Origin of the sequence: Kitasatospora herbaricolor, assembly GCF_030813695.1 — a bacterium.
Classification (GTDB): Bacteria; Actinomycetota; Actinomycetes; order Streptomycetales; family Streptomycetaceae; genus Kitasatospora; species Kitasatospora herbaricolor.
This window is the reverse complement of sequence record NZ_JAUSVA010000002.1, coordinates 1,485,483-1,542,089: the sequence shown is the minus strand read 5'-3', so window position 1 is coordinate 1,542,089 and position 56,607 is coordinate 1,485,483. Positions and strand designations below refer to the sequence as shown.

Annotated in this window: 52 protein-coding genes and 1 pseudogene (2 of these 53 running past the window's edge); 28 read left to right on the top strand and 25 right to left on the bottom strand. The window is 75.5% G+C overall.

Annotated features, from left to right (window positions below; translation table 11 throughout):
- Positions 1–505 carry the 3' portion of a sigma-70 family RNA polymerase sigma factor gene (locus tag J2S46_RS07065; protein WP_229912844.1) on the top strand. Its footprint begins 506 nt before the window's first position, so the window shows 505 of its 1,011 coding nt (coding positions 507–1,011); its start codon lies beyond the left edge, outside the window; its stop codon occupies positions 503–505.
- A gap of 171 nt (positions 506–676) precedes the next feature.
- Positions 677–1,087, top strand: coding sequence for an SgcJ/EcaC family oxidoreductase (locus J2S46_RS07060; RefSeq protein ID WP_191290863.1), 411 nt, complete (start codon positions 677–679; stop codon positions 1,085–1,087).
- 99 nt (positions 1,088–1,186) lie between these two features.
- Here J2S46_RS07060 and J2S46_RS07055 read toward each other — a convergent pair whose 3' ends face one another.
- The 3 genes from J2S46_RS07055 to J2S46_RS07045 all read right to left on the bottom strand — a co-directional run bounded on the left by J2S46_RS07055 (position 1,187) and on the right by J2S46_RS07045 (position 3,889).
- Positions 1,187–1,660, bottom strand: coding sequence for a carboxymuconolactone decarboxylase family protein (locus J2S46_RS07055; protein WP_191290864.1), 474 nt, complete (start codon positions 1,658–1,660; stop codon positions 1,187–1,189).
- 136 nt (positions 1,661–1,796) lie between these two features.
- Positions 1,797–3,197 (bottom strand): sensor histidine kinase, encoded by a 1,401-nt coding sequence (locus J2S46_RS07050; RefSeq protein ID WP_191290865.1) that lies wholly within the window; start codon positions 3,195–3,197, stop codon positions 1,797–1,799.
- Positions 3,194–3,889: a response regulator transcription factor gene (locus J2S46_RS07045; RefSeq protein WP_191290866.1), complete on the bottom strand. Its 696-nt coding sequence runs from the start codon at positions 3,887–3,889 to the stop codon at positions 3,194–3,196. The genes J2S46_RS07050 and J2S46_RS07045 overlap by 4 nt, the downstream gene beginning before the upstream one ends.
- Positions 3,890–4,095: 206 nt before the next feature.
- Here J2S46_RS07045 and J2S46_RS07040 point away from each other — a divergent pair, with 206 nt between their 5' ends.
- Entirely contained in the window at positions 4,096–4,389 is a 294-nt protein-coding gene (locus J2S46_RS07040; protein ID WP_191290867.1) for an alpha-amylase inhibitor, read from the top strand.
- Between the two features lie 129 nt (positions 4,390–4,518).
- Here J2S46_RS07040 and J2S46_RS07035 read toward each other — a convergent pair whose 3' ends face one another.
- From J2S46_RS07035 to J2S46_RS07005, 7 genes are all read right to left on the bottom strand, one after another.
- A complete protein-coding gene (locus J2S46_RS07035; protein WP_191290868.1) occupies positions 4,519–5,367 on the bottom strand; it encodes a hypothetical protein in 849 nt (282 codons plus the stop codon).
- Between the two features lie 237 nt (positions 5,368–5,604).
- Positions 5,605–6,375 carry a hypothetical protein gene (locus J2S46_RS07030; RefSeq protein WP_191290869.1) on the bottom strand — a complete coding sequence of 257 codons (771 nt, stop codon included), beginning with the start codon at positions 6,373–6,375 and terminating at the stop codon, positions 5,605–5,607.
- Entirely contained in the window at positions 6,372–7,616 is a 1,245-nt protein-coding gene (locus J2S46_RS07025; RefSeq protein WP_268255696.1) for a hydroxymethylglutaryl-CoA lyase-like TIM-barrel protein, read from the bottom strand. The genes J2S46_RS07030 and J2S46_RS07025 overlap by 4 nt, the downstream gene beginning before the upstream one ends.
- Positions 7,617–8,160: 544 nt before the next feature.
- Positions 8,161–8,328, bottom strand: coding sequence for a DUF8730 family Cys-rich protein (locus J2S46_RS07020; protein WP_191290870.1), 168 nt, complete (start codon positions 8,326–8,328; stop codon positions 8,161–8,163).
- A gap of 127 nt (positions 8,329–8,455) precedes the next feature.
- Positions 8,456–8,872, bottom strand: coding sequence for a hypothetical protein (locus tag J2S46_RS07015; protein ID WP_191290871.1), 417 nt, complete (start codon positions 8,870–8,872; stop codon positions 8,456–8,458).
- Positions 8,872–9,966, bottom strand: coding sequence for a molybdopterin-dependent oxidoreductase (locus J2S46_RS07010; RefSeq protein ID WP_191290916.1), 1,095 nt, complete (start codon positions 9,964–9,966; stop codon positions 8,872–8,874). The genes J2S46_RS07015 and J2S46_RS07010 overlap by 1 nt, the downstream gene beginning before the upstream one ends.
- A 197-nt stretch (positions 9,967–10,163) precedes the next feature.
- On the bottom strand, positions 10,164–10,496 hold the full coding sequence (locus J2S46_RS07005) for a putative quinol monooxygenase (RefSeq protein ID WP_191290872.1): 333 nt from the start codon (positions 10,494–10,496) through the stop codon (positions 10,164–10,166).
- Positions 10,497–10,695: 199 nt separating this feature from the next.
- On the opposite strand from J2S46_RS07005, the gene J2S46_RS07000 reads away from it, so the two are divergent.
- The 3 genes from J2S46_RS07000 to J2S46_RS06990 all read left to right on the top strand — a co-directional run bounded on the left by J2S46_RS07000 (position 10,696) and on the right by J2S46_RS06990 (position 14,348).
- Positions 10,696–12,222 (top strand): glycosyltransferase 87 family protein, encoded by a 1,527-nt coding sequence (locus J2S46_RS07000; protein ID WP_191290873.1) that lies wholly within the window; start codon positions 10,696–10,698, stop codon positions 12,220–12,222.
- Positions 12,223–12,400: 178 nt separating this feature from the next.
- Positions 12,401–13,063: an AAA family ATPase gene (locus J2S46_RS06995; protein WP_229912846.1), complete on the top strand. Its 663-nt coding sequence runs from the start codon at positions 12,401–12,403 to the stop codon at positions 13,061–13,063.
- A 292-nt stretch (positions 13,064–13,355) separates the two neighbouring features.
- Entirely contained in the window at positions 13,356–14,348 is a 993-nt protein-coding gene (locus J2S46_RS06990) for a zinc metalloprotease (protein WP_191290874.1), read from the top strand.
- 49 nt (positions 14,349–14,397) lie between these two features.
- On the opposite strand, the gene J2S46_RS06985 is transcribed toward J2S46_RS06990, so the two are convergent.
- The 3 genes and pseudogenes from J2S46_RS06985 to J2S46_RS06975 form a co-directional block, all read right to left on the bottom strand.
- Entirely contained in the window at positions 14,398–15,099 is a 702-nt protein-coding gene (locus tag J2S46_RS06985) for a methyltransferase domain-containing protein (RefSeq protein WP_191290875.1), read from the bottom strand.
- The gene (locus tag J2S46_RS06980; protein WP_229912853.1) at positions 15,096–15,785 is read right to left on the bottom strand and encodes a TIGR04282 family arsenosugar biosynthesis glycosyltransferase; all 690 of its coding nucleotides are present in this window, start codon (positions 15,783–15,785) and stop codon (positions 15,096–15,098) included. The genes J2S46_RS06985 and J2S46_RS06980 overlap by 4 nt, the downstream gene beginning before the upstream one ends.
- A pseudogene (locus J2S46_RS06975) lies at positions 15,759–16,460 on the bottom strand (glycosyltransferase family 2 protein); the annotation flags it as partial. The pseudogene J2S46_RS06975 and the gene J2S46_RS06980, both read right to left, overlap by 27 nt.
- Before the next feature lie 88 nt (positions 16,461–16,548).
- Here J2S46_RS06975 and J2S46_RS06970 point away from each other — a divergent pair.
- Positions 16,549–17,397, top strand: coding sequence for a response regulator transcription factor (locus J2S46_RS06970; protein ID WP_370882171.1), 849 nt, complete (start codon positions 16,549–16,551; stop codon positions 17,395–17,397).
- Positions 17,394–18,566, top strand: coding sequence for a sensor histidine kinase (locus J2S46_RS06965; protein ID WP_191290877.1), 1,173 nt, complete (start codon positions 17,394–17,396; stop codon positions 18,564–18,566). The genes J2S46_RS06970 and J2S46_RS06965 overlap by 4 nt, the downstream gene beginning before the upstream one ends.
- A gap of 38 nt (positions 18,567–18,604) precedes the next feature.
- Here the strand turns inward: J2S46_RS06965 and J2S46_RS06960 are convergent, their stop codons facing one another.
- From J2S46_RS06960 to J2S46_RS06945, 4 genes are all read right to left on the bottom strand, one after another.
- Entirely contained in the window at positions 18,605–19,132 is a 528-nt protein-coding gene (locus tag J2S46_RS06960) for a GNAT family N-acetyltransferase (protein WP_191290878.1), read from the bottom strand.
- Between the two features lie 99 nt (positions 19,133–19,231).
- The gene (locus J2S46_RS06955; protein ID WP_191290879.1) at positions 19,232–21,679 is read right to left on the bottom strand and encodes a HelD family protein; all 2,448 of its coding nucleotides are present in this window, start codon (positions 21,677–21,679) and stop codon (positions 19,232–19,234) included.
- A 475-nt stretch (positions 21,680–22,154) separates the two neighbouring features.
- Positions 22,155–22,760 (bottom strand): DUF459 domain-containing protein, encoded by a 606-nt coding sequence (locus tag J2S46_RS06950; RefSeq protein WP_191290880.1) that lies wholly within the window; start codon positions 22,758–22,760, stop codon positions 22,155–22,157.
- Between the two features lie 230 nt (positions 22,761–22,990).
- The gene (locus J2S46_RS06945; RefSeq protein ID WP_191290881.1) at positions 22,991–23,431 is read right to left on the bottom strand and encodes a hypothetical protein; all 441 of its coding nucleotides are present in this window, start codon (positions 23,429–23,431) and stop codon (positions 22,991–22,993) included.
- A 97-nt stretch (positions 23,432–23,528) separates the two neighbouring features.
- On the opposite strand from J2S46_RS06945, the gene J2S46_RS06940 reads away from it, so the two are divergent.
- Positions 23,529–23,828 (top strand): DUF7489 domain-containing protein, encoded by a 300-nt coding sequence (locus J2S46_RS06940; protein ID WP_191290882.1) that lies wholly within the window; start codon positions 23,529–23,531, stop codon positions 23,826–23,828.
- Between the two features lie 174 nt (positions 23,829–24,002).
- Here J2S46_RS06940 and J2S46_RS06935 read toward each other — a convergent pair whose 3' ends face one another.
- Positions 24,003–25,088, bottom strand: coding sequence for an NAD-dependent epimerase/dehydratase family protein (locus J2S46_RS06935; RefSeq protein ID WP_191290883.1), 1,086 nt, complete (start codon positions 25,086–25,088; stop codon positions 24,003–24,005).
- Between the two features lie 214 nt (positions 25,089–25,302).
- Here J2S46_RS06935 and J2S46_RS06930 point away from each other — a divergent pair, with 214 nt between their 5' ends.
- Entirely contained in the window at positions 25,303–25,764 is a 462-nt protein-coding gene (locus J2S46_RS06930; protein WP_191290884.1) for a universal stress protein, read from the top strand.
- A 108-nt stretch (positions 25,765–25,872) separates the two neighbouring features.
- Positions 25,873–26,736 carry a DNA-formamidopyrimidine glycosylase family protein gene (locus J2S46_RS06925; protein WP_191290885.1) on the top strand — a complete coding sequence of 288 codons (864 nt, stop codon included), beginning with the start codon at positions 25,873–25,875 and terminating at the stop codon, positions 26,734–26,736.
- Here J2S46_RS06925 and J2S46_RS06920 read toward each other — a convergent pair.
- The 3 genes from J2S46_RS06920 to J2S46_RS06910 all read right to left on the bottom strand — a co-directional run bounded on the left by J2S46_RS06920 (position 26,684) and on the right by J2S46_RS06910 (position 28,294).
- Positions 26,684–27,325: a nucleoside/nucleotide kinase family protein gene (locus J2S46_RS06920; protein WP_191290886.1), complete on the bottom strand. Its 642-nt coding sequence runs from the start codon at positions 27,323–27,325 to the stop codon at positions 26,684–26,686. The two genes, J2S46_RS06925 and J2S46_RS06920, sit on opposite strands and share 53 nt — an antisense overlap.
- Before the next feature lie 202 nt (positions 27,326–27,527).
- Complete coding sequence (locus J2S46_RS06915) at positions 27,528–27,845, bottom strand: DUF4326 domain-containing protein (protein WP_191290887.1); 318 nt, start codon at positions 27,843–27,845, stop codon at positions 27,528–27,530.
- Positions 27,842–28,294 carry an RDD family protein gene (locus J2S46_RS06910; RefSeq protein WP_191290888.1) on the bottom strand — a complete coding sequence of 151 codons (453 nt, stop codon included), beginning with the start codon at positions 28,292–28,294 and terminating at the stop codon, positions 27,842–27,844. The genes J2S46_RS06915 and J2S46_RS06910 overlap by 4 nt, the downstream gene beginning before the upstream one ends.
- Positions 28,295–28,468: 174 nt before the next feature.
- On the opposite strand from J2S46_RS06910, the gene J2S46_RS06905 reads away from it, so the two are divergent.
- The 3 genes from J2S46_RS06905 to J2S46_RS06895 all read left to right on the top strand — a co-directional run bounded on the left by J2S46_RS06905 (position 28,469) and on the right by J2S46_RS06895 (position 33,648).
- A complete protein-coding gene (locus tag J2S46_RS06905; protein ID WP_191290889.1) occupies positions 28,469–30,979 on the top strand; it encodes a SpoIIE family protein phosphatase in 2,511 nt (836 codons plus the stop codon).
- Between the two features lie 124 nt (positions 30,980–31,103).
- Positions 31,104–32,900, top strand: coding sequence for a sensor histidine kinase (locus J2S46_RS06900; protein WP_268255697.1), 1,797 nt, complete (start codon positions 31,104–31,106; stop codon positions 32,898–32,900).
- 79 nt (positions 32,901–32,979) lie between these two features.
- Positions 32,980–33,648: a response regulator transcription factor gene (locus tag J2S46_RS06895; protein ID WP_191290890.1), complete on the top strand. Its 669-nt coding sequence runs from the start codon at positions 32,980–32,982 to the stop codon at positions 33,646–33,648.
- A gap of 85 nt (positions 33,649–33,733) precedes the next feature.
- Here the strand turns inward: J2S46_RS06895 and J2S46_RS06890 are convergent, their stop codons facing one another.
- Entirely contained in the window at positions 33,734–34,162 is a 429-nt protein-coding gene (locus tag J2S46_RS06890; RefSeq protein WP_191290891.1) for an Lrp/AsnC family transcriptional regulator, read from the bottom strand.
- Positions 34,163–34,231: 69 nt separating this feature from the next.
- On the opposite strand from J2S46_RS06890, the gene J2S46_RS06885 reads away from it, so the two are divergent.
- The 6 genes from J2S46_RS06885 to J2S46_RS06860 all read left to right on the top strand — a co-directional run bounded on the left by J2S46_RS06885 (position 34,232) and on the right by J2S46_RS06860 (position 42,441).
- Positions 34,232–34,990, top strand: coding sequence for a LysE family transporter (locus J2S46_RS06885; RefSeq protein WP_191290892.1), 759 nt, complete (start codon positions 34,232–34,234; stop codon positions 34,988–34,990).
- A 624-nt stretch (positions 34,991–35,614) separates the two neighbouring features.
- Positions 35,615–36,355: a LysM peptidoglycan-binding domain-containing protein gene (locus J2S46_RS06880; protein WP_191290893.1), complete on the top strand. Its 741-nt coding sequence runs from the start codon at positions 35,615–35,617 to the stop codon at positions 36,353–36,355.
- A 314-nt stretch (positions 36,356–36,669) separates the two neighbouring features.
- Complete coding sequence (locus tag J2S46_RS06875) at positions 36,670–38,364, top strand: sigma-70 family RNA polymerase sigma factor (protein ID WP_191290894.1); 1,695 nt, start codon at positions 36,670–36,672, stop codon at positions 38,362–38,364.
- A 200-nt stretch (positions 38,365–38,564) separates the two neighbouring features.
- A complete protein-coding gene (locus J2S46_RS06870; protein ID WP_229912847.1) occupies positions 38,565–40,769 on the top strand; it encodes an RICIN domain-containing protein in 2,205 nt (734 codons plus the stop codon).
- Positions 40,770–40,938: 169 nt separating this feature from the next.
- Positions 40,939–41,610 carry a hypothetical protein gene (locus tag J2S46_RS06865; protein ID WP_191290895.1) on the top strand — a complete coding sequence of 224 codons (672 nt, stop codon included), beginning with the start codon at positions 40,939–40,941 and terminating at the stop codon, positions 41,608–41,610.
- Positions 41,611–41,841: 231 nt separating this feature from the next.
- Entirely contained in the window at positions 41,842–42,441 is a 600-nt protein-coding gene (locus J2S46_RS06860) for a TIGR03086 family metal-binding protein (RefSeq protein WP_191290896.1), read from the top strand.
- An 87-nt stretch (positions 42,442–42,528) separates the two neighbouring features.
- Here the strand turns inward: J2S46_RS06860 and J2S46_RS06855 are convergent, their stop codons facing one another.
- Both J2S46_RS06855 and J2S46_RS06850 read right to left on the bottom strand, forming a co-directional pair.
- Positions 42,529–42,984 carry a (2Fe-2S)-binding protein gene (locus tag J2S46_RS06855; RefSeq protein WP_191290897.1) on the bottom strand — a complete coding sequence of 152 codons (456 nt, stop codon included), beginning with the start codon at positions 42,982–42,984 and terminating at the stop codon, positions 42,529–42,531.
- A gap of 13 nt (positions 42,985–42,997) precedes the next feature.
- Positions 42,998–45,247, bottom strand: coding sequence for a xanthine dehydrogenase family protein molybdopterin-binding subunit (locus J2S46_RS06850; RefSeq protein ID WP_229912848.1), 2,250 nt, complete (start codon positions 45,245–45,247; stop codon positions 42,998–43,000).
- Positions 45,248–45,475: 228 nt separating this feature from the next.
- Between J2S46_RS06850 and J2S46_RS06845 the strand changes: the two genes are divergently transcribed.
- The 8 genes from J2S46_RS06845 (at position 45,476) to J2S46_RS06810 (ending at position 55,205) form a co-directional block, all read left to right on the top strand.
- Positions 45,476–45,904, top strand: a complete 429-nt coding sequence (locus tag J2S46_RS06845; protein ID WP_191290898.1) for a protein-tyrosine phosphatase family protein — start codon at positions 45,476–45,478, stop codon at positions 45,902–45,904.
- Between the two features lie 115 nt (positions 45,905–46,019).
- A complete protein-coding gene (locus J2S46_RS06840; protein ID WP_191290899.1) occupies positions 46,020–46,343 on the top strand; it encodes a MazG-like family protein in 324 nt (107 codons plus the stop codon).
- Positions 46,344–46,931 (top strand): NUDIX hydrolase, encoded by a 588-nt coding sequence (locus tag J2S46_RS06835; RefSeq protein ID WP_229912849.1) that lies wholly within the window; start codon positions 46,344–46,346, stop codon positions 46,929–46,931.
- An 820-nt stretch (positions 46,932–47,751) separates the two neighbouring features.
- The gene (locus J2S46_RS06830) at positions 47,752–49,347 is read left to right on the top strand and encodes a M4 family metallopeptidase (protein WP_191290900.1); all 1,596 of its coding nucleotides are present in this window, start codon (positions 47,752–47,754) and stop codon (positions 49,345–49,347) included.
- A gap of 259 nt (positions 49,348–49,606) precedes the next feature.
- Positions 49,607–50,512 (top strand): SigB/SigF/SigG family RNA polymerase sigma factor, encoded by a 906-nt coding sequence (locus tag J2S46_RS06825; protein WP_191290901.1) that lies wholly within the window; start codon positions 49,607–49,609, stop codon positions 50,510–50,512.
- Positions 50,513–50,641: 129 nt separating this feature from the next.
- Positions 50,642–50,794, top strand: a complete 153-nt coding sequence (locus tag J2S46_RS06820) for a hypothetical protein (protein WP_191290902.1) — start codon at positions 50,642–50,644, stop codon at positions 50,792–50,794.
- Between the two features lie 414 nt (positions 50,795–51,208).
- Positions 51,209–54,088, top strand: coding sequence for a polysaccharide lyase family 8 super-sandwich domain-containing protein (locus J2S46_RS06815; protein ID WP_229912850.1), 2,880 nt, complete (start codon positions 51,209–51,211; stop codon positions 54,086–54,088).
- Between the two features lie 148 nt (positions 54,089–54,236).
- Complete coding sequence (locus J2S46_RS06810) at positions 54,237–55,205, top strand: alpha/beta fold hydrolase (protein ID WP_191290904.1); 969 nt, start codon at positions 54,237–54,239, stop codon at positions 55,203–55,205.
- 87 nt (positions 55,206–55,292) lie between these two features.
- On the opposite strand, the gene J2S46_RS06805 is transcribed toward J2S46_RS06810, so the two are convergent.
- Positions 55,293–56,607, bottom strand: partial view of an ATP-binding protein gene (locus tag J2S46_RS06805; RefSeq protein WP_307349079.1) — the 3' end only. The gene runs 1,622 nt beyond the window's last position; 1,315 of the gene's 2,937 nt are visible here — the last part of the coding sequence; the start codon falls outside the window, past its right edge; it ends in the stop codon at positions 55,293–55,295.

Below are 56,607 nucleotides of genomic sequence, written 5' to 3'. Positions count from 1 at the left end.
CTCGGTGAACAGTTCGCTGCAACGGGCGCGTGCCCGGCTGAAGGAGGCAGGGGTCCGGCCGGACCGTCTCGGCGAGCCCTCCGCGGCCGAGCAGCGGGCCTGGGTCGACCGCTACATGAGGGCGTTCGAGCAGGCCGACGTCGAGGGTCTCAAGCGGCTGCTCACCGAGGACGTGGTGATGGAGATGCCGCCGATGCTCAACTGGTTCAGCGGCCGCGACAACTACGGCGTGTTCATGGGCTGGGTCTTCGGGCGGCTCGGACCGGACTGGCGCCTGCTGGCGGTCGCGGCCAACGGCCAGCCCGGCTTCGCCGCCTACCGGCGCTCCGACGGCGGGTACCGGTTGCACACCCTCCAGGTCTTCACCGTCACCGCCGAGGGGATCAGCCGGAACTCGGTGTTCCAGGGGGCGGAGGTGTTCGCGGCCTTCGGTCTGGCGGCCGACCTCGACGAGGAGGGTCCACCCACCCCCGGGGGCCCTCTGCGACCGCCTGCGGACGGGTGAGCGGCGGGTCGCGGCCGGGCCCACGCGTGGGATCGCCGGCGGCCCGGTGGCCTCCGTCCGGCACGCCGGGAATCTCCCGGCCGCGGGCGCGATGAGTTCCCGCCCGGCCGCCGGTATGTACGGGTGAGTTCGCCGGAACACCCCGGCGGACCGCTCGTGAGGGAGAATCCGATGTCAGACCGTCGAGCGGCCGACGAGGCCGCGATCGAGGCCGTGCTGGCCGACAGCTACCGGGCGTGGGCCGCCGGTGACGCCGACGCCATGGTCGCCGACTACACCGAGGACGCGACCGCCGTCATGACCGGCTCGCTCCGCGACGGCCGGGACGTGATCCGCCGGAGCATGGCCCTGGGCTTCGAGGGACCGCTCAAGGGCAGTTCGACCCGGAACAGGCGGCTCGGCATCCGCTTCCTGGGAGAAGACGGTGCGATCGTGGTCAGCGAATCCGGCATCCTGTTCGCCGGCGAGAGCGAGGTGCCGGACCCGCGCAAGGTCAACGCGACCTGGGTGTTCGAGCGGCGGGACGGCCGGTGGCTGATCGCCGCCTACCACAACAGCCCGGTGCTGGCGCCCGGGAACTGAGCCCGGCCCCGTTCCGCCCGCCTGTCCCCTGCTCCGCCCGCCCGTTCCCCGTTCCGCCCGCCTGCCCCGGGGGCCCACCGGCCCCCGGGTGCGGGGTGATCAGCCGAACTGGCCCGGCCGGTAGTCGCCGGCGGGCTGCCGGATGATGACGTTCATCCGGTTGTAGGCGTTGATCAGGGCGATCAGGGACACCAGCGCGGCGAGCTGGTCCTCGTCGTGGTACTTGGCGGCGTTCGCCCAGGCCTCGTCGGTGACCCCGCCGGCGGCGTCGGCGATCCGGGTGCCCTGCTCGGTCAGCTCCAGGGCGGCCCGCTCGGCGTCGGTGAAGACCCGGGCCTCGCGCCAGGCCGCGACCAGGTTGAGCCGCACCGAGGTCTCCCCGGCGTGGGCGGCGTCCTTGGTGTGCATGTCGGTGCAGAAGCCGCAGCCGTTGATCTGGCTGGCGCGGATCTTCACCAGCTCCTGCGTCGCGGCCGGCAGCGTCGAGTCCGAGACGACCTTGCCCGCCGAGTTGATGTATTTCGCGAACTTGGCCGCGCCGCTGTTGCCGTAGAGGTCGAGTCGGGCTTCCATGGCGTTCTCCCTGCCGTGTCGGTGGTTTCACAGCAATGACGGATCGGCCGGGCGGGATGTGACAGCAGGCCGCGCCAGGGCGATGTGACCTGCGTCACCCTTCCGTGCCTCCCGTTGTCGCCGCCGCCCGCCGCCCTCAGGGCCCCGCGTTGCCGGCGGGCAACCGGGCGCGGAGGAGGGCGCCGTCCGGGCAGGCCGCGACCTCCAGGGTGCCGTGGTGGAGGGCGGCGATGTGCCGGGCGATGGCGAGGCCAAGGCCTGCGCCGCCGCTGTCCCGGGTCCGGGCCTCGTCCAGCCGGGTGAAGCGTTCGAAGACCCGGGCCCGGTCCTCCGGCGGGATGCCGGGCCCGTCGTCCCGGACCTCCAGGACGGCCTCGCGGCGCCGGTGGTCGAAGCCCAGGCCGACCGACACGGTCGCTGCCGCGTACCGCTCGGCGTTGTCGAGCAGATTGCCCAGCACACGGGTGAGCAGCGCCCGGTGGCCGTCGACCAGGACGGGCCCGGGAGCGGTCCGGACGGTGAGGGTGAGGTGGGCCGGCGGGCGGCGGCGGGCCGCCTCCTCCCGCACCAGGTCGCCGAGGTCCACCGGCGCGGCCGGCCGCCGGGAGGTGTCCTCGGCGTCCAGCCGGGCGAGCAGCAGCAGGTCGGTGACCAGGTGCTGCAGGCGCTCGGTGTCGCCCAGCGCACCGCGGACGACCTCGGGCCAGTCGGCCAGGTCCGGCCGGGCCAGTGCGATCTCCAGTTCGGCGCGGAGCGCCGCCAGCGGGCTGCGCAGTTCGTGCGAGGCGTCGGCGACGAAACGCCGCTGCTGCTCCACCGCGGACTGCAGCCGGTCGAGGGTGGCGTTCATGGTGCGGGCGAGCCGGGCGACTTCGTCGCGCGTCCCGGGGACGGGGACCCGGTGGCCGAGATCGTGCGCAGTGAGCTCGGCGAACCGGCGGCGGATGCCCTCCACCGGGCTCAGCACCCGGCCGGCCACGGCCCAGGTGAGGGCGGTCACCAGGGCGGTGACCAGGGCCGTGCCGGCGGTCGTCGCCAGCAGTACGGTGTTCAGCAGGTACTGCTCGTGCTGCAGCCGACTGGCCACCTGCAGGACGAGGGTGCTCCCGTCCGGGCGGCCGACCGTCAGGGTTCTCTGGATCACCGGCCGGGCCCGGGCGGGATCGGTCCACGGCCACAGCGAGAGGTCCCCGAGGTCAGGGTCGGTGTCGTCGCCCGCCGGCCCTGGGCCGGTCGTGGTGTGCAGCCGGGCTTCGAGCCTGGGGTTGTCCGTCAGCTCGTCGGCGAGCCGGCGCAGGTTCTGCTCCGGGTCGTCCGCGCCGTCCGGCCGTTCCCCCGCGACGGTCGCCGACAGGTACTCGGCGGAGTTCTGCAGCAACAGCGGGCGCAGCGCGTTGGCGGCGCCCACGACCCCGAGGGCGAGCGGAAGGGCGACCGCCAGCGTGGTGAGCAGGGTGACCCGGACCCGGATCGAAGCCGGTCGCCGCCAGGGCGGCAGCGCCCGTCGCGCCGAGCGCCGGACCGTCCGCCGGGTCATGCGCCGGCCTGATCGCCGGCCCGATCGGCCGCCAGCCGGTACCCGGCGCCCCGGACGGTCCGGATGGTCCGCAGTCCGTAGGGGGCGTCGATCTTCCGCCGCAGGGCGCTGACGTACACCTCGACGATGTTCACGTCCCCGTCGAACGCGTCGTCCCAGACGTGCTCGATCACCTCGCTCTTGGCGACCACCTCCCCGTGCCGGTGGGCGAGGTACTCCAGGACGGCGAACTCCCTTGTGGTCAGGGCGATCAGAGCCTCGCCCCGGCGGCAGCGGCGGCGGGCCGGGTCGATCTCCAGGGACCCGACCCGCAGGACGGCCGGGCGCTCGCGCCGGCCACGGCGGATCAGCGCCCGCAGGCGGGCGACCAGCGCGATGTAGGAGAACGGCTTGGTGACGTAGTCGTCGGCGCCGGTGTCCAGCCCTTCCGCCTCGTCGTGCTCCCCGTCCTTGGCGGTGAGCATCAGGACCGGGGTCCACACGCCGGCCTCGCGCAGCCGGGCGCAGATCCGGTAGCCGTTGAGGCCGGGGAGCATCACGTCCAGCACGATCACGTCGTAGTCGTTGACCAGTGCCTGGGCCAGGCCCTGCTGACCGTCGTGCGCCAGGTCGACCGCGAAGCCCTCGCCGACCAGCCCCCGGCGCAGCAGCTCGGCCAGCCGCCGGTCGTCCTCAACCACCAGAATCCGCATGTCCATCAGGGTGCCGCACCGCGCCTGAGAGGAACCTGAAGATTCGTCAGGAGGCTTCAGGCCCGGTTCAGCGGCGCGCTGCCAGCATCCTCGGTGTCGGCAGCACCCGGCGGGCGCCTCCCCGTAGCAGAAGGGGCGCCCGCCGCGGGATCCGGCACCGGACAGGCCGGCCACCGGGCCGGCCGGACTGCGGAAGGACACCGGACATGAACAGGAAGATCGGCGCGACCGTCGCCACCGTCGCCCTCGGCCTCGGCGGGGTCGTGCTTGCCTCGACCCCGGCCTCGGCGGTCCCCACCTGCGCGGTCGTCAACCACGGCACGTACGGCGGCGGGGACCCGTGGGTCGACGTCAACAACCGCTGCACCTCGACGATCAGGGTGAAGGTCATCTTCAACTGGGGACGGGACTCCGCCTGCACCTCCATCCCCTTCGGCACCACCCACCGCTTCAACGGGGACAGCACCTTCGCCAGCTACGAGGACGTCGTGAACTGCTGACCAGGGTGCCGATCGACCGCGCAGGCGGGTAGGGCCGGAGGGCGGGGCGCCGGGGGAGGAGGGGAGGCACGGTGTCCCGCTCCTGCCCCGGTGCCCGAGGGCGGGCGCCCGGTCCGGCGGAGCGGCTGCCTACGGCCGCTCGAAGGCCTGCAGCACGCCGCCGACCGAGAAGCTCAGGGCGCCGGCGAGGGTCGCCCAGTTGGAGATGCCGGCGTCGACCAGGCTCCCGGTGGCGGGCCGGGTGAAGGCGGCGATCGCCGAGACCATGAAGAGCACCGACCCGAACTGGTTCACCGCGACCACCCACCAGCCCAGGCTGCGGGAGCGCCAGCAGGGCCACGACCGGTGGCAGATCTCCACGAACCCGAGATGCCCGGACACCAGGAACAGCACGCAGCCGATCACGTCGGGGGCCCAGATCCGCCGGTCGGCCTGCTGGGCGGTGAGGCCCTGGTGGAAGGAGTCCAGCAGGTTGACGGCGAACACGAGCGTTCCGGCGAACAGCGCGACGGTGCTCAGCCAGTCCACCCGCATCGGCTCGTACCCCCACCACCGCCAGCGGGGGGTGACCAGGTCGCGCCCCGCCCCGGTGTGGCGGGGCGCGTTCAGCACCTGCAGCAGGGAGACGTAGCCGCCGGTGTTGAAGAACAGGCCCCCGGCGAAGTAGACCGAGGCGCTCACGGTCGGATCGCCCGAGCCGAACTGGGCCACGGCGGCGCCGAGCGCGAAGAGTGCCCCGCCGATCACGAACGCGCCGGAGGCGACGTTGTTGAGCCGCCGCAGCCGGGCGAGCGTCACCGCGTCGGCCGTCGCGGGCGTGCCGGCGGCGTCCCCCGCGGCCCGGACCGACAGCGCTCCGCGCCGGCGTGCGAGCCGCGACTCCCAGACCACCGTCTCGCCTGCCGGGAGGTGCCAGGTGACACGGGTGGTGAACGGTCCTGCGCCTTCGGCGCGCTGCTCGGGCTCGGGCTCTCCCACGGCCCGAGCGTAGCGCCGCAGTCGGTGCCCGCCCGGCAGTGAAACGTGCCTCTCCCCCGGTGGCGGGCGTGGCCCGGCGCTCCCGCCGGCGCCGGGCCGGGCCCGGGTGGTGGCCCCGCCGGCCACAACGATCATGGGCCGGTCCTGGAGTGTTCCCAGCACTTCCGGCCGGGGCGCGGCCGAGCCGGATGCGGTCGTCGGCGGCCCGGCGCCGCCGCGCGCGGGCCCGGTCCGCGCTCAGCCGGACAGCGGCCCGGGCCGCTCCCCGCCGCCGGACCCGTACGCCTGGCGGAGGTGGTCGAGGTACCGCTCGGGTGCCGGGAAGGCCCGGTCCTGCGCGCCGGGCCGGTGCAGTTCGAGCCGCCCGTCGGTGTGCAGGCGCAGCGTGGTGGTCGCCGCGCGAGGCGCCCCGGCGGGCTCCCCGCCGGCCGGTGCGAGCGGCCCGGCCGGCAGGACCGGGGTGGCGGGCGCGAACATCGCGACGGCCTCGGCCGGCCCGGCGGCCGGCGGTCGGCCGGTGCGGTTGGCACTGCTCACGTACAGGACGGGGAAGCCGTCGAGGACGGGCCGCAGGGGCTCCCAGCGCGCGCCGAACAGCAGGGTCCAGCCGTCCCGGCTCGCCGGTGACAGCCAGTCGGGCCGGTGGGCGTCCGGTCGCAGCGGTAGCAGCAGGGTCACCCGTTCCTCGGCCAGCAGCCGGCCGGCCAGGGCGGTCAGGCCCGGGTCGAGGTCGAGGGCGCCGTCCAGGGCCGCGAGGGTGGCGGGGTGATGGGCCCACAGTGCGACGGCCTGCCCGGCGGGGCGCCCCTTCGCGGTGTTGACCGCCTGCGGGACGGTCGCGGCGACGACGTAGGTCAGCGGCGCGGGATTGGGCAGCACCACCGCGGCCCCGTTCCGCAGGGTGCGTCGGGCGCCTTCCGGGTCGACGGTTCCGAACCCGGGGCCGGCACCTGTGCCGGGGTCGGGGTCGGTGCGGGGGGCAGGGTCGGTGTCGGGGCCGGGGTTCACCGGGCGTCCCCCGTGGTCGCGGCGCGCAGGCCGTCGAGGTAGCCGGCGAACAGGCCCCGGTCGACGACCGCCCGGCCCGACCGGTACGCCTGCTGCTTCACCCAGCCCGTCGCGGCCCGTGCCTGGGCGCGGTCCAGACCGTGCCCGAGGCGGGCCGCCACCGCCGTCACCACCCGGGCGCTGGCCAGCTGGGTGAGCACCACGTCCGGCTCGGTCCCCAGCAACTCCGCGGGGTCGTAAGGCTGGAAGAGCTGCGGGTGGACGAACGGCGTACCGGTGGAGATGGTGCCGACGCCGCTCCCCACGATCGGTGTGGTCACGCTCAGCGGCACTCCTGTCTCCCGGGAGACCATCCGCGCGATGCGGGGCAGCGCGGTCAGGTCCGGGGCCGTCCACCAGGGGTCGCTCTGCTCGCCCAGCAGCACCCGGGTGTGCTCGGCCCGGTGCGCGAGGAGGAAGAGCAGCTGCTCGGTCGCGACCAGGCCGCTGCGCTCGGCGAGGCCCAGCCAGGAGCTGGAGAGCACCCGTGCCCCGGCCCGGACGGCCTCCAGGGTGTTGGCCAGCCCCAGGCCCAGGTCGTTGTGCGCGTGGGAGGCCAGGACCACCCCGTCCCCGGCGCCGGCCCGTACCCGGGCGAACATCTCACCTGCCGCCGTGGGCAGTTGGCCGCCGACGGTGTCCGCCAGGATCACGGCCCCCGCGCCGGCCGCGGTCGCCTCGGCGGCGTACGCGGCCATCAGTCCGTGGTCCGCGCGGGAGGCGTCGGCCAGGCAGAGATCCACCGCCACCAGGTCGTCCAGCCCCCGGGCCTCCTTGACGAGCGCGACCCCGGCCGCCAGGGCCTCGCGGGCGGTCCGGTGGGTCATCACCGCCGCCATCGCCTCCGAGGCCGGCACCACGACCATCACCCGCGCGTGCGCGCTGCCCCGCACCGAGGCCACCGCCTGCCGTACGTCCGCCGCGGTCCCCCGGCACACCGCGGCGACGCTCACCGCGCCCTCGGCCTCCGCCGCGACCTGCCGGACCGCCTCGAACTCCTCGGCGCACACGGCCGGGAAGCCGGCCGCGAACACCACGTGCCGCGGTCCGTCGGCTCCGAACATCCGCCCCTGTTCGACGGCCAGGCGCACCCGGAAGTCCGCGGACATCAGGGTCTTGGCCTGCGCTCCGTCCCGCGCGGACTCCTCCCAGAGCACCACCCGGCCCGCCGCCGCGGACTCCCGTACCAGGTCCTCGCGCACCACTGACTCCGATCCCGCCGCGGCCCTCGGGGACGGCCCAGGCGTCGACGCCCTCCGCCGATGGAGTGCGGACCCGCCGAACTCTAGGCGACCGGCGACCCAGGTATTGACGTTCCGTCAGTGACGGGTGTATGGAGCGCGGCGGGTCGTGTCACGGACCGCCTCGGAGCCGCCGTGGGCGGCGTCCGCGGTGCCCACCGGCTCCGGCCGGGCCAGGAGGATCGCCGTCGAGGGCACGCCGGGCAGCACGCCGGACATGGGGCCGCCGATGCGTCAGGTGCCTGGTTTTCGCGGCGTTCTCGGTTCGGACGGCGTCAGGTCGATCGGGAGTCACCTCGGCGGCGAGGCCGACCCGGTAGCGTCGAGGGGGGCCTCTTCCGGTGTCTCCCTGACAGGCGCGGCCGGGAGAGGCCCGGCAACGCGATCGGCCGACCCGCCCGGATGCGGTCGTCGGCGTTCGTGACGCTGTCGGGTCGTCGGTGGTCCACGTCCCCGTTCGCGCTCGACGGGGGGCCGGCCCCGGGCGGGCCGGGTCTCCGGGTGTTCAGCCGCGGCCGAACAGCTTGCGGAGGCTGAATCCGCCGGTCTTCGCGCTCTTCTCGCAGGTGCAGCGGTCGGCCGCGGACACTCCGGCCAGGACCTGGTCCACGTGCATGCCGCAGCCGGCGTAGGTGATCTTCTTGCAGGTGTGGCACGTGGTGCGTCGGCACATGGTCCGTTCCCTCTCCGCGGTGTTCGATGGATGTCCTCCACGATACCCCACCGGGTATCCGAACAGCCGGATCCTCCGTCCGTCCCGTCCGTCCCGTCCGTCCGCGATCCGGGGGCGCCCCGGCCCGCTACCGCGGCCCCGGCCTCCGCCGCCTGCGCCGGCGGACCGCCGACGCGGCCACCCCGAGCAGGGTGAGGGCCCCGGTGGCCGCCAGCACGAGCAGGTAGTTCCGCAGGTAGGGGAGGGGCAGCAGGGTGAAGTTGCCGTGGTCGGTGCCCGCCCGCAGGACGGCGGGCAGGCCGACGGCGGTGACCGCGGCGGCCACGATCAGCCAGGTCCGCAGGGCGGTGCCCCGGGCGAAGCGGGCGCCGGCCAGACAGACCAGCGGGACCCAGAGCCCGTCGTGCAGGAGCAGCCCGCCGACGGCCCACACCAGGACGTCCGCCGGGTCGGTGATGTAGTGGTCGTTCAGCAGTCCGTACAGCCCGTACGCCATCAGGGCGATGCCGGCGAGGGCGGTGCCGAGCCTCAGGAAGCGTGCCATCAGAGGGCCTCCAGCCGCGTGACCCACTTGGTCTGGAGCACACCGGGGCGGTCGGGCGCGATGATCCGCGCGGGGTAGCCGTGGTCGGGCATCAGCGTCTCGCCGTTGACCCGCAGCGCGAGCAGGGTGAGCGGGTCGTGGGCGTGGGCGGCGGGCATCTCCGTCACCCGGTACGGCCCGTCGGCCTCCAGCGAGGTCACCCGCAGCCGGGCGGACCCGGGCGCCCCGGCCCGGGCGAGCAGGTCCGCGACGCGTACCCCGCCCCAGCGGGCGGACGCGCTCCAGCCCTCGACGCAGGCGATCGGCAGCTCGGCCTCGTACTGCGGCAGGGCGAGCAACTGGTCCATGGTCAGCTCGTACGGGTGCGGGCCGTCCACGGTCAGCCGCCAGTCGGCGGGGGCGGTGGCGGTGCCGGCCTGGGCGGCGGTGCGGTTGACCGGCAGTCCCTGCGGGCCGATGTCGGGCCGGCGCGGGGCGAGCAGGGTGAGGCCGCGCAGCCAGGGCACGGTCTGCCCGGCGGTGGTCAGGGTGACGACGGTCACCGAGGCGGTCACCGCGCCCAGGAACGCCCGGCGCTGCGCGAGGCCGGGGCCGCGCCGCCGCCAGTGCCGGGTGATCAGCGGGGCCTTGACGGCGATGTGCAGCAGCAGCCCGCCCACGGCCAGCCAGCCGAGCCAGAAGTGGGTCTGGCGGAACGGGAACGGCCAGGGGTACCACTGCAGGGTGTTCAGCAGCCCGGTGAACAGCTCCAGCAGCATCGAACCCACCAGGACGGCGATCCCGAGCCGCTCCAGGGCGTGCGCCGCACTCCGCGCGGGAGGCCACTCGAAGAGCCGCGGGTAGACCGTCCACAGCTTGGCGCCGAGCAGCGGGACGGCTGCGAGGCCGCTGATCACGTGCAGCCCCTGGGTGACCCGGTACCCGTCCACCGGCCGGGTGGGCAGGTGGTCGCGCAGCCAGGTCGGCGGCTCCTGCAGCAGGTGGCTGAGCAGGCCGGTGAGGAAGCAGGTGAGCAGGGCGGCGCCGAGCCAGCGGCCGATCACCACGGCGGTGCGCGGTTCGTGCAGGGCGGAGCCGAAGGCGCCCTCGCGCAGGGGGCCGCGGCGGAGCACCTCCGGCGGGGTCGGCAGCGGGAGGTCGTACGGCCGGCGGTGCGGCACGGGGTGTTCTTCGTCCACCCCGCCATCAGAACCGCTCGGAGGCCCGCACAGGCGCTTCGACCTGCTTACGAAAGTCCTACGGGCGCCGGCGGGCGGTGGCCGCACCGGCGGCGCGGGCACCGCCCGGCGGGTCAGGTCCGGGGGCGCGGGGTGAGTTCGGCCATGGCGTTCCAGCCCTGCCCGGGCACCTCGACGTTGATGATCTCCGGGGTGCGGGCGATCGCGCCGGCCAGCGTCTCCATGGCCGCCGCGAAGTGCGCCGTACCGACGTGCGCCGCCCCGGCGGTCTGGTCCGCGAAGGCCTCCAGCAGGACGAACCGGTCGGGGTCGTCGACGCTCCTGGACCACTCGAAGAAGAGGTTCCCGGGCTCCGCGCGGGTGGCCCTGGTGAACTCGTCCACCAGGGCGAGCCACTCGTCGCCGCGTCCGGGGAGGGTGGTGAACCTGACCGCGATGAAGATCAATGGGTACCTGGCCTCGCTGGGTGGCCGCGCTGCCGGTCGGCGGCGGCCCGTCCCGGTCATCCTGCTTGCCGCCGGACCCGGCCGGGGCCCGCCGCTCCCGGCCGGGGCCGGTCACGTCATCCGGACGGCCGCCTTACGGAAGTCGTACGGACGCCCGCCGGTCCGCGGGGACGGGCCGTCGCGGTGACAGGCTGACGGCATGCCCGACACCCCGCCCGTCCGCCGCCGTGCCGCGACCGCGGCGTGCTGCCTCGCCCTCGCCGCGCTGGCCGTGTCCACGGCGCTGACCGTGACCGGCGGCGGGACGCTCGGCCACCGCGGGCCGCTGTACGCCTGGTACCCGGTGGACGCGCTGCTGTTCGCCCTGGCCGTGGCCCTGCTGCGCCGGGTGCCCGCCCGGCGGGCCGGCCGGCTGGTGCTCGCCGGCAGCGTGCTGGTCGCCGCCGCCGCGCTGCTCGCCCCGCCCAGGAGCAGCGACGACGCGTACCGGTACGTGTGGGACGGCCAGGTCCAGCAGGCCGGCCTCTCGCCCTACGCGTACGCCCCGGACGATCCGGCGCTGGCCGGGCTGCGGGCCCGGGCGCCGGGCCTCTTCCCGCCGGGTGACGGCTGCGACGGCTGGGACGAGCGTCGCGCCGCCGCCGGGTTCTGCAGCCGGCTCAACCGTCCGAACGTGCCCACGATCTACCCGCCGGTCGCCGAGCTCTGGTTCGCCGGCCTGCACCGGGTGGCCGGCGGGTGGGGCGTACGGGCGGCGCAGGCGGGCGGCGCGCTGCTCGCGGTCGCCACCACCGGCGTGCTGCTGACGGCGCTGCGCCGGCGGCCGGGAGCACCCGGGCGCGCCCTGTGGCGGGCCGCGCTCTGGGGCTGGTGCCCGGGGGTCGCGGTCTGGGCGGTGAACGACGCCCACGTGGACGCGCTCGGTGCCCTGCTGATGGTCGGCGGGCTGGTCCTGGCCGGCCGGGGGCGCGCCGGCGCGGGCGGGGCGCTGCTCGGGGCGGCCACCGCCACCAAGCTGCTGCCGGCGCTCGCCCTGCCCGGCGCGATGTCCGGCCTGCTGGCCCGCCGCCCCCGCCCCCGGGACGCGGTGCTGCCGCTCGCCGCGCTGGGGGCCCTCGCCCTCGGGTACCTGCCGTACGTGCTCGCCTCCGGTGCCGGGGTGCTCGGCTACCTGCCCGGGTACCTGCGGGAGGAGGGCTACGACCAGGACCGGATCGACCGTTTCGGCCTGCTCCGGCTGCTGCTCCCGGACGGCCTGGCGCCGTACGGCGCGGCGCTGGTGCTGCTCGCCCTGGTGCTGCACGTGCTGCGCCGGGGCGACCCGGAGCGGCCCTGGCGCGGCGCGCTGCTGGTCACCGGCGGCGCGCTGCTCACCGTCACGCCGGGCTACCCCTGGTACGGGCTGCTGGTGGTCGCGCTGGTGGGGCTGGACGGCCGGTGGGAGTGGCTGGCGGTGCCGGCCGCCGGCCAGCTGGTCTACCTGCTGGGCGGCGGGGCCCAGCAAGCGGCGTACGCGGCCGCCCTGGCGGTGGTGCTCGCCGGCGTGGCCGTCCGGCGGCTCCGGCCGCGGCCCGGGGCAGGTGCCCCGGCGGGTGTTCCGGAGGGTCTTCCGGCTGGTGCCCCGGCGGCTGTTCCCGCCGATGCCCCGCCGGGTGCGCCGGCAGGTCCTTCGGCGACGAACGGGCGCGGCGGGCGGCGGGCCGGGACGCCCCGGCCGGGTCGTTGACGGGGCGCCCGGCGGTGGCCCGCGCCGGCCGGCCGGGAACCGGCCGCCCTCCCGAAACCGTCCCTCTCGGTGAAAAGGGTTCAGTGGGACCGGCCCTGACCACTACTCTTTACTGTCTCTTTGAGAAGTCGGAGCAGGCCCGGAGGGTGTCAGGCACCGGGCTCCGGAGGGAGTACTGGTGTCCGATTCGATCGAGGCCGAGCTGTCCGCGCAGCCGGTCCGCGTGCCACCGCCGAGACGGGCGCCGCGCCCGCCGGCGCTGCGCCCGCGCGCCCTGCACGACCTGAGGGGCGGGCGGGGCGCCGCCGCACTCCACTACCCGTCGCAGGACCTGCTGGTGGTCTCCGGGCTGCCGGGCAGCGGGAAGAGCACGCTGCTGCGGCGGTCCGTCCGGGCCCGGGTGATCGACTCCCAGCAGGTGCGCGAGGAGTACGCGGCCCGGCTGCCGGGCTGGCTGCCGTACGCGCTCTACCGGCCGTTCGTCCGCCTGTCGCACTACCGGCGGCTGCGGCGGGCGCTGCTGGCGGGCGGTCCGCTGGCGGTGCACGACTGCGGGGCGGTGCCGTGGGTGCGGCACTGGATGGCCCGGACGGCGGCCCGGCAGGGGCGGCGGCTGCACCTGGTGCTGCTGGACGCGAGCAGCGCGGAGGCGAGGGAGGGCCAGCTGACCCGCGGTCAGACCGTCTCGGCGTCCGCCTTCGCCCGGCACTGCCGGGCGGCGGCGCGGCTGCGCACCCGTCTGGCGGGTACCGGCGAACCGCCGGCGGAGTGCGCCTCGGTGGTGGTGCTGGACCGGGCGGCGGCCCGCCGGCTGGGCGAGATCGCCTTCGTCGCGGCCTAGCCGGCCGGGGGCGCGCGACGTGGTGGGAAGGGGGCGTACGGGTGGCAGTGGGCATGCGTACGGTTCGGGCGGGGAAGGGATGGCCAATCAACTTTCGGACAGGGTAGCGATGTTGCCGGGCGGTAAATTCTCCGCTTCGACCAGCTCCGATCGGGTGAACTTCCGGAGTTTGCCCGATTTGTCGTCAGGAATTGCACGACCTGTTACCACCTGACGCGTACACGCCCTTCCTGCGTAGCCTCGGCTCGGCGGCTCCCCACCGCCATCCCCCCACTTCTCCACAGGAGAGCAGATGCGTCGTTCTGCCCACGTCCACACGCGTGTCCCCCGCAGACTCCTCAGCGCCGCCGCCCTCGTCGCCACCCTCGCCCTCACCCAGTTCGCCGCGCCCTCGCCCGTCACCGCCGCCTCGGCCCCCACGGCCGCGGGCCGGTGCGTCGGGGAGGACGGCCAGGACTCCGCCGCCCGCCGCGCCGCCGGCAGCCAGGCGCACGAGCCCAACGCCGTCACCGACGCCCAGGCCGGCGCGATGGACGCCGACCTCAACGCCAAGGTCAAGCAACTGGGCAAGTCCGCCCAGGGCAGTGCCCTGCTCTCACCGGCGATCGCGGCCACCTCCATCCCGGTGTACGTGCACGTCATCCACTCCGGCACGACCGGCAAGCTGACCGCCTCGGACATCAGCAAGCAGCTCTCCGTGCTCAACGCGGCCTACGGCGGCCAGGGCTCCGGCAACACCGCGACGCCGTTCACCTTCACCCTGGCCGGCACCGACTACACCGACAAGGCCGCCTGGTACAACGGCATCTCGCCCGGTTCCTCGGCGGAGAAGGCCATGAAGACCGCCCTGCGCAAGGGCGGCGCGGGCACCCTCAACCTGTACACCGCCAGCCTGGGCCAGAGCCTGCTCGGCTGGGCGACCTTCCCGAGCTCGTACAGCTCGAACCCGAAGGACGACGGCGTCGTCATCCTCGACACCTCGCTGCCCGGCGGCTCGTCGGCCAACTACAACGAGGGCGACACCGCCACCCACGAGGTCGGCCACTGGCTCGGCCTGTACCACACCTTCCAGGGCGGCTGCAGCGGCAACGGCGACTACGTCTCCGACACCCCCGCCGAGAAGAGCGCCGCCTACCAGTGCCCGACCGGCCGGGACACCTGCACCGCCACGGGCCTCGACCCGATCAAGAACTTCATGGACTACACCTACGACTCCTGCATGACCCAGTTCACCGCGGGACAGGTCACCCGGATGACCAACGCCTGGGCCGCCTACCGGGCCTGACGTCCCCGACGGAACTGACGGGTGCGCGGGCGGCCGGCCCGCGTCCCCGTCAGTTCCGGACCCCCGGCGGAGTGCCCGGCAGCCGGGTCAGTGCCAGGAAGTGCCGGCCGAGGACGCTCCAGCGCTCCGTCTCCACCAGGCCGGCGCCGGCCGCGCGGCCGGCGGTCGCCGCGGCGCCGAGCCGTGCCCAGCGGAACGGCGGGCCCCGATGGCCGGCCGCGTTCTCGATCCGGACGGTCAGCCGCTCGTCCACCTCCCGCGGCTCCACCTCCACGAACAGCCGGCCGCCGGGCCGCAGCAACTGGGCGATCCGGCCCAGCAGGGCCGACGGGTCACCGCCGATGCCGAGATTGCCGTCCGCCAGCAGGGCCGACCCCCAGCGACCCTCGGCGGGGAGTCGTTCGAACACCGAACGGCAGAGCGCCGGCCCGCCGAGCCGCCGGGTGCGGGCCACCGCCGCGACCGTCAGGTCGACCCCGAGCGCGGGCAGTCCGAGGGCCAGCAGCCCGGCCACCAGCCGCCCGGGGCCGCAGCCGATGTCCAGCGCCGGCCGGCCGAGCCCCGCACAGCGCTCCAGCAGGGTGCGGTCGGCCGCGTCCGGCGGGGCGCACCAGCGCTCCACGTCCAGGTGGTGCCGCCGGCCGTCCGCGCCACGGAGCCAGAGCGGGCCGCGGCCGGTGCGGATCGCCTCGCTGAACGGGTCGTCGATCCAGGGGCGGGCCTCCGCCGGAGCGCCGGTGCCGGGCGTCATCCGGTGGCCCCGGCCGCACCGGTGACCGCCTCGACGGCCCGCCAGCGGGCCGCGAACGCGCCGCCGGGCGCGAGCGCCGCCACCTCGGCGGCGTCCCGGGCGGTGTCCACATCGGTCAGCACCGGCAGCCGGCGGACGGTCAGACCGGCCTGCGCCAGCCGCTCCAGCAGCACCTCGCCGGTCCGCGGGGTCGACATCGGCACCCCGAGCAGCAGCCGACGGGCCAGCCCGGGGGAGGGCCGGGCCAGCCCCAGCGCCCAGAAACCGCCGTCCTGGGCCGGGCCGTACCAGGCGTCGGCCCCCGCCCGGGCGGCCGGCGACAGCTGAGCGGCCAGGACGGCGGCGTTCAGCTGCGGGGTGTCCATCCCGACCAGCAGCGCCGGGGCCCCCGCCGGGGCCAGCGCGAAGGCGGCGGCCAGCCGGACGTCCAGGTCGCCCGGTACCTGCGGGGCCACCTCCCAGCCGGACGGCAGCCACCGGCCCGGCTCGCCGTCCAGCACCAGCAGCCGCCGGCCGGCCGGCACCGAGCCGAGCACCCGCAGGGTGTCGGTCAACGCGGCCTCGGCCAGCGAGGCGGCCTGCTCGGGCGTGCACGGCGGGGTCAGCCTGGTCTTCACCCGGCCCGGGACGGGCGCCTTGGCGATCACCAGCAGGGTGGGCGCCGGCGCCGCCAGGACGGCCCGCATGTCCTGGACGGCCTGCCGGGTGCCGCGCAGGGTGCCGGTCACCTTGGAGCGGCCGGCGCGGGGGCGGTAGGCGACGTCCCGCTCGGCGATCCGCATCCCGGCGGCCGAGGCGGCCAGCACCATCTCCAGCGGGTAGCCCGAGCGGCGGTCGCCCAGGCCCAGGGCGAGCAGCCGCTCCCGGCGGGCGGCCCGCATCGGGCCCAGGTCGTGCAGCGGGGCGCCGGTGTGCGCGCGCAGCCGCCGGGCGAGCACCCGGTTGGCCAGCCGGGCGTGCAGCGGCCAGGCCCCCGGGGTGGTCGGCCGCCGCCGGCCGAGCACCAGGTCGGCCGATCCGTCGGCCACCGGTTCGACCACCCGGTGCAGCTGGGCCGGGTCGAGGGAGCCGTCGCAGTCCATGAAACAGACCGTCCCGGCGGTGGCGGCCAGCAGACCGGCGTGGCAGGCGGCGCCGAAACCGCGCCGCGGCTCGTGCACCACCAGGGCGCCGAGCGACCGGGCCAGCTCGGCCGACCCGTCCGTCGAACCGTTGTCCACGACGATCGCGCGCCAGCCGTCCGGGATCCGTGCGAGCACCCACGGCAGGGCCCCGGCCTCGTCCAGACAGGGCAGCACCACGTCGACGGGCGGGGGAGGGGGAGTGGTAGTCACCCGGGTCACGCTACCCAGCACAACCATGACAAAAGCCGCATCGCCACCTTACGGAAGTCGTACGGGCCGCCCCGACCGGCGCGGCCGCCGCTCCCGGCTTCCTATCCTCGGAGGCGTGACCACTCCCCAGCCGGCCCGGGCCCAAGCCCCCGCGGCCCAGCCTCCGCCGGCCCAGCCTCCCCGGGCCGAAGCGCCGCCGCCCGGCGCCGTCCGGGCCGAACCCTCCCCGGCCCCCGCCCCGGCCGGCCGCATCCTCGTCGTCGACGACGACCCCACCGTCGCCGAGGTGGTCACCGGCTACCTGCTCCGGGCCGGGTACCGGGTCGATCGCGCCGCCGACGGCCACGAGGCCCTGGCCCGCGCCGCCGCCACCCGCCCCGACCTGGTCGTCCTCGACCTGATGCTGCCCGGCCTGGACGGACTGGAGGTCTGCCGCCGGCTGCGGGCGGGCGAGGGCGGCGACCGGCTGCCGGTGGTGATGCTCACCGCCAAGGGCGAGGAGTCCGACCGCATCCTCGGACTGGAACTCGGCGCGGACGACTACGTCACCAAGCCCTTCAGCCCGCGCGAACTGGTCCTGCGGGTGCAGTCCGTGCTGCGCCGCTCGGCGGCCGCGGGGCCGGCCGCCGCCCGGCCCGCCCAGCCGTCCCGGCTCACCGCCGGCGACCTCACCCTCGACCCGGCGGCCCGCCGGGCCTTCCGGGCCGGCCGCGAACTGGCTCTCACCCTGCGCGAGTTCGACCTGCTGGCCTTCCTGCTCCGCCACCCGGGAGCCGCCTTCGGCCGCGAGGAGCTGATGCAGCGCGTCTGGGGCTGGGAGTTCGGCGACCTGTCCACCGTCACCGTGCACGTCCGGCGCCTGCGCGAGAAGGTCGAGGACGACCCGGCCGCGCCCGCCCTGATCACCACCGTCTGGGGCGTCGGCTACCGCTTCGACCCCGCCGGGAAAGGCCCCGCCCTGTGAAGGACCTGCTGCTCATCGCCGCCTTCGCCGCCGTCGGCGCGGGCGCCTCCGGCCTGCTGGGCTGGCCCGCCGTCCGGCTGCTGCGGAGCCGGTCGGTCGCGCTCTCGCTGTTCAGCGTCGCCGTGGTCACCGTCCTCGCGATGACCAGCGGGACGCTGGTCGTCGCCCAGGCGATGTTCCTCTCGCACCACGACCTGGGGGTGGTGATAACGGTGCTCTGCATGGGGGCCGTGGTCTCGCTCGCCACCGCCGCGCTGCTCGGCCGCCAGGTGGTCGCGGGCAGCCGGGCGCTGGCCCTGGCCGCCCGGACGGTCGGCAGCGACGCGGGCTTCACGGCGCCGGACGGGCCGCTCGGTTCGGAGCTGGCCGCGCTGAGTGCCGAGCTGTCCGCCACCAGCGCCCGGCTGGCGGAGTCCCGCCGCCGCGAGCAGACCCTGGAGTCCTCCCGGCGCGAGCTGATCGCCTGGATCTCGCACGACCTGCGCACCCCGCTGGCCGGGCTGCGGGCGATGGCGGAGGCCCTGGAGGACGGCGTCGCCGAGGACCCGCGCCGCTACCACGCCCAGATCCGCACCGAGGTGGACCGGCTCACCGGCATGGTGGACGACCTCTTCGAGCTGTCCCGGATCCAGGCCGGCGCGCTGACCCTCTCGCTGTCCCGGGTTTCGGTGTACGACCTGGTCGGGGACGCCATCGCGGGCGCCCACCCGCTGGCCCGCCAGCGCGGGGTGCGGCTGCTGGGCGACAGCGTGGAGCCGGCGCCGGTCGAGGTGGACGGCCGGGAGATCACCCGGGTGCTCGGCAACCTGCTGGTCAACGCGATCCGCTCGACCCCCGCCGACGGCGTGGTGGCCGTCGCCGCCCGCCAGGAACGGGGGGAGGTGGTGCTCTCGGTGACCGACGGCTGCGGCGGCATCCCCGAGCCGGACCTGGCGCGGGTGTTCGAGACCGGCTGGCGCGGCGTCAGCGCCCGCACCCCGCGGGTGCCCGCCGAGATGGGGGCGGACGCCGCGCACGGCGACGCCCGGCACGGGGACAGCGGGGCCGGCCTCGGGCTGGCCATCGTCCGCGGGATCGTCGAGGCGCACGCCGGCCGGGCCAGCGTGCACAACGTCACCGGCGGCTGCTGCTTCGAGATCGCGCTGCCGGCGGCCGCCGTCCTGCGCTGAACCCGGCCGCCGCCGTGCCCCCGGCCCGGGGCGCCGGGTCACCCTTGGAGGAGGGGCGCCGAGCGGGCCCGGCGGCGGGTCAGCACGTGCGTCGTGCCGCCGTCCTCCTCGGTGAGGTCCCGGACGCGCTCGAAGCCGATCCGGCCCAGCAGCGCCAGCGAGGCGAGGTTGGGCGCGGCCACGGTGGCGTGCACCTCGGCCAGCCCGAGGGTGCCGAAGCCGTGCGCCACCACGGCCTCGGCCAGCTCCGTGCCCAGGCCCGATCCCCAGGCCTCCGGGGCCAGCGCGTAGATGATCTCGTGGCCCCCGACCGCCTCGGACGGCTTGATCTCGGCGTGCCCGACGAACCGGCCGTCCCGGCGTACGGCCCAGACCTCGAACAGCTCCCGGGCGTAGACCTTGGTGAAGATCCGCCCGAACAGGGCCCGGATCTCCTCCTCCGGGTACGGGCCGTCACCCATCCACCGCGACACCCGGGCGTCCAGGAAGAGTGCGACGAACACCTCCTCGTCCTCGGGGACGTACGGGTCCAGCTGCAGGCGCTCGGTGCGCAGGGTCGGGATCACGGACAGCGACGCTACCCACGGCCCCCGCGCCGGGCAATCGACTTCCGGCGGCCCGCACCCGGGCGGGTGGGCCGGCCCCGTACCCGCCCGCCGCTCCGGTCAGCGCGGCTCCAGCCCCGCCAGCATCTCCGGCAGCTCCCCGCTGTGGATGACCCCGAGGCTCCTCGTCGCGCGGGTGAGGGCGACGTAGAGGTCGTTCACGCCGCGGTTGTGCGCCGCGAGGATCTCCGCGGGTTCCACCACCAGGACGGCGTCGAACTCCAGCCCCTTGGCCTGGGCGGCCGTCAGCAGGACGACGGGCGAGTCCAGCGCCTCCGGGTCGTCGAAGGCCGCGACGCCGTCCAGCCCGGCCAGCGCGCCGACCCGGTCCGCGGGCCAGGTCGGCGCGTGGATGATCGCCGTCCGGCCGCCGTCGAGCGCGGCGATCTCCCGCTCCACGGCGGAGCGCAGCGCCGGGACCGGGTCGTCCTCGGGGATCCGCAGGCTCCACGGCGGGATCCCGCCCTCGCGCACCGCGCCGGGGGCGCGGCGCGCCGGGTCGAGCGCCCGCAGCACGCCCTCGGTGACCCGCATGATCCCGGCCGGGGTGCGGTAGTTGACGGAGAGTTCCACCGTGCGCCAGCGGCCCGCCGTGTACTCGTCGAGCGCCTCGCCCCAGGAGTCCAGCCCGGCCGGCGCGCCGGTCTGCGCCAGGTCGCCGACGATCGTCATGGAACGGCCGGGGCAGCGGCGGGTCAGCATCCGCCAGTCCATCGGGGACAGCTCCTGCGCCTCGTCCACGATCACGTGCCCGTAGGCCCAGGTCCGGTCCTCGGCCGCGCGCTCGGCGAGCGGACGCAGCGACTGCTCGCCGCGGTACTGGCGGGCCAGCATCTCCGCGTCGATCTCGACCAGCCCCTCGCCGAAGTCCTCCAGGACGAGCTTGGCGAACTCCAGCTCCCTGGCCTCGGCGACGGCCGCGGCCCGGTCGGTGGTGGCGTTGCCGGGCAGCGGGCCGAGCAGTTCGGCTGCCTCGTCGAGCAGCGGGACGTCGGCGACGGTCCAGGGCCCGGCCGGCCCGCCGGGGGCCGCCCGTCCCCGGTCCGTCTCCTCCCGACCCGAAAGTTCCCGGCCCGTCTCCTCCCGGTCCGCCCGCTCGCGCAGCAGGGCGGCGCGCTCCGCCCCGGTGAAGTCCGGCATCGCCGCCGCCAGCAGCTCCGCTGAGCCGTACAGGGCCGTGAGCAGCTGCTCCGGGGTGAGCAGTGGCCACAGCCGGTCGGCCAGGGCCTGGACGTCGGGCTCGTCGACCAGCGCGTCGGCGAGGTCAGCCACGGCGTCCAGGTCCATCTCCCCGCCGCCCTCCCGGGCGATCCGCAGGGCCAGCTCCGAGGTGAGCCGCTCGACGAGCTCCGGCCGGGCCAGGTTGTGCGGTTCGCCGGTCCGGTGCGCGGCGGCGTGCGCCCGCAGGCACAGGGCCCGGCCCACCTCCAGCTCCTCCTGGCGGGACGAACGCCGGCCCACCGTGATGGTCCAGGACTCCTCGGGCAGTTGCCGCAGGCCCTCCAGTGCGGCGGCCAGCACCCCCACCATCCGGGCGTCGCCCTTCACGGCGGCCGCCTCCGGCGTGTCCGGGCCGGTGGCGGTCACACCGGGGTGGAGCACGCCGATGCTGCTGAGCACGACCTCGCTCTCGCCGAGCGCCGGGAGCACCTGGTCGATGTAGCGCAGGAAGGTCGTGTTCGGCCCGATGACCAGGACCCCGCGCTTGGCCAGCCGGTCCCGGTGGGTGTACAGCAGGTAGGCGGCCCGGTGCAGGGCCACCACGGTCTTGCCGGTGCCCGGGCCGCCCTGGACGACCAGCACGCCGCCCAGTTCGGAGCGGATCACCCGGTCCTGCTCGGCCTGGATGGTGGCGACGATGTCGCCCATCCGCCCCGTCCGGTCCGCCGTCAGCGAGGCCAGCAGGGCGCCCTCCCCGCTGAGTTCGGAGCCGGTCCGGCCCTCGGGGGCGTTCACGCCGAAGGCGTCGTCGTCGAAGTCGACGACCGTCCGGCCCTTGCTCCGCAGGTGCCGCCGCGCCGCCACCTCGCCCGGCGCGGCGGGCGTCGCCCGGTAGAACGGCTCCGCGGCCGGCGCCCGCCAGTCGGTGAGCAGCGGCTCGTGGTCGTCGTCCGCCAGGGCGATCCGGCCGATGTACTGCCGCTCGCCGTCGGCGTTCTCGATCCGGCCGAAGCAGAGCCCGTACTCGGCGGCGTGCAACTCCGAGAGCCGCCGGGTGTGGTGGAGCTCCAGCGTGTCGCGCTCCATCCGGGACTGGTACGTCCCGCCCTGGTCCTGGAGGTGGGTCTCGCGCAGCCGGGCGGCCGCCAGCGCGCGCTGCGCCTCCAGGCGGTCGTACAGCGCACCCACGTACGCGTTCTCCGCCCGCAGCTCCGCCGTCCGCCAGGCGTCGGCGGGCCGGGCGCCGGCCTCGCCGGGGTGCGTTCCGGGCCCGGTGCCGGGCTCGGCCGGTGCGGGGGACGCGGACGCGGACGAGGACGATGACGAAAGGACCAAAACGAACTCCATCGGATCAGGATTCTCAGTGTGGTCGGGGCAGCTGGGGCGGAGCCGCCACGACCGTTTCACAGCAACAGCAACAGCAACAGCAACAGCGACAGCAACAGCGACAAGGCCTGGGACGGGACCGGGCGGACGGCGTCGGCCCGTCCCCCTGTCCGGCCTGGTCCCGGCCCTAGGCGGACGATTCTGCGGCACCAAGGGGGCCTTGCCGCAAGGCCCCCCGTGCGCTATACATTGAGAGTGGAAAGGAGTGGGTTCACCTCCTTTTCCCCTCTCGCCCGGAACAGACGGACGTCCTCCCCGATCCACCCGCTGATCAGCGGCGCGCTGCCCTGCCCGGAGCCGACCTCAAGGCGCACCCACCTGGCCCCGGACCGCCCTGCCGCGGACGCACGGATCCGTCAACGGAGCGGGAGTTCCTCACCCTGGGCCCACGGGCCGTCAGATCCGGCCGCGCTCGGCCCGGCCGGACGCACCGCCTTCACCCCGAGGCGGCCAGCCAGGCCCGCCAGTGCGGGTCGAGGAGGGTGGCGTACTCCTCGTAGCCCTCGGCGCCCGGGTGTGCCCCGTCGCCGAGGGTCACCTGGCGCATCCACACGGCGCTCTCGCTCAGCGCCCGGTGCACGGAGACGTACGGGACGCCCGCCGTCCGGCAGACCCGGGCGAAGTCCTCGTCGAGCAGCGCGGTCCGGGCGCTGTGCGCGGGGTCGGCCACCGGCGGCGGGGAGACCACCATGGCCCTCCAGCCCCGGGCCGCCGCCCGGTCCAGCATCGTGGCCAGGTTGGCCGCCGACCGCTCCGGTGCGACCCGGGGGCGATCACTCTCGTGGGTGGCGTCGTTGACGCCGAAGCAGAGAACGACCCTCAGGTCCGTGCCGTGCCGCAGCCGCCGGGCGCACTCGTCCTCCCAGCGGCCGACGATGTCCGCGGAGGTCTCGCGGCGGACCCCGAGGTTGTAGTGCGTCGACGGCAGGCCGTCGGCGAAGGCCCGGGCGCCGAGCCGGCCCGCCCAGCCGAGGCCGACGGGGTCGCCGACCCCGGCGACCAGGGAGTCCCCGACGAAGCAGATGCGCAGGTCACGAGTCATGCGGCGATCGTCGCACGCCCGCCGGGGCCCTGACCGGCCCGGTCGGCCGAGGCCGCACCGGCTCCGCACCGGCTCCGCACCGCACCGCACCGCACCGAGGAGACGGAGACCCGTCACGGACCGACGGCCGGCAACCCGGTTGGGAGCCCTACGCCCTGCACCGCCTCGGGGCCTGACCCGGGGTCCTCCCGGTCCCCGGTCCCCGTCCCCGGTCGCAGGTGGCACCGGGCTCAGCAGTGCACCTCGATGTAGAGCAGCACCCGGCCGCTGGAGACGAACTCGTAGGCCTGGAACGCCTGGCCGCCCAGCGGGTCCCAGTCCCGCAGGTCGAGCCGTTTCCTGATCTCCAGCCACCTGGCGGGCCGTTCGGCCGCCGGGACGTACTCGGGCACGAAGGTGTGCCGGTCCCAGTCGTGCCCGATGTCCGAGCCCATCCACATCAGGTCGGCGGTGCGGGCCAGTCGCTTGGCCCGCCGCGGGTCGAGCGGCCCCCGGGCCAGGGCCCACCGGACGCCCTCGGCGTCGGTGAACCCCTTGTACTGCACGGGGGAGTGGAGTTCCATGTTCGTCCACGGCTCGTGCTCGTGCTCGTCCTCGGCCTGGGGTCGCTGGTCCGCCGGGCCGCGGCCCGCCGCGGCCGGACTCGCGGCCCGTGATCGCTTCTTCGGCATGGCCCCCAGACTGCCACCCCGCCCGCCCCGGAGGCCTGTCCGAGGGGCCACCGCAGCGCTACGCTCGCAGGGCGAGGGCCGGGGGCGAGGGAACGGGGTGCCCGTGTTGGTGTTCATGCTCGTGGCCGGGGTTGTGATCCTCCTGGCCCTGACAGCGATCGCTTCGTCCTCGGACTCCGCCTCCCGGGCGACGGCGCAGGCTTTCGAGGGAGAAGTGATCCGTCGCTACTCCGAGCAGCACACGCTGACCACCGGGATGCGGACCGACTACTGGCTGGACGTCCGTACCGTCGACGGCGAGGTCGTCTCCATCACCTTGCCCGGGCGGATCTGCAGCCGGTTCAAGGTCGGTGACCGGATCGTCAAGCGCGTGGGTGAACGCTGGCCGAGCACCTGACGGGCGTACCGGCGCGGGGCCGTCGGAGGCCCCGAGCCAGGCGCGAGGCGGAGGAACGGCAGAGGGACCTTGGTCCGGTACCGAACGGACGGACTTCCGGCGGGCGGCCGAACAGGCCGGCCACGCCCGGCCCGGGCCGGTGCAACGACTGCCGCGGTGTCTCTCCGGGACGGATCACGAAGTCGCACCGGAGTACCGGCCGTCACCCCGCAGCGGTGCCCCGGCGAACTCCGCCATCCCGTCCGCGAAGGACACCCGCGGCCGCCAGCCCAGTTCGGCCCGCAGCCGGGAGGAGTCGGCGGTGACGTGCCGGACGTCGCCCAGCCGGTAGCGGCCGGTGACCACGGGGTCCGGTCCGCCGAAGGCCCGGGCCAGGGCGACGGCCATCTCGCCGACGGTGCGGACCTCGCCGCTGCCCACGTTGTACGCCCGGGCGCTGCCGGCCGGGCGGTCGGCCAGGGCGTCGAGGGCCGCCGAGTTGGCCGCCGCGACATCCCCGACGTGGACGAAGTCCCGGCGCTGGCCGCCGTCCTCGAACACCTGCGGGGCCTCGCCGCGGGCGAGGGCCGAGCGGAACAGCGAGGCGACGCCGGCGTACGGGGTGTCGCGGGGCATCCCCGGCCCGTAGACGTTGTGGTAGCGCAGGGCCAGCACCCGGCCTCCGCAGGCCCGGGCCCAGGCCGAGGCGAGGTGTTCCTGGGCGAGTTTGGTCGCCGCGTAGACGTTGCGGGGGTCCGCGGGGGCGTCCTCGCCGGTCAGGCCGGGGGACAGGGCGGCGCCGCAGACCGGGCACGGGGGTTCGAACCGCCCGGCGTCCAGCTCGGCGGCGACCCGCGGCCCGGGGGCGACCTCGCCGTGCTCGGCGCAGTGGTGGCGGCCCTCGCCGTAGACCACCATCGAGCCGGCCAGCACCAAGGCGCGGACGCCGGCTCGGTTCATCCCGGCGAGCAGTACGGCGGTGCCGAGGTCGTTGCAGCCCGCGTAGTCGGGCGCGTCGTCGAAGTCCAGGCCGAGCCCGACCATGGCGGCCTGGTGGCAGACCGCGTCCACGCCGTCCAGGGCGCGGGCCACGGCTGCCGCGTCCCGGACGTCGCCGTGCTGGAACTCCACGCCGTCGGGGAGCCGGGCCGCGGCCGGGCCGCCGGGGTGGACGGCCGGCAGCAGCGCGTCCAGCACCCGGACGGTGTGCCCGTCGTCGAGCAGCCGGGCGGCGACGGCCGACCCGATGAAACCGGCACCGCCGGTGAGCAGAACATCCATGGTGCCGACGCTAGGGCGGCCGGGCGGTGCCGGGGGGTTGCCGTGGCCGTCCGTCAGCGGTTCGTAAGGGCCGGGGGCCGTCAGCGGTCGGCAGGGGCCGGGGCCCGACGGCGGTTCCGCAGGGTGGCGGGTCCGTACCGTGTGGCGGTAATCGGAGGAATGTCCGGTTGATCTATATATAGGGGAGTATCCGAAGGCGAGCGAGGAGGACGGCATGGGCAACGGCACCGGCGGCAGGATCGTGGTCGGCGTGGACGGTTCGGCGGCGTCGCGCAGCGCGCTGCGCTGGGCGGTCGAGCAGGCCCGGGTCACCGGCGGCACGGTCGAGGCGCTCTGCGCCTGGGAGTACCCGGCCTTCTACGGCTGGGTGGGCTCGGTGCCGGTCGCGGACGGATTCGACCCGGAGGAGCTGGCCACCCGGACCCTCGCGGAGGCCGTCACCGAGGCCGCCGGCGACGAGCCGCCGGTGAAGATCTCCCAACTGGTGATCCCCGGCAACGCCGCCCGGGCCCTGCTGGACACCGCCGCCGGCGCGGCGCTGCTGGTGGTCGGCAGCCGCGGCCTCGGCGGGTTCTCCGGTGCCCTGCTCGGCTCGGTCAGCCGCCACCTCACCGAGCACGCGCCCTGCCCGGTCGTGGTGCTCCGCGAGGGCCAGGAGCACACCGGCGGCGCCTGACCCGGGCGCCCGGCCCGTGCCCGGGGCCGGACCCGAGCCCCGCTCCCCGGCCCGGGCGGCCCTGGGCCGGGGCCTGACACCCGACCGCCGAGGGGCCAGGATGGAGCCATGCCAGAAGGGGACTCCGTCTACCGCACCGCGGCGGACCTGCACACGGCGCTGGCCGGTCAGGTCCTGACCGTCGCCGACCTGCGGGTGCCGGCGCACGCCACCGCCGACCTCACCGGCCGCACCGTGCTGGACGTCACCCCGCGCGGCAAGCACCTGCTCACCCGGCTGGAGGGCGGCCTCACCCTGCACACCCATCTGCGGATGGACGGGCGCTGGGCCGTCCACCGGCCCGGCGAACGCTGGTCCGGCGGCCCGGCCTGGCAGATCAGGGCCGTCCTCGGCACCGCACGCGCCACCGCCGTCGGCTACCGCCTGCCGGTGGTCGAGCTGTTGCGCACCGCCGACGAGCAGCGGGCCGTCGGCCATCTCGGCCCCGACCTGCTCGGTCCAGGCTGGGACCCGGCCGAGGCCGTCCGCCGGCTCGGCGCCGTGCCGGAGCGGCCGCTCGCCGAGGCGCTGCTGGACCAGCGCAACCTGGCGGGCATCGGCAACGTGTACGCGGCCGAACTCTGCTTCCTGGCCGGCCGCACCCCCTGGACCCCGGTCGGTGAACTCCCCGCCCCCGAACGCCTGGTGGACCGGGCCCGGCAGCTGCTGGAGGCCAACAAGCTGCGCCCCGGCCATGTCACCACCGGCGACACCCGGCCGGGCCACCAGCACTGGGTGTACGGCCGGGCCGGGCGCCCCTGCCCGCGCTGCGGCACCGCCGTGCTGACCGCCCGGGTGGGCACCCCGCCGCAGGACCGGGTCGCCTACTGGTGCCCGTACTGCCAGCGCGGTCCGGCCCCGCAGGGCACACCGCGTCCGATCACGGCCGCTCGACCAGCGCGGGGTGGCGGGGGTCGTCGACCCGGACGGTGAGGTCGGCGGCGTCCGCGGGCCCGGTCTCGGCCTCGTAGCGGGCGAAGGCGGGCAGCGTCCAGTGCTCCTCCGGCGGCGTCCGGCGGGCCAGCGCGGCCGGGGTCAGCGCCAGATGGACGGTCAGGTCGAAGGGGAGCCAGCGGCCGAGCAGCAGCTCACCGTCGAGCAGCAGCACCCCGCCGGGCGGCAGCCGGGTGTACCCGGCCCGGGTGGCCCGGTCGGCGGCCGCGTCCCAGAAGGTCGGCAGCACCAGGCCGCTGCCGCCGGGCTCCAGCGGGTCGAGCAGCTCGCGCAGCAGGGTGCCCTCGTCGAGCCGCAGGTCGTGGTAGGCGTCCGGGTCCTGCTTGCCGTACTCCAGCCGGATCGAGGCCGGCCGCAGGAAGTCGGCGGCGGACACCCGCAGGGTGGGGCGGCCGCGCAGCCGCAGCGGCTCGGCCAGGGCGTCCGCGAGCGCGCCCGGCCGGGCCGCGGGCGCGCCGTCGAGGGCGACGCGCAGCCGGCCGCCCTCGGGCAGGGCCGCGGCGAGGTCGGTGATGCGGTCGGCGAGGAGTTCGGCCAGCCGCTCGGGCGAGATGGGGCGTACCTGCACACGGCCATCCTGCCCTGCCGCCCCGCACCGCGGGCCCGCCGGGCCCGCCCCGGCCCGGCGCCCGTCCCGAACGTCGTGCGCCCCGGCACCGCCACCGGGCCCGCCGCGCCCCGGCCCCGCGCGATCCCGGCGCACGGTCCGTCAGGTACCGCCGCGCGTCCCGGGGGCCGGCAGGTACCGGTGGCGGCGCCGGGCCGGGCCGTCAGGGCCCCGCGTCCGCCAGCTCGGCCAGCACCTGGGCGTGGCACAGCTCCGGCACGCACCAGCAGCCGAGCCGGTGCCCGCGCAGCTCCGGGAGCCGGGCCAGCAGCTCCGGGCGCTCCAGCAGCCAGGCCCGGTACCGGTCGACCACCTCCTGCCGGGTGCCGTCCCGGCCGGGCCGGAACGGGCAGGAGAACGGCGAGCCCGCGAGGTGCCAGCCGCCGCGGTGCATCGGGCGGCCGACGTAGACGACGTCCGCGTAGTCCGGGTCGTCCAGGTGGCCCTTGAGGTTGACCACGGTGGTCCGGCGGGCGGTCATGCGGCTCCCTCCGGCCGTCCGGGAGCCTGCCAGTTCGGGGCCAGTGGCTCCGGCAGCGGGGTCTCGGCCGGGGTCACCACCGTCTTCACGATCTTGTCGGCGAAGGTCTGCCGCCGGCCGTCCCACAACGGCCAGAGGAAGCCCAGGAAGCAGGGCAGTGCGTCGAGCAGGTGGCAGACGTCCCGGACGAAGGACATCCAGGTGCCGATCGGCCGGCCGCCGGCCTCCTTGTGCAGATGGGTGTCGAGCAGCTTCTTCCCCCAGCTCTGCCCGCGGCCCCCGAGGTACCAGCGGTTGTAGACCAGGAGGGCGAAGGTGACCACGCCGAGCCCGATCTCCAGGGCGGTGCCGTGCGGGTCGACCAGGCGCGCCGCACCGGACGGGATGCTCACCAGTAAGTAGTCGACCAGGAACGACATCACACGCGACCACCAGGGGGTGAACGTCATCGGCACCACCGATCTCGGGAGGGCGCCGGCGGGCGGCGCCGGGCGCGCGCGGTCAGGGCCATGCTGGCGCAGCGGCCGGACCTCGCAACCCGGGTGGTCCGAGTGGCGGGCGGGGGCCTCCGGGCCGCCGCCGCCCGCCTTGACAGGCCCCGGACCCCGGCGTAGCAAGAAGAGATGCGCCAAGGTGTACCGGCGGACCAGCACGGCCCGCGCGAGACCGGCGGTACCGAGGCGGAGCGCGGTGACGCGCACCGCCTGCGGGCACACGTTCCCGCGGCCGCCGCGCACGAGGTGGACGTGCTGCTCGCCGCCGCCGTCCGCAAGGCGCTCAGCAGCACCCAGGCGTACGGCGGTGTGGTCTACCTGCACTCGCGGGACCGCCGCTCGCTGGTGCTCACCACGGTCGCCGGCGTACCCCTGTCGCTGCTCAGCCCGATGCGCCGGATCGCCGTGGCCGGTCCGCTGCCCGCCGCCGTCAGCTACCGCACCGGCCGCACGGTCACCCTGGCCGACACCGAGGACACCATGCGGCGCTTCCCCCAGCTCGCCGTCGGGATGCCGTACGACTTCTCCTCCGCGTGCGTACCGATCGCCTCGGACGGCCACAGCTTCGGCGTCCTCACCGCGTTCTGGCCGGCTTCCCGGCACGGCGTGCCGGACCGCGCCCCGCGCCACCTGCGGACCATCGCCAACCGCCTCGGCGGGGCGCTCGCCGGGCTGGAGGGCGGCGGCCACCCGGTCGAGGCCGCCGGGGACGCGGCCGTGGTCGAACTGCCGACCCCCGCCATCGCCGTCACCCGGGTCGGCCTCTTCGACTGGAACCTCGCCACCGGCAGGCTCAACGCCGACGAGGAGATGTGCGAACTGTTCGGCGTCCCGCCCGCCGAGTACGACGGCCGCGCCGTCACCCTCACCGACCGGATCTCCCCTGCCGACCTGCCCGAGCTGCGCGCCGCCGCCCGGGCCGCGCTCGACCACCGCCGGGTGCTGGCCGCCCGGATCAGGGTGGTCGACCGGGAAGGCCACGCCCACCCCGTCGAACTCTGGGGACGGGTGCCGGAGACCGGCCCGAGCGGCCGCACCCACCTGGTCGGCGCCGTCCTCGACAGCCGGACCGGCTCCGCAGCCGCGGCCGCCGTCGAGCGGCTGCGCGACGGCGTCTTCTCGCTGGACCCGGACGGGGTGGCCGGCTACGTCAACCGCAGCTGCGAACTCCTGCTGGCCGCCCGCCGCGAGGACCTCCTCGGCCACCACCCGTGGGACGTGCTGTCCTGGCTCTCCGACCCGGTGTACGAGGACCGCTACCGGGCCGCGATGCTCTCCCAGCAGCCGACCGCCTTCCTCGCGCTGCGCCCGCCCGACACCTGGCTCGCCTTCTCGCTCTACCCCGACGCCCACGGCGTGACCGGCCGGGTGGTCGCCGCCGAGGCGCCCCCCGGCGCGGCCGCGACGCCGGTCGAGACACCGGCCCTGACCCGGCCCGGCATCGGCTCCACCTACCACCTGCTGCAGCTGGCCAGCGCGCTCACCGAGGCGGTCAGCGTCAAGGAGGTCTGCCAGGCGGTCGGCGAACAGATCCTGCCGGCCTTCGGCGGCCAGCAGCTCGCCATCTACACGGCCCGTGAGAAGCGGCTCCACCTGGTCTCGCAGACCGGCTACCCAGACGGCTTCCTGGACCGCTTCGAGGGCACCCCGATGGGCACCCGGCTGCCCGGCGTCGACGCGCTCAGCACCGGCACCCCGATCTTCTTCGAGTCCGTCCACCAGCTCTCCGCCGCCTACCCCGGGATCCCGCTCGACGAGATGCGCGCCTGGGCCTTCCTCCCGCTGATCGCCTCCGGCCACCCGGTCGGCAGCTGCATCCTCGGCTTCGACGAACCCAGACCCTTCAGCAGCGAGGAGCGCGGCCTGCTCACCGCTCTCGGCGGCTTCATCGCCCAGGCCCTCGAACGCGCCCGGCTCTACGACGCCGAGTTCGCCCTCGCCCGCGGACTGCAGCAGGCCCTGCTCCCGCACCGGCTGCCCCGGATCGAGGCCGTCCGGATCGTCGCCCGGTACCTGCCCGGCACCCAGGGGATGGAGATCGGCGGCGACTGGTACGACGCGATCAGCACCGCGTCCGGCGCCTGCCTGGTGATCGGCGACGTCGAGGGGCACAACGTCGGCGCCGCCGCCACCATGGGCCAGTTGCGCAGCGCCGTACGGGCGTTCGCCAGCGGCGGCGACCCGCCGGGCGAGGTGCTCCGGCGCACCAACCGGCTGATGGTCGACCTGGACCCGGGACTGCTCGCCAGCTGCTGCCTGATCTACCTGGACCGCGCCGACGGCCACGCCTGCGCGGCCCGGGCCGGCCACCTGCCCCCGTTGCTGCGCCACCCCGACGGGCAGACCGAGGCGCTGCACCTGCCCGGCGGGCCGCTGCTCGGCATCGACAACACCGCGGAGTTCCCGGTCACCGAACTGGACCTCGCGCCCGGCTCGATCCTCGCCCTCTACACCGACGGGCTGGTGGAGGAGCCCGGAAGCGGCATCGACGAGGGCGTCGACCGGCTGCGCACCACCCTCGCGCACGCCGAGGCGGCCACCCTGGACGAACTGGCCGACCGCCTGCTGCGCGACGCCCGGCGCTCCACCCACCGCGCGGACGACGTCGCCCTGCTGCTGGCCGCCTACACCCCCGACTGACCGCGCCGGCGTCCGCCGCCCCGTCGCGGGCCGCCCCGAGGCGTTCGGGATCGCGACTTTCGTCGCGGCACCCGACGACCAAGGGTGGCGGCCGGCCGCCACCCGGTCCGGTTAGCCTCGCCGGGTGGCAGCGACACCAGGAACAGCGGACCGTACGACGGCGACCGGCGCGGGGACGGCCGGCAGCGGTGGGCCCGGGGCCGGCCCCGGCGCGGGCGGCCCGGGGCCGGGCCGGGCGGCCGTGGTCGGCCGGGTCGCCGGCCGGGCCGTCCGCCGGGTCTTCCCGGGGCCGTGGGGGGCGTGGGCGCTGGTCCGGGAGGTCGTCGGCCTGCTGGTGCTCTCCGGACTGGCGGCGCTGATCGTCTCGGTCGCGCGCGGCGGGCCGCTGAAGCTCGTGCTGTACGTCGGCGCCGTGGCCCTGCTCTTCGCCATGCGGCGCGGGCTGCCGGTGCCCGTCATGCTGGCGACGGCGGCCGCGGCCGGGGCGATCGACAGCTTCGCGCCGCTGCTGATCTGCGCCGCCTGGTCGGTGGGCTACCGGGTGACCCGGGCGCTGCCCACGCTCGGCGTGATGGCCGCCTCCTTCACCCTGATCACGGCCACCGCCGTTCTGCACGGGGACGACGTCGTCCCGGCCAAGGGGGTCGCGGGGTTCGCGATCGGCGGCTTCCTGCTCTTCGCCGGGCTGCCCGCGCTGGCCGGCCGCTACCACGCGCAGCGCCGCGCGCTGCTGGTCGCCCTGCGGGAGCGCAACGACCAGCTGGAGCGCGAGCGCGTCATGATCGCCCACCAGGCCCGGCTGCGGGAGCGGCACCGGATCGCCCAGGACATGCACGACAGCCTCGGGCACCAGCTGGCGCTGATCTCCGTGCACTCGGGCGCGCTGGAGGTGGACCGCTCGCTGACCGACCCCCAGCGCGCCGCGGTCGGCGTGCTGCGGCAGGCCGCGGTCGCCGCGATGCGTGAGCTCCGGGTGGTGGTCGGGGTGCTGCACGAGGAGTCCGCGCCGACCGGGGCCGGCCGGGCGGGCGGCGGCTCCGGCGGCGGGCTGGACGGGATCGAGCGGCTGGCCGAGAGCTCCCGGGCGGCCGGCGCCGCCGTGACGCTGAGCCGCGGCGGGGACGGCCGCCCGCTCGCCGCGGCCACCGAGCACGCCGCCTACCGGATCGTCCAGGAGGCGCTGACCAACGCGCACAAGCACGCGCCCGGCGCGCCGCTCACCGTCGCCCTGCGCTACGAGCCGGACGCGCTGGTGGTCGAGATCGCCAACGGGCCGGCGCCCGAGCCGCCGCCGGCCGGCCAGGTGGTCAGCGGCGGCCAGGGCCTGACCGGGCTGCGCGAGCGGGCCCGGCTGGTGGGCGGGATGGTGCACGCCGGACCGTCCGGCGGGGGCGGCTGGCGGCTGGCCGCCGTCCTGCCCTACCACCACGACGGGGCGGCCGGGCCGTCCGCCGCAACCGCCGACGGACTGTCGGACGCGCCGCCCGCCGGGGCGGGAGCGGCCTGGGCCCCGCCGGGCGGGGGCGGCCTGGGCCCCGCCGGGCGGACGGGGCTGCGCAGCCCCGCGGTCGGCTGCGCGGCCGGCGCCGGCGCGGTCGTGCTGGCCGTGGTGGGCCTGCTGGTCTGGGGCGTGATGGCCTTCGTGCAGGCCCTGGACGACGCGACCGTGAGCACGAAGACGTACGAGTCGATCGCGGTCGGCAGCGCCGAGGCGGACGTCCGGGCCAGGCTCCCGGTCGGCAGCCGCCTGCTGACCCAGGGCTACCAGGGCACCGGGCCGACCCTGCCGGCCGGGGCGTCCTGCTCCTGGTACCTCTCGGACGAACCGGGGAAGGACAGCTTCGACGACGAGTACGTGGCCCGGTTCTGCTTCAAGGACGGCACCTTGATCGACAAGCAGCACTACCGTGCGAAGGTATGACCGTGCCGCGTGCCACGCGGCCGGCCCGGGCCGAGCGGGGCCCGCGGCGCCGACCCCTGCCCGTCCAGGAGGACCAGCAGTGATCCGAGTCCTCGTCGCCGACGACGAGCCACTCATCCGCGCCGGGATCAGGATGATCCTCTCCTCGGCCGACGACATCGACGTGGTCGCCGAGGCGGCCGACGGACGCGAGGCGCTGGAGCTGGCCCGCGCCCACGGTGTCGACGTGGTGCTGCTGGACATCCAGATGCCGGTGATGGACGGCCTCACCGCGCTGGCCGAGCTGCCCCGCGCCGCGCCGGACGCACGGGCGCTGGTCCTGACCACCTTCGGCGAGCGCGACAACGTGCTGCGCGCGGTGGCGGCCGGCGGCGCCGGGTTCCTCCTCAAGGACACCGCGCCGGCCGAGCTGATCCAGGCCGTCCGGGCGGCGGCCGGCGGCAACGCCTTCCTCTCGCCGGTGGCCACCCGGTTCATCGTGGACAGCCTGGCCGCCGGCCCGGCCGGGCCCGCGGCGGCCCGCGCCGAGGCCGCCCGCCGACGGCTGGAGGCGCTCACCCCGCGCGAGCGCGAGGTGCTGGCCCTGCTGGGGGAGGGGCTGTCCAACGCGGACGCCGGCGCCCGGATCCACATGAGCGAGGCGACCGTGAAGACGTACGTCAGCCGGATCCTCGCCAAGCTGGGCTGCGACAACCGCGTCCAGGCGGCGCTGCTGGCCCGGGACGCGGGGCTCGACAGCACCGGCTGACCGGGCGCCGGGCCGGGCCCGGACCGATGGGTCCCTCCCGGCCCGGTGGCCGGCCCCCGGGCGGCCCGCCGTCGAGCGCCCCCGCTCAGCGGGAGGCGATCCGCAGGGCCAGCCGGGTGCTGGAGTGGGCCACCCCCGCCTCGTGCTTCAGCCGCCGCAGCAGACGGTCGAGCGCCGCCGCGTCGGCGGCCCGGGCCCGGAGCAGGTAGTCGTGGGCACCGGTGACGTGCACCGCCTCGGTGACACCCGGCAGCCGCAGCACCGTCGTCTCGAAGGCGTCGCTGTCCGTCTCCGGCCGCAGGGTCACGTCGATGAAGACGGTCAGGCCGGGGCGGCTGTCGGCGGCCGGGTCCACCAGGGTGGTGAAGCCGCGGATCACGCCCGTCCGGACCAGCCGTCGCACCCGCTCCGCCGCGGCGTTCGAACTCAGGCCGACCCGGGCCCCCAGATCGCGGTAGGAGATCCGCGCGTCCGTCCGCAGCAGGCCGAGAATATCGCTGTCCAGTTCGTCCATACCGCGATTATCGCGGCCCCGGGGCGCATCCGGCCGGGGAAGCCGCCGCCGGTCTGTGACGGTGGCCCGATGACCGAATCCCTCGTCCTGATGGACACCTCCCTGGTACGGCCGCTGCTCGCGGGGGGCGCGGCGGGCCTCGGGGTGGCCCTGCCGCTCGGCGCCGTCGGCGTCCTGCTGCTGGAGGAGGGACGGCGGGGGTGGCGCGCCGCCGCCGGCGCGGCGGCCGCGGTCGCGCTGGCCGACCTGCTGTACGCGGCGCTTGCGGTGAGCGTCGGCACCCGGGTCTCGGCGCTCCTCGCCGGGTGGGAGGTGTGGACCAGGACCGCCTCGGCCGCCCTGCTGGGCGCGATCGCGGTCCGTGGGCTGCTCGCGCTGCTGCGCCCGCGCGAACGGCCGCACGAACGCCCGCGCGAACGGCCTTGCCAAAGCCCGCGCGCACGCCCGGGCGCGTCGGCCGAGGAGGGCGCCGGGGGAGTCACGGGCGCCGACGACGGCGGGCCCCGGGCCGGGGGCGCGGGCCGGGCCTTCGTCCGCTTCCTGTTGCTGACCTTGGTCAACCCGGCGACGGCGCTCTACTTCGTCGCGCTGGTCTCGGCCGGCGGCGCGGGCGGTCCGGGCGGGGGTGGGGCGACTCCCGGTGCCCTGGCGGGCGCGGCCTTCGCGGGCGGGGTGTTCGTGGCCTCGCTCGCCTGGCAGCAGGTGCTCGCCGGGCTGGGGGCGCTGGCCGGCGCCCGGCTCACCGGTCCGGTGGCGCGGACACTGACCTACGGGGCCGGGTACGGGCTGGTGGCCTACTACGCGGTGCGGCTGGCCCTGCCCGCCTGAGCCGGGGGCGCCAGGTCGGGGATGCCGCAACGCGCTGCGGTGGGCTCGGCGGCCGGGTGCTCCTGAGGCTTCCGGGGGTTGAGGGAGCGTCGGACGGACGGCACGGTGTGGCGGGCGCCACCCGGGAGCGGGCGGGGCGGTGTCCGGAGGGGGCGAATTGTCACGGAACGTGTGCCGGGTCTGTCTCCGCGTCGTCCGTGTGGGCGGGCTCACAGGGCCTCAGGCGTGAGGACGGGCACCGAAATGTCCGCTTTGATCATGCAAATACGGATAAAACTGGGCATTCGGGGCGCGATTCCTTGATCAATACCGCCGGTAACAGTGGACTGACCTGGGAGAACCTGTCAATGGTTGAACCAAGCCTCACGGAACCGTAGGTTCGTTGTCGTCGGTGCAACGAGCACCACCCGGGTTCACCCCCACCGCACGGCCCGCCGGATCATCCGGTGCGGGACGTGCCCGCCGGAGCGACCGCTCGCATCAGGTCGCAGGCGTGCGGAGGGTTGCCGGGGCGGCGCGGCGCGCTCCTGTGCGTGTCCGGCCGCTCTTCGAGTGAGGTGAGTGAGACAGGCCCTTCCGGGGTCTGGTTCCGCATGCCTGCCCGGGACTGTCGAGAGGATCTACATGAGCTTCCGTAACGAGACCGCCGCTGCCACCACCAAGACCGCCACCAAGCGCAACCGCATGCGGATGGCCCTGATCGGCGGGGCCGTCGTGACCCTGCCGGTGGCAGGCCTCGTCACGGCCAACTCGGCTTCCGCCGCCTCGGTGTCGACCTGGGACAAGGTCGCCCAGTGCGAGAGCACCGGCAACTGGAGCATCAACTCCGGCAACGGCTTCTACGGCGGCCTGCAGTTCACCTCCTCCACCTGGGCCGCCTTCGGCGGTACCGCGTTCGCGCCGCAGGCCAACCAAGCCACCAAGGCGCAGCAGATCGCCATCGCCGAGAAGGTGCTCGCCTCGCAGGGCCCCGGCGCCTGGCCGGTCTGCTCCGTCAAGGCCGGCCTGACCGCCGGTGGCGCGGCCGCCGCCGTGGACACCTCGGACGCGGCCGCCAAGCCCGCCGCCGAGGCGCCCGCCGCCCCGGCCAAGAAGGACACCAAGCCGGCCACCTCCTCGGACGCGGCCGCCGCCCAGACGCCGAAGTCCGAGAACAAGCCGACCTCCACCGACGCCGTGAAGTCGTGGAAGCAGGCCGGCCAGCACAACACCGCCAAGGGCAGCTACACCGTCAAGAGCGGTGACACCCTGGGCGCGATCGCCGCCAAGTTCGGCACCTCGGTGTCGAGCCTGCACGCCAAGAACGTCCAGGTCATCGGCGCCAACGCCGACCTGATCTACCCGGGCCAGACCATCACCGTCTGATCCCGTCCCGCATCACCGGCAGCCGCCCCCTCCTCGGAGGGGGCGGCTGTCCGCGTTCGGGCGGTCGGTCACCGGCCGGTCCATGACGGTCCGCCGTCCCGCTCCCGGCTCCCACGCCGCCCCGCCCCCGGCTCCCACGCCGGCCCCCTTCCGGCCCTCGCCGGACCCCTCCCGGGCCCGTCCGGCCGCTGCCGTGGAAGCCCGTTCCGAACTCCCGAAGAACTCGTTCCGGATTTCTGTTATCCGGTCGGGCGCCGCAGGTCTCCTAGGTGTCAGGGCATGTACGGGCAGGTCCACGGGGAGAGCGGACGCAGGTGAACAGTGCAAACGGGGCCGCCACGGTCGCGGCGGCGCAGGCCGGGGACGAGCGGGCGCAGGGCGAACTGATCGCGGAGTACCTGCCGCTGGTCTACAACATCGTCGGCCGGGCCCTCAGCGGGCACGCCGATGTCGACGACGTCGTGCAGGAGACCATGCTGCGGGTCGTCGACGGGCTGGGCGGCCTGCGCGACGCGACCTGCTTCCGCTCCTGGCTGGTGGCCATCGCGATGAACGAAGTCCGCCGCCGCCAGCGTGCGCACAGTTCCGAGGCGCTCTGCGACGGCCTGCACGAGGCCCAGGAGGTCGCCGACCCCGGCGCCGACTTCGTCGGACTGACCATCGTCCGGCTCGGCCTGTCGGGCCAGCGCCGGGAGGTCACCGAGGCGACCCGCTGGCTGGACCAGACCGACCGTGAACTGCTGGCCCTCTGGTGGCTGGAGGCGGCCGGCGAACTGACCCGGGCGGACGTGGCCGTCGCCCTGGGCCAGTCCCAGCAGCACGTGACGGTTCGGGTGCAGCGGATGAAGACCCAGCTGGAGGTGGCCCGGGTCGTGGTCCGGGCGCTCTCGGCGCTGCCGCGCTGCGAGGAACTCGACTCGCTCATGGCGGCCTGGGACGGCGCCCCGGGCTCGCTCTGGCGCAAACGGATAGCCCGTCATGCCCGCGACTGCGTGGCCTGCGGCGGTCATCGCAACGGCCTGGTCCCCGCCGAGGGGCTGCTGGCCGGCCTGGCCTTCGTCCCGGTGCCCGAGCACCTGGGCGGCCTGCTGCCCACGGCCTTCGGGCCGGCCGGCTCCGGCGCCGCCGCAGCCGCACCCGCCGCACCCGCCGCACCCGGGGCTGCGGGCCCCGTCGCGCCGCCGGCTTCCGTCCCTCCGGCCCCCGTACCGCCCGCGCCCGCTCCGGCGCCGGGCCCCGGCGGGACGACGTTGCAGCAGCTCGTCCGCCGCCCGTTCCGGCAGGGACCCGGCTCGCCGGCCGTGCTCGGCAGCATCGCGGCGGTGGCCGCCGTCGCCTGCCTCGCCTACGTGGTTCCCGAGGGTCCGCGGCCGGCCGACGTCCGGGCGGTGGTCGCCCCCGCCGCAGAGCCCGCCGCTCCGCCGGCCGCGTCCGAACCGCCTTCCCCCGCAGCGCCGTTGCCCGAGCCGTCGGTGACGGTGACGGCCCCGGAGCCGACCCCCGCCGCCTTTCCCCCGGCGGCGCCGCCGAGCCCCTCGCCCAGTCCCAGGCCCGTGCGCCCGTCGGCCACCGTGCCGCCGCCCGCGCCGGTCGCGGTGCCCTCGGTGGTGCCGGCCGTGGCGCTCGACCCGTTCGAGCGGCAGCTCGTCGACCTGCTCAACAGCGAGCGGACGAAGCAGGGTTGCGCCCCGCTCCGGGTGGACCCGCGGCTGAGCGAGGCCGCGCAGCGCCACTCGGACGACATGGCGGCGCGCGGATACTTCGGCCACACCGACCCCGACGGCGTCACCGCGCCCCAGCGGATCACCGCCGCCGGCTACCACTGGACCACGTACGCGGAGAACATCGGCTTCGGCCGGGACGACGCGGCCGTGGTGGTGGGCGAGTTGATGAACACCCCCGACCACCGGGCGCACATCCTGAACTGCGCGTTCAAGGACATCGGCGTAGGCGCCCGCTTCGGCCCCGGCGGGCCGTGGTGGACCCAGGACTTCGGAGCGGCCCGCTGACCCGAGGGCCCTCCCCACCGGACCCCTTGACCACCTGAACCCTCTTGACCACCCGAACGACCACCTGAACCATCGACCCCCGACCGCACCCTCGACTTTCCGGCCCCCACGGCCGCTTCCCCACGCCAGACCCCTTACTGGCGAATCCCTCCTCAGGCATGCCCTGGGACGACCCCGCACAAGCAGACAGGACGATCGAGATGGCACGAAGGCGCGCCCTTCCGAAACGCAGTCCCCGCACCCTGCTGGTCACGGCGGCGGCACTGGCCGCCGCGGTGGCCGCCAGCGTGATCGGCGTCAACACCGTGACGGACGGCCAGCGTTCCGCGGTCGCCGCGGCCGAACAGCCCGCCCAGGACGGCGTCGTGGGCGAGGCCGCCGGCGGCACCGCCTCCCCGGCGGCGAAGCCGGAGCACAAGGAGCCGCCCACGCCGATCAAGGAGATACCCAAGGACGACCCGGCCCGCGGCCTGGTCTACACGGGTCTCACCCCGGCGCCCAAGGAGGACCCCTGCGTCGGCGTCTACCGGGTCTCCGACGCGGCGCTCTGCACGCACGGGCCCGACGCCCCGCCCGCCGGCGTGGACATCCACAAGAACACCGAGCCCGCGGTGGCCGCGACCACCCCGGCGCCCGCCGTGCCGGGGGAGGGCGACGCCAAGCCGCCGTCCGCCTCGGACCTGCTGGCCGGTCAGCCCCCCGTCATCGACGCGCAGACCGGCGCCGTGATCGGTGCGGCCCCGGCCGGCCAGGCGGCCGCCGCGGCCGCCCCGGACGCCGTCGCGGGAGCCCCCGCCGGTACCGCCGCCGCCTCCGGCGACGCCGCGGTGGTCTGCGACGGTGACGGCACCAGCGGCAACCGGGTGCAGGTGCTGTACCTGCACGCCCCCGGCCAGGACCGCTTCGCCCAGTACCTGCCCTCCTTCAAGAAGTGGGCCGCGGACACCGACGCGATCTACAACGCCAGCGCCGGCGAGACCGGCGGCGTGCGCCACGTCCGGTACGTGACCGGCGCCGACTGCACCGTGTCGGTGCTCAACGTCGAGATCTCGGCGGCCGCCCTGCACGAGTTCGGCTCGGCCAACGACGCCCTGGCGTCGCAGGGTTACAACCGCCGCGACCGCAAGTACATGATCTTCGCGGACGCCCAGGTCTACTGCGGCATCGGCACCTTCAACGGTGACGAGCGCCCGGGCCAGGACAACCGCAGCAACTTCGGCCCCTCGTACGGCCGGACGGACTCCGGCTGCTGGGGCGGCTCGACCGCCGCGCACGAACTCGGCCACAACCTCGGCGCGGTGAACAACAGCGCCCCGCACACCAGCAAGGCCGGCCACTGCGTCGACGAGTGGGACATCATGTGCTACTCGGACGCGCCGTACTACCCGAAGATGCAGACCATCTGCCCCGACCGCGGTCACGACGAGCGGCTGGACTGCAACCACGACGACTACTACAACACCGCCCCGCAGCCCGGTAGTTACCTGACCACGCACTGGAACATCGCCAACAACCAGTTCCTGATAGCCGGCGGCGGCACCAAGCCCGACCCCACTGCCAGCCCCTCGCCCACCCCGACCACCGGCCCGTCCACCAGCGCCTCGCCCAGCCCGAGCACCAGCGCCAAGCCGAGCCCGAGCGCCTCGCCGACCAAGCCCAACCCGACCTCCACGCCCAGCCCGACCGGCACGCCCGCGCCGACCAACGGCCCGGACATGACCGCGAGCCAGATCACCCAGAACTCGGCCGTCCTCAGCTGGCCGGCCGTGGCCTCCGCCGCCGGCTACGAGATCCAGCTGAACGGCAAGGCGCTGGCCACCGTCCGGTCGACCGTCGTCCGGGTCGTCCAGCTGCGCCCCGACACCGCCTACTCCTTCGCCGTCGCCGTCCGTGACCAGCGCGGCGCCACCACCAAGCCCGGCCGCCCGGCGGCCTTCCGCACCCCGTCGGCGGGCGGCGGCAGCACCGGTCCGACCGTGCCCGGCAAGTCGTACCTGCTGCTCAACAGCCTCACCGGCCAGTCGGCCGACATGTGGGGGAGCTCCACCAACGACGGTGCCGTGCTGATCGGTTACCAGCGCACCGGCTACGCCAACCAGCGCTGGCTCTTCGACGACGCCGGCGACGGGTTCCTGCGGATCAAGTCCGCGGTCTCCGGCAAGTGCCTCCAGGTCGGCGGCCGCCTGGTGCCCGGCCAGTACGTGATGCAGCAGCCCTGCAACACCTCGGCCACCTCCCAGCGCTGGAAGCTGACCGCGGCCGGCAGCGGCTGGACCCTCACGGCGGACGGCGGCCCGCTCGCCCTCGGCGTCAGCAGCCGCTGGTACTACGGCGGCCGCCTGCTCGAACTGCAGCAGCCCGACGCCCAGGGTTACCAGAACTGGACCGTCCAGCAGGCCTCCTAGGCCGACCCGGTCCCATCCGGGACCGTCCCGGACCCGTCGGCCAGGCCCCCTGGTCGACGGGTCGCCGGCCGTACGGGGGAGCCCATCCCCCGTACGGCCGTTCTCCGATCCGGCAGGGCCCGGCCCCCGGCGGGCCCTGCCATCGCCCCGAAACCCACGAGGAGTCACCGTGCTGACCCCCAAGCGCTCCACCGGCCTGCTGGCGGTATTCCTGCTGGCCGTCCTCGCGGCCCTCGGCCCGGCCGGGACGGCGAACGCCCACGGCGACACCATCCGCTTCCGGATCGCGGGCGCGCCCGACGGGCACCCCCGCGCGGTCGCCAGCTGGGAGAACGACGGCGAACCGGTGGACGAGGAGGTCGCCGCCACCCTCAGCGCGGTCTCGGACGACGGCCGCTCGGTGGGCCCCTGGCGGTTGGTGCCGTTGCAGGGGAGCCCCTCGACCTTCAGCACCCGCGAACCGCTGCCGGTCGGCCGGTGGAAGGTCACCGTGGAGTCCGGGTTCCCCGCCCTCGGCCGGGGCGAGGCGGACCTGACGGTGGACGTGATCCAGGACCCGGCACCGTCCGCGACGCCCGTCCCGGCCTCGCCGGCGCCCGGGGCGGCGACGCCCGTCCGGCCCGGCCCCTCCCAGGGCACCGCCACCCAGGCCGGCCCCACCGTGCCGGCCTCCGCCGCAGCGACCGCGTCCGTCTCCTCCCCGGCCACGGTGACCACCGCGGCGGAGTCCCCGGCGCGGGGCTCCGGGGTCGGCCGGGCCTTCGCCGCGATCGCCGCCGTGGTGGTCGGCACGGCCGGCGTGCTGGCGCTGCGCGCCCGTCGCCGCCGCGCCGCCCGGTGACCGGGCGGCCGACCTCGCCCGCCCGGCGCTGACGTCCCGTACCCACGCCCCGCACCAACACCCGGCACCCCGCACCCGGCACCCCGCACCCGGCACCCCGCGCCGGGCACCCCGCGCCGCCGCCCGGCGCCGGACCTGCGCGGACGGCTCGGGCCTGTCGCTCCCCGACCGGTGGGCGCCGGGGTGGCAGCATCGACCGGGCCGGTATCCGAACCGTCCCCGGAGGTCACCATGCCCGACACCGACACCACCGATCCGGTGGAACTGCTCGCCCGCGCACTGCACCAGGCGGGCGCGGTGGTCGCCGCCACCGACCCCGCCCAGGGCGGGCTGCCGACCCCCTGCCGGTCCTGGGACGTGACCGACCTGGTCAGCCATCTGCTGGCCGACCTGCGGCAGTTCACCGTCCGGGCGAACGGCGGCACCCCGGACTGGAAGGCGCCCACCGAGCGTGTCATTGAGGGCTGGGCGCATGCCTTCGAGGCCGGCGCCGAGGAGCTGCTCGCGGCCTGGCGCCGGGCCGGCGACCTGAGCGGCGTGCGGGAGGTGCCGGGCATGGGCGAGCTGCCCGCCCGGTTCCCGGTGGACCAGCAGACCGCCGAACTCGCCGTCCACAGCTGGGATCTGGCCACCGCGACCGGTCGGTCCACCGACCTTGACGAGACGGTCGGCGCCGCCGCCCTGGAGTGGGGCCGGGGCGCGCTGCAACCGAAGTTCCGCGGCGCGGAGAGTGACGGGCACGCCTTCGGGCCCGAAGTCCCGATCGGGCCGGACGCGCCGCTGTACGACCGACTGGCCGCCTGGTTCGGCCGCCGCCCGGCGACCGCCTGACCGGCGACCACCGCCCGGCGACCTCCGGACCGACCACCGTCCCGCGACCGCCGAGCACCCGGGCCGGGACCTGCCCGCCCACCGGGCTCAGCCCGCCGCCGCGGCCTTCTTGATCGCCTCCCGGATGCGCGGGTAGGTGCCGCACCGGCAGATGTTCTGGATCTGGTCGATGTCGGCGTCGGTCGGCGCCGGATTGCGGCGCAGCAGCGCCACGGCGGTCATGATCTGGCCGGGCTGGCAGAAGCCGCACTGCGCCACGTCGCACTCCAGCCAGGCCTCCTGGACCGGGTGCAGCACCTCGCCGTCCGCGAGGCCCTCGATGGTCGTCACCCGCCGCCCGGCGCAGTCCTTCACCGCCACCGTGCAGGGCTGGAACTCCGCGTCGTCCAGGTGGCTGGTGCAGGCCCGGCAGACACCCACCCCGCAGCCGTACTTGGGGCCGGTGACCCCGAGCTTGTCGCGCAGCACCCAGAGCAGCGGCATGTCGTCCGGGGCGTCCACGGTGACCGGCCGCCCGTTGAGGACGAAGGTGTGACTGGGCATCGGTTCGGGCCCCTCAGAAGTTGATCGGGAAGGAACGCGGGCTCCGGCCGGTGGCCCGGGCGTACGCGTTGGCGACGGCGGCCGAGGCGGCCGGCACGCCCAGCTCGCCCGCGCCCCCCGGCGGGCCGCTCGGCGGCATCAGGTGCACCTCCACGGACGGCGGGCTGTGCCGCTGCCGGGCGTAGCGGAAGTCGGCGTAGCTGCCCTCCCGCACCGCGCCGCGGTCGATGTGGTTGCCCGCCTGCAGGATCACCGAGATGCCGTCGATCAGCGCGCCGGTCAGCTGGGCCTCCAGCCCGCGCGGGTTGACCGCCCGGCCGACGTCGGCGGCGATCACCGCCCTGGTGACCCGCGGTTGCGCCGGGTCGGTGGCGTCGATCTCGACCAGGTAGGCCGCGCAGGACCGGTGCTCCTCGTGGAAGCCGACGCCCTGGGCGTGCCCGGCCGGCATCGGCCGGCCCCACCGGCCCTCGGCGGCCACGGTGTCCAGCACCGCCCGGGCGCTCGCGCTGCCCAGCCGGGCGCGGCGGAAGGCCACCGGGTCCTGCCCGAGGGTGCGGGCGATCTCGTCCACCATGATCTCGTCCGCGACCCGGACCGTCCCCGAGTACACCGAGCGCCAGCTGCCGGTGGGCACGTCCAGCGGCACCTCCGCGAGCAGTTGGGTCGTGACCCCGAGCCGGTACGGGTTCTTCTCGGTGAGCAGGAAGAAGCCCTGGCTCAGGCTCAGCCCGCCGGCCCGGACGGCGAACCCGGCGGCGGTCAGCGCCTCGCCGAGGCCGTGCCGGAAGTCCGTCCGCACGGTCGCCACCCGGTGCTCGTAGGTCAGCACCTGGCCGAGCGCGTGGGTGGCGCGGATCCGGTGGTGGCCGGCCGGGCGCATCCGGCCGTGCCGCATGTCGTCGTTCCGGGTCCACATGAGCTTGACGGGCCGCCGGGCGGCCTGGGAGATCTGCGCGGCCTCCAGCGCGGCGTCGAAGAACAGCCGCCGTCCGAAGGAGCCGCCGCCGCGCACGACATGCACGGTGACCGCGTCCTGCGGCAGCCCGAGCGCGGCGGCGACGGTCTGCTGCGCGACGATCGGCGACTGCGAGGAGAACCACAGCTCGGCGCGGTCCGGGCGGACGTCGGCGACGGCGGTCAGCACCTCCATCGGGGCGTGGCTGACGAAGGCGAAGTCGAACTCGGCGTCGACGTGCAGGGTGAGCAGCGGCGGCACGAGGAACGGCGGGTTGGCGGCGCGCAGCCGGCTGCGGATGCCCGCGTCGGAGAGGTCGGCCAGCGGGCCCGGCCGCCAGGAGACCTGGAGCGCGTCGCGGGCCTTCAGCGCCTGGTCGAAGGTCTCGGCCAGCACCGCCACCCCGCCGCCGCCGGGCAGCGGCAGCACGTCGAGCACCCCGGGCATGCCGCGGGCGGCCGAGGCGTCGAAGGCCTGCACACCGCCGTTGATCGTCGGCGGTCGGGCCACCACGGTCGGCACCGCGCCCGGGACGGCCAGGTCGCCGGCGTACCGGGCCCGGCCGGTGACGATGTCGCGGGCGTCGATCCGCCCGGTGGGCGTGCCGACCAGCCGGTGCTGCTCGGCGGTCTTGGGCGTGGCCGGGACCGCCGGGACGGTCACCGCGGCTGCGGCCTCCGCGAGGGAGCCGAAGCCGGCGCGGCGCCCGTCGGGGGCGAGGACGGCGGAGCCCTCCGTGCGCAGCGACCCGGCGGGCAGGTTCCAGCGCGCGGCCGCGGCGGTGACCAGCCGGGCCCGGGCGGCGGCGGCCACCGCGCGGACCGGGTCGTACAGCGAGCGGACCGAGTTCGAACCGCCCGTCAGCTGGTTGAACAGCAGGTCCGGCCGGGCGTCGGAGAGCGGCACGTCGACGTCGTCCAGCCCGGCGTCCAGCTCCTCGGCGACCAGCATCGCGACGGCGGTGGTCAGGCCCTGGCCCACCTCGGCCCGGGGCAGGTGCAGCACCACCCGGCCGGCGGCGGTCACCTCCAGCACCAGCAGGTGGGCGGTGGGCAGGCCGGCCAGGATCAGCGCGTCGCCGAGGTCGACGACGTCGGGCACCCCCGGCAGGCCGGGCAGGGTGCCCGCGGCGGGTGGGGGGACGGGCTCCGCGTCGGGGACGGTCGCGGCGACGGCGGGGGCGGTCGGCGCCGCGAGCCGGGCGGCGACGGTGAGGGTGGGCGCGGCCAGCAGGTAGGTGAGGAACCTGCGGCGCCCGACGGACGCACGGTCGGGGGTGGAGGTGCTGATCGCCGGGCCCTTCACGCGGAGGCCGGGACCGGCGGCGCCGGTCCGTGGACGCCGACGAGCTTAGGGACGTGTTACCGGCGGGTCAACATGCTCATGACGCCTTGCCGGGGGCGTCGCTCCGGCCGGTGGCACGCACTGGCCGGCCGCCGGAACCGGCCGTTCGCGGGCACCGGTCGGTCGCACCCGTCGGGCGGCCGGGACCGCGGGCACGTCCGCACCGGCCCTCCGGGCTAGGCTCGTGGGGTGAACACCACCTGGGACGCCCCGGCCGCCGGTGTCCTGCGGCTGCCCTCCGGGCGGCTGGTCCGCGGCCGGGGGTTGAGCAGGCCCGTCCCACCGGGGCCGGAACCCGAGTTCGCGCTGTACCTGCTGGGGCATCCGCCGCCCCCGGTCGGCTGGGAGGCCCGCTGGGTGCGCTGGCCGGACTTCCGGCTGCCCGCCGACCGGGAGGCGGCCCGCGCCGCCCTGCTCGAACTCTGGGAGCGTGCCCCGGACGAACGCGTCGAGGTCGCCTGCGCGGGTGGCCGCGGCCGCACCGGCACCGCCCTGGCCTGCCTCGCGGTGCTCGACGGCGTGCCGCCCCGCGAGGCGGTCGGCTACGTGCGCGAGCACTACTCCCGGCACGCCGTGGAGACCCCGTGGCAGCGCCGCCACGTCCGGCGCTTCCGCTGAGCGAGGCTTCGCCGGACGGCGGCCCGGGGGTGATCGAAAACGGGTGCTTCGGCCCGGGCGCTCCCGGAACCGCCCGGGTTGAGGGAGCGCATCGAACAGCGCCATCATCGTCCGGGTGGACGAAACCTGGGACATCATCAACTCGCTGGCCGCCCAACTCGATTCGAGATCGACCCGGCAGGGCCAGGAGCGCTGGCTGGTCCAGATCGTCAAGCTGCAGGAGGAGGTCGGGGAGGTCGCCGAGGCGGCCATCGGCGCCCTGGGGGAGAACCCCCGCAAGGGGTATTCGCACTCCTGGGACGACGTCCGCGCCGAGGCCTGCGACGTGATCACCACCGGGATGGTGCTGCTGGCCCGGATGGGCGGCGACCCGCGGCAGCTCTTCGAGGAACACCTGCGCCGGCTGGCCGCCCGTGACCTCAGGCCGGAGCGGGGCTGAGTGGCCACCGGCACGCCGCCGACCCGCGAGCGGCAGCACCCGGTGCTGCCCGTCGAGGAGTTCACCGCCGGGCTGCCCAAGCACGTGGTCTCGGCCAGCCTGCTGCTGGCCGACCCGCGGGGCCGGGTCCTGATGCTGCACCAGGCCCAGCCCTATCCGGGGCATCCCCGCTGGTGGCAGCCGCCGGGAGGTCTCGCGGACCCGGGCGAGCGCCCGGACGGCACCGCCCTGCGCGAACTGGCCGAGGAGACCGGGCTGGTGCCCGCCCGGGCGCTGCGCCTGCTCGCGGTCGACCACCGCGGCGCGGCCGGGGGCTGGCCGCCGGTGATCGATTTCTGCTTCGACGCCGGTGTCCTGCCCGCCGGCACGGCGGTCGTCCTCAGCGCCGAGCACGACCGGGCCGCCTGGCGCACCCCCGCCGACTGGCAGCCGCATCTGCAGCCCGAGCAGCGGGCCTGGTTCGCCGCCGTCAGCCGCTCCCCGGGTACGGGGGGCGTGCTCTACCTCCACGACGGCCTGGAGCAATCCGGTACCGCTCGGCCGGCGCCGGGGAGCGCGGGCGATCCCGCGCCGGAGCCGCCCAGTTGACGTGCCCTGCCGCAGTCGGCGGCTCCGGTGCCCGGGTGTCAGTGACTGTCACCCGGCAGTGAGCGTCAAGTCGCTCACCAGGAAGTGGGGTTGCATGTCCTCGGTGGATTCCGCCCTGAGCCTTTGGGCGTCGAGCGCGGATGCCGCGACCATCCGGGCCCGGCCACGAGTTCCGGATCGTAGTCGAAGCCCGGCCACGGCAGTGCGGGGTGGTCGCCCTCCTCGCCGAACAGCCGGACCTGCTCGATGCCGCCCGGGACGGCGGGCGGAGGCGACTGGTTGGACCGGTCGGCCCGTGACCACAACCAGGAGTTCCGGGCGAGGCCGATGCCGCCGCCTCCTCGTACGGAACCGTCGGCAGGATCCTCCCGCCCGGGCCGTCGGGCCAGGGGTCGGGCCCGGACCTGCCCGGCCGGCCGGCCTTGTCCTCGGCCTCGTTCCCGGCCCGGCCCGGCCGGTTCGCTCGCACGGAGGACCCGGCACGGCGGGATTCCTCGACCCCTGACCCGGTCGACCCCCCCACGGTGACCTCCGGGCAGGGGTGCTGACCCGGTTTCCGTACGGGCCTGGCACCCTCGGTTCCGCCGCCCGCCGCCGGCTGCCCGCTGCCCGCCGGAGTGGACGACTCCCGGGGCAGGTGAGGGCCCGGAGGAGGGGGAGGCGGTGCGTCAGCCGGGCTCGGGGGCCGGTGCCATGACCGAATCTGATCGTTTTTGGCTACGAATTGGTCAAGCTTCGCGCCGGTGCATAGCGCCGATTGTCTGCTCATCGTCAAACTCTGGGCAGCTCAATCCCTGCAGCTACCCCCACAGGAGTCAGCGTGAGCCCCATCTCCGCGCGCCGCCGTCGCACCCTACCCGCAGCGATAGCGGTCGCCGCCACCGCGGCACTTCTCGCCGCGACCGTCCAGACCGGATCGGCCGCCGCCGTCACCACCCGCGACACGGCGATCGCCCACGCCAGGGCCAACGTCACCCACAACGCCCCGGTGTTCGGCTTCGGCGCCGACCAGGACCTCCAGGTCAAGGACGTCATCATCGACCCGGACGGCAGCCAGCACGTCCGCTTCGACCGCACCTACCGCGGGCTTCCCGTCGTCGGCGGCGACCTGGTGGTCCATCAGGACGCCAAGGGCCGGCTGAAGGACTCCTCCCGGGCGGCCGCGCACGACGCCGCCGTGAAGTCCACCGTCCCGGCCGTCCCCGCCGAGGCCACGGCGGGTCGCGCGCTCGGGCAGGCGCCGGGCATCTCGGCCGCCACCAGCAGCCCCGAACTGGTCGTCTGGGCCGCCGACGGCACGCCCCGGCTCGCCTGGCGGACCACCGTCGCGGGCGTCGGCGACCACGGCCAGCCCGCGAGCCGGATCGTCGTCACCGACGCCACCACCGGCGACCAGATCGAGGCGTACGACGCCGACCAGGAGGCCACCGGCACCGGCAAGTCCGAGTACACCGGCACCGTCAGCATCGAGACCAAGGCCCAGACGGGCGGCTACGCCCTGGTCGACACCGTCCGCGGGCACAGCACCCGGGACGCCCGCAACGCCTCCGCCGGCTCCATCACGGCCACCTCGGGCGTGCTGTTCACCGACGCCGACAACGTCTGGGGCGACGGCAAGAAGTTCTCCACCGACCGGGCCACCGCCGCCGTGGACGCCCACGCGAACACGGCCTGGACCTACGACTACTACAAGAGCACCTTCGGCCGCAGCGGCATCAAGAACGACGGCAAGGGCGCCACCGTCTTCGTGCACGTCGGGACGAAGTGGGACAACGCCCAGTGGTCCGACGCCTGCTTCTGCATGATGACCGGCGACGGCGACGGGGTGACCGACCCCGAGCAGGTCGACCTCGACACCATGGGTCACGAGATGACCCACGGCGTCACCAGCGCGACCGCCAACCTCCGCTACAGCGGTGAGTCCGGCGGGCTCAACGAGGCCACCAGCGACATCTTCGGGACCATGGTCGAGTGGTACGCCGACAACGCCGTCGACACCCCGGACTACCTGTTCAGCGACCAGTCCACGCCGCCGTGGCTGCGCCGGATGGACAAGCCCTCGCTGGACGGTGCCTCCGCCGACTGCTGGAGCAAGAAGGTCGCCCAGCTCGACGTGCACAACTCCTCGGGCGTGGGCAACCACTGGTTCTACCTGGCCAGTGAGGGCAGCGGTGCCAAGACGGTCAAGGGCGTCGCCTACAACAGCCCGACCTGCAACGGCTCCACGGTGACCGGCATCGGCAACGACAAGGTCGCCAAGATCTGGTACCGCGCGCTGACCGTCTACATGACGTCCACCACCAACTACAAGGGCGCGCGGGTCGCCTCGCTGAGCGCCGCGAAGGACCTGTACGGCGCGGGCAGCGCCGAGTACAACGCGGTCGCCGCGGCCTGGAGCGCGGTCAGCGTCAGCTGACCCCTTCTGCACCGCACCGCACCGCACCGCTCGCCGTCCGGGGCCCGTCCGCGCCCCGGGCGGCGTCGCGCACCCCGGCGGGTCCCGGTGGGGGATCGACGCCGAGGGCGTCCGGCGGTGCTCCCGCAGATGTGGGACATGTCATGGCGAAGGGCCATGAAAACGGGACATTCCGGGCATCGGGTTTGCGTCCGGCGCGGGTGCGTGGGTACGAAGGGTCGGAAGACATCCTCAGGCCCGACCAGCGGAAGGAAACCTCATGCCGGCTCTGCGAGACGTGACCCCACTTCCCGGTGGGGGCCCCGCGGCGCCCTCCCCGGACCGGTCCGCCGGCGGTCCGGCCGTTCTGCCGGAGCCGTCGTTCACGGCGGTCCGGCCGGGCGAGGACCTCGGGGCGGTCGGGCCGGCCGACGCGCGGGCCCTGTCCAAGGAGCTCTTCGTCCGGCTCGGCCGGCTGGAGCCGGGCACCCGCGAGTACTCCTACGTGCGCGGGACGCTGGTCGAGCTGAACCTGACCCTCGTCCGGTTCGCGGCCGCGCGCTACCGCGGGCGCGGCGAACCGATGGAGGACATCGTCCAGGCGGGGACGGTGGGCCTGATCAAGGCCATCGACGGGTTCGACCCGGCCGCCGGTGTGGAGTTCCCGACCTTCGCCCTGCCGACGATCCGCGGGGAGCTCAAGCGGTTCTTCCGCGACACCGGGTGGATGGTGCACGTCCCCCGCCGGCTGCAGGAGCTCAGGCTGGCCCTGGCCAAGGCCGGCGACGTGCTGGAGCAGCGCTCGGACCGGACGCCCACCGTGGCCGAACTCGCCGCGTACCTCGACCTGCCGGAGCGGGAGATCGTGGAGGGGCAGAAGGCGTCCAACGCCCACTGCCCGCGGTCGCTGGACGCGCCGGCCGACGGGGACGACGGCGGCGGCACGCTGGCGGACCGGTTCGCCGTGGAGGAGAAGGGCTTCGAGGCGACCGTGCACCTGGAGTCCCTCAAGCCGCTGGTGGCGGCGCTCCCGGAGCGCGACCGGACGGTGCTCGCGCTGCGGTTCGGTGCGGAGCTGACCCAGGCGCAGATCGGCGAGCGGCTCGGGCTGTCGCAGATGCACGTCTCGCGGATCCTGATCCGGATCCTGGGGCACCTGCGCGCCGGCCTGCTCACCGAGGACTGACCGACTGACCGCGCGTCGGGCACGGTGCGGCCGTGCTTCGCCGGCCGCCCGGCGCCCGGCCGGGTTCGCCCCGGCGTGAGCGGGTAGGAGGTCGTTCCAAGATCCGCCGAGCGTAGGAGGAAGCACCCCATGGGAATCCTGATCCTGATGCTCGCCCCGTTGCTGCTGGCCGTGATACTCGCCTGGGGCAGCCTGAACGCGTCCGCCGCCCGGCACCGGGCGGAGGGTCACCCGTCGAAGCCGGTGGCCGACCGGCGCCGAGGGCCGGCCAAGCACGCCTGAGCAGCGGTGACCGACGGGACGTCCGGTGGCGCGACAGCCTGCCGGGCGTCCCGTCCGCCGTCCGCCCTCGACTGTCCGCCCTCCGCTGTCCGTTGTGCTCGGGCAGCTGTTCCCTTCGCCGTCCGCCCCCGCCTGCCGCTGTGCGGGGCGTTCCGGTGCACCGGTGGTCCATCGGGTCTGCGCAAACCGTTGACGCCCCTTAGGAAAGCGCTTACCGTCAGCCTCTCCCGGACCGGAGCGACTCCGGCCGGGCGCCGCCGCGCGCATCCCTCCCTGCGCGACGTGGCCCACCGTCCGGATGCTTCGGCCAGGAGGCCCCCCATCAGCGCCGACCCGCACATCCCCGCAGCCCCCAGCTCGGCAACCCCGCCCGACCCGCCGTCCGTCCCGCCGTCCGGCCCGTCCCGCCGAGGGGTGCTCCGGATAGCCGCCGGATCGGCCGTCGCGGGCCCGCTGCTGCTCTCCGCCCGGCCCGCCCGGGCCGCCGCCGACGCCTACGACGTCCTCCGGCTGCGCTGGCGCGACCTGCTGACCGGGACCGGCTTCGACCCGGCCGCCGAACCCTACGCCACCGCCCTGCGCGGCCTCGGCGGCCGGGCCGGTGCGGTGTACGCCACCATGGCGCCCGCCGCCGGATCGCTCTGGCCGGACCTGCCGCTGGGCAGCGTCTCGGCCAACATCACCGGCAGCTACGTCCGGCTGCGGACGATGGCGCTGGCCTGGGCGCAGCCCGGTACCGGGCTCACCGGGGACGCAGGCCTCGGCGCGGCGATCGCCGCCGGCCTCGACCACCTCCAGGCGGGTGCCTACACTCCCACCGCCACCGCCTACGGCAACTGGTGGGACTGGCAGATCGGCGCGCCGCAGGCGCTCCTGGACACCTGCGTGCTGGCGTACGAGGTGCTCACCGCCGCCGGGCTGAGCGGGCAACTCGCCTCCGTCGACCGGCAGGTGCCGGATGCGAGGGTCGCCTCCTACACGGGCACCAGCACCGGCGCCAACCGGGTCGACCTGTGCCGGGTGCTCGCCCTGCGCGGGGTGCTGGGCAGGAGTTCCGCCAGGCTCGCCACCGCTGCCGGCGCCCTCTCCCCGGTCTTCCCGTACGTGCGCAGCGGTGACGGCCTCTACCCGGACGGCTCGTTCGTGCAGCACACCTGGGTCCCGTACACCGGCTCGTACGGCGAGGTGATGCTCGGCGGGCTGAGCAAGCTCTTCGCCCTGCTCGCCGGGTCCCCCTGGCAGATCAGTGATCCCCAGCGGCAGACCGTCTTCGACTCGGTCGGCGCCGCCTACGCGCCGTTCCTGTACAACGGCCTGGTGATGGACTCGGTGTCGGGCCGCGCCCCCAGCCGTGGCCTGCAGAGCGCGGACCTGCTGCAGCTCCAGCAGGACGACCACGGGCGCGGCCACACGATCATCGGCCACATCCTGCGGCTCGCCGACTCCGGTGCAGCTCCCGCCGCCCAGTCCGCCGGCTGGCGGGCCGCCGTGAAGGGCTGGATCACCCGCGACCGCTACCGCCCCTACCTGACGAACGCCGCCGTCGACCTGCCCGAACTCGCCCGCGCACACAAGCTGCTGGCCGACGGTTCGGTGACGGCGGGCGGTGAACCGGTGGGCGCCCGGGTGTTCGCGATGGACCGCGCGGTGGTGCGGCGGCCGGGCTGGGCCGCCTCGCTGAGCCTCTGTTCGGCCCGCACCACCTTCTACGAGACCGGCAACGGGGAGAACCTCCGCGGCTGGCACACCAACAACGGCCTGCTGGCCTGGTGGGGCGCCGACTACGGCAACGGCCAGTACTCGGACGCCTTCTGGCCGACGGTGGACCCGTACCGGCTGCCCGGCACCACGGTCTCGCGCACGCCGCTGGCCGACGCCGCGGGCGGCGCCTGGGGCGCCGCGCGGCCGGCCGCCGTCTGGGCGGGCGGCGCCACCGACGGCGGTTACGCGGCGGTCGGTCAGGACGTCCGCGGGCTCTCCTCCACCCTGAGCGGCCGCAAGTCCTGGTTCCTGCTGGACGATTCGGTGGTCTGCCTGGGTGCGGGCATCAGCTGCGCGGACGGCGTGCCGGTGGAGACCGTCGTCGACAACCGCAATCTGGGCGCCGCCGGTACGCACGCCCTCACGGTGGACGGGGTCCGCCAGCCGGACGCCCTCGGCTGGTCCGGGCGGCTGGCCGGGGTGCGGTCGCTGGCGATCGCCGGCTTCGGCGGGTACGTCTTCCCCGGCGGTGCGACGGTGAACGCCGCCCGCCAGGAGCGGACCGGCAGCTGGCACGACATCAACGTCAACGGGAGCACGCAGGCGCTGACCCGCCGCTACCTGACCGTCTGGCTCGACCACGGGACGGATCCGGCCGGCGCGGCCTACTCGTACCTGCTGATGCCGGGCGCCGACGCGGCGGCCGCGGCTGCCCGGGCGGCCGCGCCCACCGTAGCCGTGCTGGCCAACACCGCTTCGGCCCAGGCGATTTCGGACAGTGCCTCGGGGGTGACGGCCGCCAATTTCTTCGCCGCCGGGACGGCCGGGCCGGTCACGGTGTCGGCGCCCGCCTCGGTGCTGCTGCGGGAGTCCGCCAGCGAGCTGGCGATCACGGTCTGCGACCCGTCGCGGGCGTCGGCGACCGTCACCGTCACCGTCGCCCGCGCCGGCTACCTGGAGGCGCAGGCCGGTCCGGGCGTCACCGTTCTGTCGGTGGACGGGGCGGTGCGGCTGCTGGTGGAGGTCGGCGGCGCGCAGGGTGCCGGGCGTACCGTCACGCTGCGCAGGAGCGGCACGCCCACCGCCGCCGTCGCCTCGGCCCTCGCCCCCACCCGGGACAGCTACCTGCGGGACGGCACCTACGGCGACACCAACTACGGTACGGCGACGGGCCTCACGGTGAAGAACACGAACACCGCCGGGAGCGGCTTCGGCCGGCGGGCGCTGCTCGGCTTCGACACCTCGGCCGTCCCGGGGACCGTCCGCCGGGCGGTGCTGTGGACGTACGGGGCGGTGGCCGACTCCGGCGGCACCCAGACCTCGCTGCAGGCCTTCGCCACCGGCGGGGAGGCCTGGACGGAGACCGCGGTCACCTGGAACCGCTCGCCGTCGCTGGGCGCCGCGCTCGGCTCCGGCAGGATCTCCGACACCGCGGACTGGGTCGGCCTGGACGTCACCGACGCGGTGGCCGCGGCCGGCGGCGAGCTGACCCTCGCGGTGTGGCAGCCGCTCGGCGCGGTGGGCCTGGCCGTCAACCTCAACAGCCGGGAGAACTCGGCCCACCAGCCCTTCCTGGAGGTGATCAGCTCCTGACCGTACGGGGGCGGGCCGGCGCCGGCGGCCGGATGGCCCGTTGCCGCCGGTGCCCTCTTGACCGAGTACCGTCGCCGCCCCCGACACTGGGGGCCGGAGACCGTCGGGCAGGGTGGCGGTCCCGGACCGACCGGGTGAGGGAGCGTCAATGACCGAGATTTCGCACCGCTACGTCGAGTCGGCGAGCGGACTGCGGATGCATGTCGCCGAGGCGGGCAGCGGGCCGCTGGTCCTGCTGCTGCACGGCTTCCCGGAGAGCTGGTACTCCTGGCGGCACCAGCTGGTGGCGCTGGCCGAGGCCGGCTACCACGCGGTGGCGCCGGACCAGCGCGGGTACGGGCGGACGGGCGGCCCGGACGAGGTGGACCAGTACAGCGTCCTGCACCTGGCCGGCGACGTCGCCGGCCTGATCGGGGCGCTGGGCGCGGACCGGGCGGTGGTGGTCGGGCACGACTGGGGCGCGCCGGTGGCCTGGCACACCGCGCTGTTCCGTCCGGACCTGGTCCGCGGGGTGGTCGGGCTCTCCGTGCCGCCGTACCCGCGCGGGCGGGCCGGGCTGTCGCGGACGCTGCGCGGTCAACTGGGCGACCCGGCCTACCTCTCCTACTACATGATGTACTTCCAGCAGCAGGGCGTACCGGAGGCGGAGCTGGGCCGGGACCTGGACACCACCTTCCGGCGGCTGCTCGCGGGAGCCCCGGTGCTGGCCGCGCACGGGCTGCCGATGGTGCCCGAGGGCGGCGGGTTCCTGGACGTCTTCCGCGATCCCGAGGAACTGCCCGACTGGCTCACCGAGGCCGACATCGCCTTCCTGGTGGCGGAGTTCAAGGAGAACGGGTTCCGCCGGCCGCTGCACTGGTACCGCAACCTGGACCGCAACTGGGAGCTGACCGCGCCCTGGCACGACGCGAAGATCCAGCCGCCGGCTCTGCTGATCGTGGGCGACAAGGACCTCGTGGTCGCCAATCCCCAGGCCCGGGAGAGCCTGTCCGGGCTGTCGGGCCACGTACCGGGACTGCGCGAGGTCCGCCTGCTGCCCGGCTGCGGTCACTGGACCCAGCAGGAGCGGCCCAAGGAGGTCTCCGAGGCGCTGATCGACTTCCTGGCCGGTCTCTGACCGGGCGGCCTCCGGGCCGGGCCAGGCCGGGCCCGGCCGTGCGGATCGGCGGCGGAACGGGTTCGGCCCGACATGCATGGCGGACCGTCAGGAATGCTCGGCGCTGCCCGTGGTGATGATCTCGTCGCGGGTGGTGCGGAGTTTCCTGAGGGTGTTGGCGACGTGTTGTTCGACGGTGCGGGGTGAGATGGCGAGGGCCTGGGCGATGTCGTTGTTGGTGGCGCCGGTGGCGAGGAGTCGGGCGACCTGGGTTTCGCGGGGGGAGAGGTGTTCGCCGTAGCTGCGGCGGCCGCGGGGGGTGGGGCGGTTCAGGCCGAGTTCGCGCAGGGCTTGTTGGCAGCGGGCGGCGTCGGCGGTGGCGCCGAGGGCGGTGAAGGTCGTGTTGGCGGCGGTGAGGTGGTCGGCTGCGGTGTGGGGGTCGGTGGGGGCGAGGGCGCGGGCGTGGTGTTCGAGAGCGCGGGCGGCGTCGTAGGGGCGGCCGATGGCGGTGAGGGCGCGGCGGGCGCGGTCGAAGTGGTCGGCGGCGCCGGCGGTGTCGCCGTCGTGCTGGAGGAGCAGGCCGCGGGCGAGGTGCGTCTCGGCGTGCGCGGCGGGTGCGTCGGCACCTTCGAGGGCGTGTTCGGCTTCGGTGACGAGGTCGCGGGCGTCCTGCTGGTGGCCGGTGGCGAGTGCGGCCTGAAGGGCGACGGGCACCAGGTCGCTGGCCACCGGCCAGCAGGCGGCGGTGCGCAGGTCCTGCAGTGCCGGGGCAGCGATGGTCCAGGCGTCCTGTGCCTGGTCACGGGCGAGCTGGACCTGGATGATGCCCGCCGCGACCCGCAGCTTCCAGTCCGCCTCGGTGGCCGCCTCCGCGATCCGGGCGGCCCGGCCGAGCTGGTCGAGGGCGCGGGTCCAGTGCCCGCGGGCGGCGGCCAGGTATCCGGAGGTCAGGTGTGCGTCGCAGGATGCGCTGGCCATGTCCGGGTACCGGGCCACCAGGGCGGCGTGGTCGGCCTCCAGTCGGTCCCAGCGGCCGGCCAGCCAGTCCACCCGCAGGAGGTTGATGGCACCCAGGCATTCCACGACGACCAGGGTGCCCAGTCGTCGGGCGAGGTCCAGGCTCTCGTGGAGCAGGGCCGCGGCCCGGGTGTCGTACCCGGTGCCGAGGGCGGCGTCGGCGACGTTGTGGAGGGCGCGGGCGGTCTGGCGCAGGACTTCGGGTTCGGGGTCGTCCCGGGGAAGCCGGTCGACGAGGTCCCACACGTCGTGGTCCCCGGCGGTGGCCATCAGGCTGAGGCGGGTCGCGTGGACGGCGGCGTGCGCGGCGCGGTCGGGGCTGTCCCGGACGGCCTCCTCGGCGCGCTCCAGCCAGGCCTGCGCGTCCTGCGGTGGCTTCTGATCGTCCAGGGCCAGGGCGACCATG

Bases quoted from the DNA above. Each gene is read 5' to 3' on its own strand.
- J2S46_RS07060 (WP_191290863.1), top strand. From the start codon at position 677: ATGTCAGACCGTCGAGCGGCCGACGAGGCCGCGATCGAGGCCGTGCTG.
- J2S46_RS07055 (WP_191290864.1), bottom strand. From the start codon at position 1,660: ATGGAAGCCCGACTCGACCTCTACGGCAACAGCGGCGCGGCCAAGTTC.
- J2S46_RS07050 (WP_191290865.1), bottom strand. From the start codon at position 3,197: ATGACCCGGCGGACGGTCCGGCGCTCGGCGCGACGGGCGCTGCCGCCC.
- J2S46_RS07045 (WP_191290866.1), bottom strand. From the start codon at position 3,889: ATGCGGATTCTGGTGGTTGAGGACGACCGGCGGCTGGCCGAGCTGCTG.
- J2S46_RS07040 (WP_191290867.1), top strand. From the start codon at position 4,096: ATGAACAGGAAGATCGGCGCGACCGTCGCCACCGTCGCCCTCGGCCTC.
- J2S46_RS07020 (WP_191290870.1), bottom strand. From the start codon at position 8,328: ATGTGCCGACGCACCACGTGCCACACCTGCAAGAAGATCACCTACGCC.
- J2S46_RS07015 (WP_191290871.1), bottom strand. From the start codon at position 8,872: ATGGCACGCTTCCTGAGGCTCGGCACCGCCCTCGCCGGCATCGCCCTG.
- J2S46_RS07000 (WP_191290873.1), top strand. From the start codon at position 10,696: ATGCCCGACACCCCGCCCGTCCGCCGCCGTGCCGCGACCGCGGCGTGC.
- J2S46_RS06990 (WP_191290874.1), top strand. From the start codon at position 13,356: ATGCGTCGTTCTGCCCACGTCCACACGCGTGTCCCCCGCAGACTCCTC.
- J2S46_RS06985 (WP_191290875.1), bottom strand. From the start codon at position 15,099: ATGACGCCCGGCACCGGCGCTCCGGCGGAGGCCCGCCCCTGGATCGAC.
- J2S46_RS06980 (WP_229912853.1), bottom strand. From the start codon at position 15,785: ATGCGGGCCGTCCTGGCGGCGCCGGCGCCCACCCTGCTGGTGATCGCC.
- J2S46_RS06955 (WP_191290879.1), bottom strand. From the start codon at position 21,679: ATGGAGTTCGTTTTGGTCCTTTCGTCATCGTCCTCGTCCGCGTCCGCG.
- J2S46_RS06950 (WP_191290880.1), bottom strand. From the start codon at position 22,760: ATGACTCGTGACCTGCGCATCTGCTTCGTCGGGGACTCCCTGGTCGCC.
- J2S46_RS06945 (WP_191290881.1), bottom strand. From the start codon at position 23,431: ATGCCGAAGAAGCGATCACGGGCCGCGAGTCCGGCCGCGGCGGGCCGC.
- J2S46_RS06935 (WP_191290883.1), bottom strand. From the start codon at position 25,088: ATGGATGTTCTGCTCACCGGCGGTGCCGGTTTCATCGGGTCGGCCGTC.
- J2S46_RS06930 (WP_191290884.1), top strand. From the start codon at position 25,303: ATGGGCAACGGCACCGGCGGCAGGATCGTGGTCGGCGTGGACGGTTCG.
- J2S46_RS06925 (WP_191290885.1), top strand. From the start codon at position 25,873: ATGCCAGAAGGGGACTCCGTCTACCGCACCGCGGCGGACCTGCACACG.
- J2S46_RS06915 (WP_191290887.1), bottom strand. From the start codon at position 27,845: ATGACCGCCCGCCGGACCACCGTGGTCAACCTCAAGGGCCACCTGGAC.
- J2S46_RS06910 (WP_191290888.1), bottom strand. From the start codon at position 28,294: ATGACGTTCACCCCCTGGTGGTCGCGTGTGATGTCGTTCCTGGTCGAC.
- J2S46_RS06905 (WP_191290889.1), top strand. From the start codon at position 28,469: ATGCGCCAAGGTGTACCGGCGGACCAGCACGGCCCGCGCGAGACCGGC.
- J2S46_RS06890 (WP_191290891.1), bottom strand. From the start codon at position 34,162: ATGGACGAACTGGACAGCGATATTCTCGGCCTGCTGCGGACGGACGCG.
- J2S46_RS06885 (WP_191290892.1), top strand. From the start codon at position 34,232: ATGACCGAATCCCTCGTCCTGATGGACACCTCCCTGGTACGGCCGCTG.
- J2S46_RS06880 (WP_191290893.1), top strand. From the start codon at position 35,615: ATGAGCTTCCGTAACGAGACCGCCGCTGCCACCACCAAGACCGCCACC.
- J2S46_RS06870 (WP_229912847.1), top strand. From the start codon at position 38,565: ATGGCACGAAGGCGCGCCCTTCCGAAACGCAGTCCCCGCACCCTGCTG.
- J2S46_RS06860 (WP_191290896.1), top strand. From the start codon at position 41,842: ATGCCCGACACCGACACCACCGATCCGGTGGAACTGCTCGCCCGCGCA.
- J2S46_RS06855 (WP_191290897.1), bottom strand. From the start codon at position 42,984: ATGCCCAGTCACACCTTCGTCCTCAACGGGCGGCCGGTCACCGTGGAC.
- J2S46_RS06825 (WP_191290901.1), top strand. From the start codon at position 49,607: ATGCCGGCTCTGCGAGACGTGACCCCACTTCCCGGTGGGGGCCCCGCG.
- J2S46_RS06820 (WP_191290902.1), top strand. From the start codon at position 50,642: ATGGGAATCCTGATCCTGATGCTCGCCCCGTTGCTGCTGGCCGTGATA.
- J2S46_RS06810 (WP_191290904.1), top strand. From the start codon at position 54,237: ATGACCGAGATTTCGCACCGCTACGTCGAGTCGGCGAGCGGACTGCGG.